53 protein-coding genes and 1 pseudogene (1 of these 54 cut by a window edge) are annotated in these 57671 nt (G+C 58.2%); 17 read left to right on the top strand and 37 right to left on the bottom strand.

The window, feature by feature from the left end; genetic code table 11:
- Positions 1-97 precede the first annotated feature (97 nt).
- The 7 genes from DW58_RS15555 to DW58_RS15525 all read right to left on the bottom strand — a co-directional run bounded on the left by DW58_RS15555 (position 98) and on the right by DW58_RS15525 (position 5943).
- Positions 98-592 (bottom strand): regulatory protein RecX, encoded by a 495-nt coding sequence (locus DW58_RS15555; RefSeq protein WP_029593081.1) that lies wholly within the window; start codon positions 590-592, stop codon positions 98-100.
- A gap of 61 nt (positions 593-653) precedes the next feature.
- A complete protein-coding gene (gene recA, locus DW58_RS15550) occupies positions 654-1721 on the bottom strand; it encodes a recombinase RecA (RefSeq protein WP_024547610.1) in 1068 nt (355 codons plus the stop codon).
- 89 nt (positions 1722-1810) lie between these two features.
- Positions 1811-2308, bottom strand: coding sequence for a nicotinamide-nucleotide amidase (pncC, locus tag DW58_RS15545; RefSeq protein ID WP_024547609.1), 498 nt, complete (start codon positions 2306-2308; stop codon positions 1811-1813).
- Between the two features lie 105 nt (positions 2309-2413).
- Positions 2414-3496, bottom strand: coding sequence for a lytic murein transglycosylase B (mltB, locus tag DW58_RS15540; protein WP_024547608.1), 1083 nt, complete (start codon positions 3494-3496; stop codon positions 2414-2416).
- A gap of 139 nt (positions 3497-3635) precedes the next feature.
- The gene (locus tag DW58_RS15535; protein WP_024547607.1) at positions 3636-4358 is read right to left on the bottom strand and encodes an amino acid ABC transporter ATP-binding protein; all 723 of its coding nucleotides are present in this window, start codon (positions 4356-4358) and stop codon (positions 3636-3638) included.
- Positions 4345-5109 carry an amino acid ABC transporter permease gene (locus tag DW58_RS15530; protein ID WP_024547606.1) on the bottom strand — a complete coding sequence of 255 codons (765 nt, stop codon included), beginning with the start codon at positions 5107-5109 and terminating at the stop codon, positions 4345-4347. The genes DW58_RS15535 and DW58_RS15530 overlap by 14 nt, the downstream gene beginning before the upstream one ends.
- Positions 5110-5175: 66 nt before the next feature.
- The gene (locus DW58_RS15525; protein WP_024547605.1) at positions 5176-5943 is read right to left on the bottom strand and encodes a basic amino acid ABC transporter substrate-binding protein; all 768 of its coding nucleotides are present in this window, start codon (positions 5941-5943) and stop codon (positions 5176-5178) included.
- 179 nt (positions 5944-6122) lie between these two features.
- Between DW58_RS15525 and DW58_RS15520 the strand changes: the two genes are divergently transcribed.
- Positions 6123-6335 carry a KTSC domain-containing protein gene (locus DW58_RS15520; RefSeq protein WP_024547604.1) on the top strand — a complete coding sequence of 71 codons (213 nt, stop codon included), beginning with the start codon at positions 6123-6125 and terminating at the stop codon, positions 6333-6335.
- A 27-nt stretch (positions 6336-6362) separates the two neighbouring features.
- Here the strand turns inward: DW58_RS15520 and tcp are convergent, their stop codons facing one another.
- Positions 6363-8027, bottom strand: coding sequence for a methyl-accepting chemotaxis citrate transducer (gene tcp / locus DW58_RS15515; protein ID WP_024547603.1), 1665 nt, complete (start codon positions 8025-8027; stop codon positions 6363-6365).
- A gap of 324 nt (positions 8028-8351) precedes the next feature.
- Between tcp and DW58_RS15510 the strand changes: the two genes are divergently transcribed.
- Both DW58_RS15510 and DW58_RS15505 read left to right on the top strand, forming a co-directional pair.
- Positions 8352-8972: a response regulator transcription factor gene (locus DW58_RS15510; protein ID WP_024547602.1), complete on the top strand. Its 621-nt coding sequence runs from the start codon at positions 8352-8354 to the stop codon at positions 8970-8972.
- A 53-nt stretch (positions 8973-9025) separates the two neighbouring features.
- A complete protein-coding gene (locus DW58_RS15505) occupies positions 9026-9436 on the top strand; it encodes a hypothetical protein (protein ID WP_024547601.1) in 411 nt (136 codons plus the stop codon).
- A 5-nt stretch (positions 9437-9441) separates the two neighbouring features.
- Here the strand turns inward: DW58_RS15505 and DW58_RS15500 are convergent, their stop codons facing one another.
- The 5 genes from DW58_RS15500 to DW58_RS15485 are packed head-to-tail and all read right to left on the bottom strand — an operon-like array spanning position 9442 to position 16664.
- Positions 9442-15018 carry an ATP-binding sensor histidine kinase gene (locus DW58_RS15500; protein WP_029593080.1) on the bottom strand — a complete coding sequence of 1859 codons (5577 nt, stop codon included), beginning with the start codon at positions 15016-15018 and terminating at the stop codon, positions 9442-9444.
- Complete coding sequence (locus DW58_RS15495) at positions 15015-15410, bottom strand: response regulator (protein WP_024547870.1); 396 nt, start codon at positions 15408-15410, stop codon at positions 15015-15017. Before DW58_RS15495 ends, DW58_RS15500 begins: the two co-directional genes overlap by 4 nt.
- A gap of 15 nt (positions 15411-15425) precedes the next feature.
- Positions 15426-15686, bottom strand: a complete 261-nt coding sequence (locus DW58_RS15490; protein WP_024547871.1) for a XapX domain-containing protein — start codon at positions 15684-15686, stop codon at positions 15426-15428.
- Positions 15687-15743: 57 nt separating this feature from the next.
- Entirely contained in the window at positions 15744-15920 is a 177-nt protein-coding gene (locus DW58_RS20305) for a DUF1427 family protein (protein ID WP_071789224.1), read from the bottom strand.
- A gap of 57 nt (positions 15921-15977) precedes the next feature.
- Positions 15978-16664 (bottom strand): hydrolase, encoded by a 687-nt coding sequence (locus DW58_RS15485; protein ID WP_024547872.1) that lies wholly within the window; start codon positions 16662-16664, stop codon positions 15978-15980.
- A gap of 239 nt (positions 16665-16903) precedes the next feature.
- Here DW58_RS15485 and DW58_RS15480 point away from each other — a divergent pair, with 239 nt between their 5' ends.
- The 6 genes and pseudogenes from DW58_RS15480 (at position 16904) to DW58_RS15455 (ending at position 22545) form a co-directional block, all read left to right on the top strand.
- Positions 16904-18775 (top strand): amidohydrolase, encoded by a 1872-nt coding sequence (locus DW58_RS15480; RefSeq protein WP_024547873.1) that lies wholly within the window; start codon positions 16904-16906, stop codon positions 18773-18775.
- 4 nt (positions 18776-18779) lie between these two features.
- Complete coding sequence (locus DW58_RS15475) at positions 18780-19187, top strand: DoxX family protein (RefSeq protein WP_024547874.1); 408 nt, start codon at positions 18780-18782, stop codon at positions 19185-19187.
- The gene (locus tag DW58_RS15470; protein WP_024547875.1) at positions 19184-20806 is read left to right on the top strand and encodes an MFS transporter; all 1623 of its coding nucleotides are present in this window, start codon (positions 19184-19186) and stop codon (positions 20804-20806) included. Before DW58_RS15475 ends, DW58_RS15470 begins: the two co-directional genes overlap by 4 nt.
- 47 nt (positions 20807-20853) lie before the next feature.
- Complete coding sequence (locus DW58_RS15465; RefSeq protein WP_024547876.1) at positions 20854-21675, top strand: alpha/beta fold hydrolase; 822 nt, start codon at positions 20854-20856, stop codon at positions 21673-21675.
- Positions 21676-21820: 145 nt separating this feature from the next.
- A pseudogene (locus DW58_RS15460) lies at positions 21821-22132 on the top strand (type II toxin-antitoxin system HigB family toxin).
- Positions 22129-22545, top strand: coding sequence for a helix-turn-helix domain-containing protein (locus DW58_RS15455; protein ID WP_024547877.1), 417 nt, complete (start codon positions 22129-22131; stop codon positions 22543-22545). Before DW58_RS15460 ends, DW58_RS15455 begins: the two are co-directional and overlap by 4 nt.
- Positions 22546-22589: 44 nt before the next feature.
- Here DW58_RS15455 and DW58_RS15450 read toward each other — a convergent pair whose 3' ends face one another.
- The 6 genes from DW58_RS15450 to DW58_RS15425 form a co-directional block, all read right to left on the bottom strand.
- The gene (locus DW58_RS15450) at positions 22590-22892 is read right to left on the bottom strand and encodes a putative quinol monooxygenase (RefSeq protein ID WP_024547878.1); all 303 of its coding nucleotides are present in this window, start codon (positions 22890-22892) and stop codon (positions 22590-22592) included.
- A 65-nt stretch (positions 22893-22957) separates the two neighbouring features.
- On the bottom strand, positions 22958-23593 hold the full coding sequence (grxB, locus tag DW58_RS15445; RefSeq protein WP_024547879.1) for a glutaredoxin 2: 636 nt from the start codon (positions 23591-23593) through the stop codon (positions 22958-22960).
- A gap of 186 nt (positions 23594-23779) precedes the next feature.
- Positions 23780-24577, bottom strand: coding sequence for an ABC transporter ATP-binding protein (locus DW58_RS15440; RefSeq protein ID WP_024547880.1), 798 nt, complete (start codon positions 24575-24577; stop codon positions 23780-23782).
- Positions 24574-25596: a FecCD family ABC transporter permease gene (locus DW58_RS15435; protein WP_024547881.1), complete on the bottom strand. Its 1023-nt coding sequence runs from the start codon at positions 25594-25596 to the stop codon at positions 24574-24576. The genes DW58_RS15440 and DW58_RS15435 overlap by 4 nt, the downstream gene beginning before the upstream one ends.
- The gene (locus DW58_RS15430; protein WP_024547882.1) at positions 25596-26618 is read right to left on the bottom strand and encodes an ABC transporter substrate-binding protein; all 1023 of its coding nucleotides are present in this window, start codon (positions 26616-26618) and stop codon (positions 25596-25598) included. Before DW58_RS15430 ends, DW58_RS15435 begins: the two co-directional genes overlap by 1 nt.
- 162 nt (positions 26619-26780) lie before the next feature.
- Positions 26781-27221 carry a fimbrial protein gene (locus DW58_RS15425; RefSeq protein ID WP_051195590.1) on the bottom strand — a complete coding sequence of 147 codons (441 nt, stop codon included), beginning with the start codon at positions 27219-27221 and terminating at the stop codon, positions 26781-26783.
- Positions 27222-27876: 655 nt separating this feature from the next.
- On the opposite strand from DW58_RS15425, the gene DW58_RS15420 reads away from it, so the two are divergent.
- Positions 27877-28254, top strand: coding sequence for a hypothetical protein (locus DW58_RS15420; RefSeq protein WP_024547884.1), 378 nt, complete (start codon positions 27877-27879; stop codon positions 28252-28254).
- 78 nt (positions 28255-28332) lie between these two features.
- On the opposite strand, the gene DW58_RS15415 is transcribed toward DW58_RS15420, so the two are convergent.
- Together DW58_RS15415 and DW58_RS15410 are read right to left on the bottom strand one after the other, a co-directional pair.
- Positions 28333-29040 (bottom strand): phage antirepressor KilAC domain-containing protein, encoded by a 708-nt coding sequence (locus DW58_RS15415; protein WP_024547885.1) that lies wholly within the window; start codon positions 29038-29040, stop codon positions 28333-28335.
- A gap of 428 nt (positions 29041-29468) precedes the next feature.
- Positions 29469-31265, bottom strand: a complete 1797-nt coding sequence (locus DW58_RS15410) for a diguanylate cyclase domain-containing protein (RefSeq protein WP_024547886.1) — start codon at positions 31263-31265, stop codon at positions 29469-29471.
- Between the two features lie 238 nt (positions 31266-31503).
- On the opposite strand from DW58_RS15410, the gene DW58_RS15405 reads away from it, so the two are divergent.
- The 6 genes from DW58_RS15405 (at position 31504) to DW58_RS15380 (ending at position 39575) form a co-directional block, all read left to right on the top strand.
- Positions 31504-33828 (top strand): FdhF/YdeP family oxidoreductase, encoded by a 2325-nt coding sequence (locus DW58_RS15405; protein WP_024562393.1) that lies wholly within the window; start codon positions 31504-31506, stop codon positions 33826-33828.
- A gap of 236 nt (positions 33829-34064) precedes the next feature.
- A complete protein-coding gene (locus DW58_RS15400) occupies positions 34065-34766 on the top strand; it encodes an ABC transporter ATP-binding protein (RefSeq protein ID WP_024550892.1) in 702 nt (233 codons plus the stop codon).
- Positions 34763-35725 (top strand): ABC transporter substrate-binding protein, encoded by a 963-nt coding sequence (locus DW58_RS15395; protein ID WP_024550891.1) that lies wholly within the window; start codon positions 34763-34765, stop codon positions 35723-35725. Before DW58_RS15400 ends, DW58_RS15395 begins: the two co-directional genes overlap by 4 nt.
- A 42-nt stretch (positions 35726-35767) precedes the next feature.
- The gene (locus DW58_RS15390) at positions 35768-37435 is read left to right on the top strand and encodes an ABC transporter permease (RefSeq protein WP_024550890.1); all 1668 of its coding nucleotides are present in this window, start codon (positions 35768-35770) and stop codon (positions 37433-37435) included.
- A gap of 123 nt (positions 37436-37558) precedes the next feature.
- The gene (locus DW58_RS15385; RefSeq protein WP_024562394.1) at positions 37559-38662 is read left to right on the top strand and encodes an NADH:flavin oxidoreductase/NADH oxidase; all 1104 of its coding nucleotides are present in this window, start codon (positions 37559-37561) and stop codon (positions 38660-38662) included.
- Between the two features lie 172 nt (positions 38663-38834).
- Positions 38835-39575, top strand: a complete 741-nt coding sequence (locus DW58_RS15380; protein ID WP_024550888.1) for a nitroreductase family protein — start codon at positions 38835-38837, stop codon at positions 39573-39575.
- Positions 39576-39758: 183 nt separating this feature from the next.
- Here the strand turns inward: DW58_RS15380 and DW58_RS15375 are convergent, their stop codons facing one another.
- The 9 genes from DW58_RS15375 to DW58_RS15340 form a co-directional block, all read right to left on the bottom strand.
- Complete coding sequence (locus DW58_RS15375; protein WP_024562395.1) at positions 39759-40151, bottom strand: DUF943 family protein; 393 nt, start codon at positions 40149-40151, stop codon at positions 39759-39761.
- Positions 40144-40269, bottom strand: coding sequence for a DUF3289 family protein (locus DW58_RS20300; protein WP_081706490.1), 126 nt, complete (start codon positions 40267-40269; stop codon positions 40144-40146). Before DW58_RS20300 ends, DW58_RS15375 begins: the two co-directional genes overlap by 8 nt.
- 154 nt (positions 40270-40423) lie before the next feature.
- Positions 40424-40828: a DUF943 family protein gene (locus tag DW58_RS15370; RefSeq protein WP_024562396.1), complete on the bottom strand. Its 405-nt coding sequence runs from the start codon at positions 40826-40828 to the stop codon at positions 40424-40426.
- Positions 40821-41066, bottom strand: coding sequence for a DUF3289 family protein (locus DW58_RS15365; RefSeq protein ID WP_024550972.1), 246 nt, complete (start codon positions 41064-41066; stop codon positions 40821-40823). Before DW58_RS15365 ends, DW58_RS15370 begins: the two co-directional genes overlap by 8 nt.
- 16 nt (positions 41067-41082) lie before the next feature.
- Entirely contained in the window at positions 41083-41520 is a 438-nt protein-coding gene (locus DW58_RS15360; RefSeq protein WP_024562397.1) for a DUF943 family protein, read from the bottom strand.
- Complete coding sequence (locus DW58_RS15355) at positions 41513-42820, bottom strand: DUF3289 family protein (RefSeq protein ID WP_081706492.1); 1308 nt, start codon at positions 42818-42820, stop codon at positions 41513-41515. The genes DW58_RS15360 and DW58_RS15355 overlap by 8 nt, the downstream gene beginning before the upstream one ends.
- Before the next feature lie 182 nt (positions 42821-43002).
- Complete coding sequence (locus DW58_RS15350) at positions 43003-43338, bottom strand: DUF1869 domain-containing protein (protein WP_024550645.1); 336 nt, start codon at positions 43336-43338, stop codon at positions 43003-43005.
- Between the two features lie 9 nt (positions 43339-43347).
- The gene (locus DW58_RS15345) at positions 43348-43680 is read right to left on the bottom strand and encodes a DUF1971 domain-containing protein (protein WP_024550646.1); all 333 of its coding nucleotides are present in this window, start codon (positions 43678-43680) and stop codon (positions 43348-43350) included.
- Positions 43680-44039: a DUF1971 domain-containing protein gene (locus tag DW58_RS15340; protein ID WP_024550647.1), complete on the bottom strand. Its 360-nt coding sequence runs from the start codon at positions 44037-44039 to the stop codon at positions 43680-43682. The genes DW58_RS15345 and DW58_RS15340 overlap by 1 nt, the downstream gene beginning before the upstream one ends.
- Before the next feature lie 251 nt (positions 44040-44290).
- Between DW58_RS15340 and DW58_RS15335 the strand changes: the two genes are divergently transcribed.
- Positions 44291-44590, top strand: a complete 300-nt coding sequence (locus DW58_RS15335) for a hypothetical protein (RefSeq protein ID WP_024550648.1) — start codon at positions 44291-44293, stop codon at positions 44588-44590.
- A 103-nt stretch (positions 44591-44693) separates the two neighbouring features.
- On the opposite strand, the gene DW58_RS15330 is transcribed toward DW58_RS15335, so the two are convergent.
- The 7 genes from DW58_RS15330 to DW58_RS21545 all read right to left on the bottom strand — a co-directional run.
- A complete protein-coding gene (locus tag DW58_RS15330) occupies positions 44694-45005 on the bottom strand; it encodes a hypothetical protein (protein WP_024550649.1) in 312 nt (103 codons plus the stop codon).
- Positions 45006-45017: 12 nt separating this feature from the next.
- On the bottom strand, positions 45018-45530 hold the full coding sequence (locus DW58_RS21440) for a polymorphic toxin type 50 domain-containing protein (protein ID WP_071813196.1): 513 nt from the start codon (positions 45528-45530) through the stop codon (positions 45018-45020).
- Positions 45531-45566: 36 nt separating this feature from the next.
- Positions 45567-46631, bottom strand: a complete 1065-nt coding sequence (locus DW58_RS15325; protein WP_029593077.1) for a VENN motif pre-toxin domain-containing protein — start codon at positions 46629-46631, stop codon at positions 45567-45569.
- A 27-nt stretch (positions 46632-46658) separates the two neighbouring features.
- Positions 46659-47087: a DUF7878 domain-containing protein gene (locus DW58_RS15320; RefSeq protein WP_152525638.1), complete on the bottom strand. Its 429-nt coding sequence runs from the start codon at positions 47085-47087 to the stop codon at positions 46659-46661.
- Positions 47057-48466, bottom strand: a complete 1410-nt coding sequence (locus DW58_RS15315; protein WP_024550140.1) for a VENN motif pre-toxin domain-containing protein — start codon at positions 48464-48466, stop codon at positions 47057-47059. The genes DW58_RS15320 and DW58_RS15315 overlap by 31 nt, the downstream gene beginning before the upstream one ends.
- A 279-nt stretch (positions 48467-48745) precedes the next feature.
- Positions 48746-49231 (bottom strand): hypothetical protein, encoded by a 486-nt coding sequence (locus tag DW58_RS15310; protein ID WP_024550141.1) that lies wholly within the window; start codon positions 49229-49231, stop codon positions 48746-48748.
- Positions 49228-57671, bottom strand: partial view of a hemagglutinin repeat-containing protein gene (locus DW58_RS21545; RefSeq protein WP_029593075.1) — the 3' portion only. It continues 667 nt past the right edge of the window; the window shows 8444 of its 9111 coding nt (coding positions 668-9111); its start codon lies off the right edge, out of view; it ends in the stop codon at positions 49228-49230. Before DW58_RS21545 ends, DW58_RS15310 begins: the two co-directional genes overlap by 4 nt.

The raw sequence follows: 57671 nt of genomic DNA, 5'->3' as shown, positions 1-57671 counted from the left end.
AGCAGAGATGTGAAGCCCCCTCTCCTGCCCGGCTTATCGGGAAAAAAGTGGGAATAAGATAAGTTTTCTTTACAGGGAAGTAAAACCCCGAGTGCAGTCAATCGGCAAAATTTCGGTAGATCTCCTGGATATCTTCCATCAGAAAACCACGATAAAGCAAAAAGCGCTGCACTTTCGCCTTTTCGGCAAACAGCGTCGGCAGCGGTTCACCATATTTTTTCGTCGCCTGATCCCATGCCGCCTGGGTCCAGTCAACCTCGCACTCCGCCATTGCCGCGTCGCACAGCTCGCGGGAAATGCCCTTCTGCTGTAGCTCCTGCCGAATGCGGCGCGAGCCGTAACCTTTGCGCGCCCGGCTGGCGATAAACTGGCGCGCAAAGCGCGCGTCATCGAGCCAGTGCTGCTCAAGACAGCTGGCGATCACCTTCTCGATATCCTCCGGTGCAGGCGGCTCATCTTTTTGCCCGGGATAGACGGTGGAGAGTTTCTTGCGCAGCTCCTGCTCGCTGTGATCGCGCATCGCCAGCACGCGCGTCGCGCGATCGAACAGGCGGGCATACGGGGAGCGGCGTGGAGAAGAGGAATCAGACATAGCGAGTAGACCAGAAAGGATGGACACAAAAGAACAAGGGCTGCCGGAGCAGCCCTTAGGATTAGAAGTCTTCTTTCGTTTCTTCGACGTCTTTGTCGTGGTCATCGACAACGAAGTCCGGGGTCGCGTCCTGAGCGCCGTTGAGCAGCATCTCACGCACTTTCTTCTCGATTTCCGTCGCGATAGCGGCGTTCTCTTTCAGGAAGTTAGTGGCGTTCGCTTTACCCTGACCAATCTTGTCACCCTGATAGCTGTACCAGGCACCGGCTTTTTCAATCAGCTTGTGCTTCACGCCCAGGTCAACCAGCTCGCCGTAGAAGTTGATGCCTTCACCGTAGAGGATCTGGAATTCAGCCTGCTTAAACGGCGCAGCGATTTTGTTCTTCACCACTTTAACGCGGGTTTCGCTACCGACCACTTCATCGCCCTCTTTTACCGCGCCGATACGGCGGATATCGAGACGAACAGAGGCGTAGAACTTCAGTGCGTTACCACCGGTGGTGGTTTCCGGGTTACCGAACATCACACCGATTTTCATACGGATCTGGTTGATGAAGATCAGCAGCGTGTTGGACTGCTTCAGGTTACCGGCCAGCTTACGCATCGCCTGGCTCATCATACGTGCCGCGAGGCCCATATGGGAGTCACCGATTTCACCTTCGATTTCCGCTTTCGGCGTCAGCGCCGCCACGGAGTCGACGACGATAACGTCTACTGCACCGGAACGCGCCAGCGCGTCACAGATTTCCAGCGCCTGCTCACCGGTATCCGGCTGCGAGCAGAGCAGGTTGTCGATATCCACACCCAGCTTGCGAGCGTAGACCGGGTCCAGCGCGTGCTCGGCGTCGATAAACGCACAGGTTTTACCGCTACGCTGTGCAGAGGCAATCGCCTGCAGGGTCAGCGTGGTTTTACCGGAAGACTCCGGCCCATAGATCTCAACGATACGGCCCATCGGCAGACCGCCCGCGCCCAGCGCGATGTCGAGAGAGAGAGAACCGGTAGAGATAGTCTCAACATCCATGGAGCGGTCTTCACCCAGACGCATGATGGAGCCTTTACCAAATTGTTTTTCAATCTGGCCAAGTGCTGCCGCTAACGCCTTCTGTTTGTTTTCGTCGATAGCCATTTTTACTCCTGTCATGCAGGGTGAGCCTGATTGCGCCACGCTGCCTCATCTGTTTTGTTGGTGCAATTATACTGTATAGTCATACAGTATCAAGTCTTTTGTAGAAAATGTTGCCACAGGGTGGTGAGGGCAAAAGCCGTGGCCTGACGCCGCACCGCTTCCCGGTTTCCGGCGAACACCTTATGCCGTGTAACCACCGTCTCCCCCGGCCCGGCAAAGCCGAACCACACGGTACCGACGGGCTTTTCCGCGCTGCCGCCGTCCGGCCCGGCGATACCGCTGACGGAGATGGCGTAGGTCGCGCCGGCAGCATACTGCGCACCGCGCGCCATCTGGGCCACCACCGGTTCGCTCACCGCACCGTGCGCGTCAAGGGTTGCACCATCCACCCCGATAAGCTGCTGCTTCGCGTCGTTGCTGTAGGTGACAAAGCCGCGCTCAAACCAGGCCGAGCTGCCGGCGATGTCGGTGATGACTTTCGCCACCCAGCCGCCGGTGCAGGACTCCGCGGTGGTGACCGTTGCGCCCTGCTCGCCGAGTACCGCGCCGACGCGCTGGCTTAACTGCATGAGTTCACTGTCCGTCATAATGGGTTCCGATTGTAGAGAGAAAGCGCCCCACGCGGAAACGCTTTCTAAGCTTTTCAGGGAATTACAGCATTTTTTTCGGCGCGTATTCCAGAACTCACCGGCTTAACGCACCGAGGCCAGCGCCACGGCCTGACCCAGCTGCCACACGGCCATCGCATAGTGGGTGCTGTGGTTGTAGCGCGTGATGGTGTAGAAGTTCGGCAGTCCGTACCAGTACTCGTAGCCGGTCCCGACGTCCAGACGCAGCAGGCTCACCTGGGAATAGTTACCCAGCGGCTGCTGCGGGGTCAGCCCGGCTGCCGCCAGTTCACCCGGCGTGTATTTGGTATTAAAGCCGGTTTTGAGCGCCGGAGCCTGGCCGGTTGCCGGAATAGCGACCGGCTCGCCCGTGGTCCAGCCGTGCGCTTTGAAGTAGTTGGCCACGCTGCCGATGGCATCTTCCGGGTCCCACAGGTTAATGTGCCCGTCGCCGTTGAAGTCCACCGCGTACTCTTTATAGGAGGACGGCATGAACTGCCCGTAGCCCATCGCGCCGGCAAAGGATCCTTTCAGGTTGAGCGGGTCGTCCTGCTCGTCGCGCGCCATCAGCAGGAAGGTTTCCAGCTCGCCTGAAAAGTACTCGGCGCGGCGCGGGTAATTAAAGGAGAGCGTGGCAAGGGCATCCAGGATACGGGTTTTGCCCATTACCCGGCCCCAGCGGGTTTCCACGCCGATGATCCCGACGATGATCTCCGCCGGCACGCCGTAGACGCGCTGCGCGCGCTCCAGCGCCTCGCGGTGCTGATTCATAAACACCACGCCGTTCTGCACGTTGTCCGGGGTGATGAACTGCGCACGGTAACGCAGCCAGGCACCGTTAGGCCCGACAGGCCCCGGCGTGGTGGGGGCCTGGCGATCCATCAGGCGCAGCACGTAGTCCAGACGCTTGGCCTGGGAGAGGATCTCGTGCAGCTGCTGGCGGTCAAAGCCGTGCTTGCTGACCATTTTATCGATGAATTGCTCTGCCGCCGGGTTGTTGGCGAAATCCCCGGAGGTGAACAGAACGTTATGTTGCGGTTGCAGCAGGAAGCCGCCGGACGGGGTTCCGGTGGTGGTGGCGGTCTGCTGTTGTTTCTCCGGTTTGCTGCTGCACGCGGCGAGCAGAACACAGAGCGGTAACAGGGCGGCATAGCGGCGCTTAAGCATGAGATATCCATATGGCATGAGTGACGAATCCGCTCATGGTAGACCATCTCAGGGAAAGCGTGAATGGCGATCCCACGAGACGGCGGGATTGGCGAAAAAAAAGCGAGCGGTTGCCGGGCAGCGCCGGCAACCCACCCGATTACAGCACCTTGCTGAGGAAGGCCGCGGTACGCGGATTCGCGGGGGCGGTGAAGATCTGCTCCGGGTCGCCCTGCTCCTGAATGACGCCGTTATCAATGAAGATAACCCGGTCAGCCACTTCGCGGGCAAAGCCCATCTCATGGGTGACAATCACCATCGTCATCCCTTCTGCGGCGAGGTTTTTCATCACGCCCAGCACTTCACCCACCAGCTCAGGATCGAGCGCCGAGGTCGGCTCGTCAAACAGCATGATGGACGGGCTCATCGCCAGCGCGCGCGCGATAGCCACCCGCTGCTGCTGCCCGCCGGAGAGGCTTGACGGCCAGGCGTCGCGCTTTTCGCTCAGCCCGACTTTGGCAAGCAGGCTCAGCGCCAGGGTTTCCGCCTCGCTGCGCGTCATGCCCCGCAGGTTCATCGGCGCCATCATCAGGTTGTCCAGCACCGTCATGTGCGGGAACAGATTGAAGCGCTGAAAGACCATGCCGACGCTTTCGCGCATCTTGTTCAAATCGGTTTTACGATCGTGGATCGCAAAGCCGTTTACCTCGACCTCGCCTTCCGACACGCTCTCCAGCGCGTTCATGCAGCGCAGAAACGTGCTTTTCCCGGAGCCGGACGGCCCGATCACGCACACCACTTCCCGCGGCTTCACGTCACAGCTGATGCCGCGCAGGACGTGGCTGTCGCCGAAATACTTATGGAGGTTATTAATGTGAATCACTTTTGCCAAACCTCTTTTCCAGACGGTTAACCAGCTGCGCCAGCACAAAGGTAATGACCCAGTAGACCAGGGAGATGGTCAGGTAGGGTTCCCAGTAGGTGGCGTAGGCGCCGGAGACGGTACGCGCAGCGTAGGCGAGATCGGCCAGGCCAATGGCCGAGGCCAGCGACGAGTCCTTCACGATAGCAATGGCGTTGTTGCCAAGCGGCGGCAGGATGCGGCGAAACGCCTGCGGCAGGATCACCTTACGCATGGTTTTCCACCACGGCATACCGAGCGCCCGGGAGGCTTCCATCTGGCCTTTATCGATGGACTGGATCCCGGCGCGGAAGATTTCCGATACGTAAGCCCCGGCGTTCAGCGTAATGGCCACGATGCACGACAGGAACGCGCCATAGTTGGAGCGCAGTTCGCGGGCCAGCTCGCTGCTCATAATGCCGTGGGTGACCAGCAGCCCGTCGCGCGGGTTGATAAACAGCGGCACCAGCGCAAAATGCACCACCATGATCTGTACGAACAGCGGCGTACCGCGGATGGCGCTGACGTAAAAGCGCACCGGGAACTGCACCAGATAACGCAGCACGTACTTCCACGGCCCGTGCTCGGCGCGCGCCATTCGGCCCAGCCCAAGCGTCAGCCCCCACAGCGTGCCGAGGATCACGCAGATAATGGTGCATTTGATGGTCATCCAGGCGCCTTCCATAAACAGCGGGCCGTACTCCTGAATGATCTCCCAACGAAATCCTGTCATGTCGTCTCTCTAAAAAAAGCGGCTACCGCAGAATCCCGCGGTAGCCGCTATCTGTCATGCGTAAAATTACTGGGCAGGCAGCGTCGGAACGCTCTCGTCAAACCAGGTCTTATAGATAGTGGCGTAGGTGCCGTCAGCAACGATCTTCTTCAGGCCGCTGTTGATTTTTTCCAGCAGTGCATCGTTGCCTTTCGCGACCGCAATACCGAAGTACTGACGCTCAAATTTGGCATCCGGCACCAGTTTGAACTGCTTCTCCGGGTGCTGCTTGATGTAGTACTTCACCACGCCAACGTCGCCCACGGCGGCGCTCACGCCATCTTCAAACAGCTCCTGCAGCATCAGCGGGGTATTGTCGAAGCGCTTAATGGCGGTGCTGTTTTTACCCAGTACGTCAGACACCACGATGTCGCCGGTACTGGAGTTCACCACGCCGACTTTTTCAGACTTCAGCCCGGCCAGTGAGGTCACGGTTGAGTCAGCGGGCACCACGATAGACTGTTCGGCCGGGAAGTACGGCGCGGAGAAATCCACCATCTGCTTACGCTTATCGGTAATGGTGATGCCGGAGATAATAATGTCGCGGTCGCCGGAGCCCAGGGTTGCGAAGATACCTTCCCACGGCGTATTGATAAGCTTGATGTTGAAGTTTTCCGCTTTCGCGATGGCTTTGATAATGTCGATATCAAACCCTTCAAGCTGTTTCTGGCTGTTTTCAAACTCGAACGGACGGTAGGTGCCGCCGGATCCAACCACGTAGGTTTCCTGAGCGGCGAAAGCGCTGCCCGCCAGGGCTATCATCAATCCACATGCCTGCAGTAACTGCTTAACCATGGTTACAACCCTTATTTTTATGCAAATATTATGCATAAAAATACATATAGTGCGTCCGGTGCGCAACAAAAAAATATCATATTTCCTGGCGATGGCGGCCGGGCCGCATCTTTCAGCTATAAAGTTTCGGGTGGGTGAACCGATATGAGTGATTCACATCACAATAAGACGCGAATGATATGAAAAGACATGAAATCCGGTCCCGCACATTCAAGAGCGCAGGCTACGATCCGACCTGTTCCGTCATGGAAATAGAGCACGCCACAGGGCGCGTGGAGCAGTTCCTGGGCGTGCCGGCGAAAACTTATCAGACCTTTATGATGAGTAATGAGAAAGAGGCGTACTTCACGGCCAGCATTAAGAACAGCTTCTTTAAAGTGACCGTGGGCTGACGCCGCTTTCCCTTTCAGACGGGAAACTCAGAAGGTTTCCCAGTGTTCCCCTGTGGTTTTGCCTGCCAGCGCGGGCACCAGCGTCTGGGGTTTTGCACTCGGCGGCGGCGTGTGACGTACCGGTGCTTCACGGTTGCCCGCTAAGCGGAACACCGCCACGGCCTGACGCAGCTGATCGGCCTGATCTTCAAGCGCAGCTGCCGCAGCGGCCGACTCTTCAACCAGCGCGGCGTTCTGCTGGGTCACGCTGTCCATCTGCGATACCGCCTGGCTCACCTGCTCAATCCCTTTACTCTGCTCATCGGACGCAGACGCAATCTCGCCCATGATATCGGTGACGCGGGTTACCGCCGTTACGATCTCTTTCATGGTGTCGCCCGCCTGATGAACCAGACTGGAGCCCATGCCCACCCGGGACACCGAGTTTTCAATCAGCGATTTAATCTCTTTTGCCGCCTGGGCACTGCGGCTTGCCAGGGTACGCACTTCCCCGGCCACCACGGCAAAGCCGCGCCCCTGCTCGCCCGCACGCGCCGCTTCCACTGCGGCGTTCAGCGCCAGGATATTGGTCTGGAAGGCGATGCTGTCGATCACGCTGGTGATGTGGGCAATCTGCTGGGAGCTGTCGGAGATCTCTTTCATGGTGGTGACCACCTGATCCACCACGCGTCCGCCTTTGTCTGCGGTTTCCGAGGCGTTCTTCGCCAGCTGCGCCGCCTGACGGGCGTTGTCGGTGTTCTGTTTCACCGTCGCGGTCAGCTCTTCCATACTGGCGGCGGTCTCCTCCAGCGAGGCGGCCTGCTGCTCGGTACGCGACGACAGATCGTTGCTCCCGGCAGAGATCTCGCCCGCGCCGGTATAGATAGACTCCGAGCTGTCGCGCACTGAGCTCACGGTATTGATGAGCGAGGCCTGCATGGTTTTAAGGGTTGAGGCCAGCTGGCCCATTTCGTTGCGCCCTTCGCCGTCAATGGTGTGCGTCAGGTTGCCGTCGGCAATGGCGCGGATATGCGTCATGGCGCGGTGCAGCGGCGTCAGCAGCAGGTGCTGTAATCCCACCCAAATCAGCACCAGGATAGCGATTACCACCAGGGCAATCGACCCGAGGGTCCACTGCATGCTGGTGAAGCTGCTCTGGTTGTCGTCGGCGGCGACCTGCAGCAGACGGTTGTTCTCCGCGCGCCAGGTGCTGTAGGCGCTTTCCAGCTCGTCCTGAGCGGCCTGCGCATCCAGATTGCCATAGGCTTCATAGTTGTTGGCGCGCAGGAAACCTACCGAAGCCTGCAGGACATCGTGGTAGGCGGTGAGCTTTGTCTGAATCTGCTGGGCCAGCGCCTCGTCCTGTCCGGCCAGACGCGGTGAGTTTTTGTAAGCGTTGAACTGGCTCTGCGCCTTATCAAGGGATTCGCTCGCCACGCCCAGCAGCTTGTCTATCGCCGCCAGCGACGCGGGATCGCGTTGATTTTTCAGGAAGCGAATCGCCACACGGGTGACGGTGACGCGGGTTTTCACCAGCGTCTGGATGCTGTCGCCCAGCTGCTCCTGCTGGTAATTAAGCTGCCCGGAGTTCTGGAAGTTATCGCGATCCTGGCTGACCGACGAGTAAAAAAGCCCGCCGGTGACGATTTGTAACAAACTGAATATGCACAGGATTATGGCAATCCCGGTGATGACTTTTAGATTTTTTAACATGCGCTGCGTTCCCTGATACCACCCTGAATGTTGTCATTTATTTATCGGATTGTTATGAGCATTCTTTATCCGACGCCGGCAGGTATTTGAGCAACGCGATGATTTCCGGATGAAAATATATTTTAAGCCGCGCTAACGCTGCGCTGAAGCCGGCATTAATCAAATCATCACTACGGTGAATACCACCATGAAAAATGGTGATTTATCGTGATGGTAATTTATTTCGCATCCCATTATTCTCCCATAACAGGTCCGTATTCTGCCTCGCGTTGGCGGGATACCGTTGATTCGATTGCTTTTTTATAAGCATCGCAGGGCAAAAATATGGAACACATTATCTATGTGGTGGATGACGATGACGCCGTTCGTCGCGCCATCGTCAGTTTGCTCCGCGCCGACGGCCACGAGGTGGCTGATTTCAACTGCGCGCAGGCGTTTCTCGCTCACCCGTTTTGCGACGTGCCCGGCTGTCTGATTCTGGACATGAACATGCCGGTGGCCGACGGATTCGACGTGATGGACGGCTTGCGCCGGCTGGGCCGCGCGCTGCCGGTGATCTTCCTGACCGGCTACGGCACCATTCCCCTCACCGTCAAAGCCATGAAAACCGGCGCGCTGGAGTTCCTCACCAAACCGGTTAACCCGTTACAGCTGCTGCAAACCGTGGCCGACGGGCTGCGCCAGGCGCGCGACAACTTTATGCATCTGCGCGAGCACCAGGATCTGGCGCAGCGCTACCAGTCGCTGACCCCGCGCGAACGGGAAGTGCTGGAGCTGGCCATTGGCGGGCTGCTGAATAAGCAGATCGCCACGGCGCTCGGCGTCAGCGAAATTACGGCGAAGGTGCACAAGCGGCGGGTCATGGAAAAGATGCAGGCGCGATCCCTTGCGGATCTGGTCCGCAGCGCGGCGCGTCTGAATATCGAGAAATCACAGAGTCGTTAAGGTATTCCCCGGCACCGCCGCGGCCTCCCCCTCTTTTATCAGGAGAACATGCAATGACAACTGACCCGCAAGCCGATCCGCGTACCCAGCTCAAATCACTCTCGTCCGTGCTGCGCAAGCTGCATAAAGCGCTGGTGGATTTAGAAACCGAACGCTTTGGCAACCCCGGCAACGCCTTTGAGCACCTGCAGCTGCTCACCACCCACCCGCAGTTCGCATGGCTACGCCAGATTTCAGAGATGATGGTGGAGATTGATGAGCGTCTCGATGACAAAGAGGAGCCGGTTAACGCCGCCACGGTTGAAAACTACCGTAAGGCCATTGAGAGCCAACTGGCGTTAGGCCCGGAAAACAGCAGCGAGTTTCACCAGAAGTACCTTAACGCCCTCCAGGAATCGACGCAGGTGGCTATGGCGCACGGCGAACTGCGCCATCGCCTGTCGCAGCTCGCCCCGTCCGCATAACGCCGCTACGTTTCGGTCTCCCCCTGCCTGGTCAGTACCGGGAGGGTGAACCAGAACCGGCTCCCGTGTCGCTCAGCGGGCTCGGCCTGGAGCGTCCCACGGTGGCGCTCAATGATAGCGTGGCTGATGGTCAGCCCCATGCCCATCCCCTGCTGTTTGGTGGTGAAAAACGAGTCGAACACCCGGTCGCGCAGCTCAGGCGGAATGCCGTTTCCGGTGTCCACCACGTCAAAACGCAGCTCGCCGGGGGTGGGATTTGAGGTGCCGATGCGCAAAATGCGCGGCCGGGCTTCCACTTCCGACATCGCATCCATGGCGTTAACCACCAGATTGAGCAGCACCTGCTGGATCTGGACGCTGTCCCCCTGCACCACCGCCTGTTGCGCGTTCAGCTGGTACTCCAGCGCGATATAGCGCCGCTCCATCTCATTGCGCGACAGCGCCATAATGTGCCGCACCAGCTGGTGCAGATCGACCGGCTCCAGCGTCGGCGTCTGGTTGCGGGTTAACGCCTGCAAGCCGCGGATGATCTCCCCGGCGCGCTGCCCTTCGCTGACGATCTCTACCAGCCCCATGCTGGCATTATCGATACGCGCCGGGTCGCGCTGAAGCCAGCGCAGGCTGGCGGCGGCGTTTGCAACAATCGACATCAGCGGCTGGTTAATCTCGTGGGCGATAGAGGCGGTAAGCTGCCCCACCGTGGTGGCACGCGACACGCGGGCCAGCTCCGCCTGCGCCACCCGCACGGCATCTTCGGACTCGCGCCGCGAAGTGGTATCGGTGACGGTGCCGAAATAGTCGCTGGTCTGCGCCCCCATGTCGACCGGCTCGCCGACGGCCAGGATGTAGCGCGTCACCCCGTCGGTACGCACAATGCGGTGCTCCACCCGCACCAGTTTTCCGGCGCGCAGCTCGCTCTCAACGATCGCCTTCACCCGCTCTTTATCATCCGGGTGAATAAACGCGATAAATTCGGGATAGCTGATGGCGGTCCGGGTTTCCGGCAGGCCGAGGATGCGCGCATACTCGGCGGAGATGTAGATCAGGTTTTGCTGCTGCTCCCAGCGCCAGCTGCCGGTGTGGCTGATCTGCTCGCCGAGGGTCAGCGAGGTCTGGCTGGCACGCAGATCTTTCTCTACGCGTCGGCGCTGAATATTCTCCTCCAGCAGTTCGGCGTACAGGCGCGCGGTCTCGAGCGATATCGCGGCCTGGGCGCTCAGCAGGGCGATCACCCGCGACTGCCCGGCGGTAAACACATCCGGCATCAGCCGGTTTTCAACGTACAGCACCCCCACCAGCCGTGACTGCTTAAACATCGGGACGCACATCACCGCAGCACCCGATGCCACCAGATACGGGTCATGGCTGAACGGGCTAAACTCACCGGGCTTGCCGGTGCGGATCTCCTGACCGGTACGGATCACCGTCGACAGCACCGATAACGGCAGATCCGTCTCACCCGGCACGGCTTTCACAATCTGTACCCGCACCCCGTCGGGATGGCTGTGGGCCTGGGCTTCAATTTCGGGCTGGTTCCGGGCGTTGATGCGGATCAGCAGCCCACGCTGGGCGCCAGCCCGCTCCAGCAGCATCGTCATCAAGACCTGGATCAACTGCTCGACGTTCATCTCTTCCGACAGGGCGCGCGCGGCTTTGATAACGCTTTGCAGATCGCGGATCTCATCGTTCGAGGTAAAACTCCCGGCGGCGTAGGGTGAAACCGTACTGCTTACCGCCCACATCGGGAACTCCCGCTCCAGCTGATGGACTTTGGCCTGCGCGCCCCATCGGCTCCATGCCGCTATCGCGGCCTTAATATGCCCGGCGGCGCTGGTGGAATAGCCGCAGGCATGGGCGAAGCGCCCGGCAAGCTCATGCGACAGACCGTTGCAGTGGTCCATACCGGCATCTCGCGAGTACTTCGCGGCCATTTCATACCACTCAAGGGCAGCGGCGCGATCGTCATCCAGCCGCGACAGTTCAGCACGCAGCAGCGCCGCTTTGTCGCTGAAGTTATGCGGATTGACGCGCGCCCACTGCTCGACGCGCTGAAGGTGAAGCATAAACTGCGCGCGGTGCGCCGCGCTTACCGTGGCGGGGGTGAGCGGCCCGGCCAGGCAGAGCGCACTGAAGTAGTGAAAATCCGCAAAGTTGTTCTGCCCCGACGCGGACCAGGCCTGCGCATCGGTCTGTTCAAAACAGTGAGAGGCCGCCTCATACTCCTGGGCGCAATAGTGGGCGATGCCTTTATAGAGCCAGTAGCCGAACAGCATCAGCGGCATCATGGTCTCGCCGTCTTCATGGACGGTCTGCACCAGCGTCTCGGGCAGGAAAGTTTTGCCGGTAAAGGCGCTGGCCGCCGGATCACGCCAGTGCTCCACGTAGAGACGCAGGATGGTGAGCATGGTTCTGACATCCGGAAAATGCGCACGTTCGACAAACGCCAGGCAGCGGTCAAGGGTGGTCAGAATGCTGTCGAGATGGTCGCCGCGGGTCAGGAAGTTCATCACCTGCTGGCAGGCAGCGAAGCAGGCCGAGGTCAAATCACCGTGGGTGATGCCGGCAATAAACGACGCCCGCGCGCACTCGACGCTGAAACTGAGCGGCTGCGTCCAGACGCTGAGTTGGTTGAGCGGCAGCAGCGTGCGCGCCTCGGCGCTCTCGAAACCATAGTGCTGCACCAGATCGCGCCCGACGATGCCAAACTGAAAGCTCAGGGGGTAGACGTGGTAACGCTCGCCTGCCGCCACCCCCAGCCAGCCCAGTGCGGTGGTGGAGGCGCTGCAGATGCCGTGATCCAGCGTGAGCTGCACCATCCGGCACAGCAGCAGAAAGTGCAGCCGCGGTGCAGCGTAGTTAGCCGGCAGCTGCGCGCTGAGCATCAGGTCCATGACCGTCTCAATGTCGCGGTTGGAGAGTAACGGCAGCGCGTTAAACACCGCCGCCGGATCGTCACCCGTGCGGGCGCGAATGCGCTGCCAGGCCTCGTCACACATGGCATCCGAGGGATCGCGCGTGAAGGTGATATCAAACCGCCGCAGCCCCTCCAGGGCGACATCCAGCGCGCGGTTAGGGTCCGAGTGACGCAGGTAAATTTCCGCCAGCAGTCGCGATGCCATGGCGGTCTCTTCGGCGCTGCCGGGCTGCTCCATCAGCGCCTGACACAGGGTGGCGGCGTCGGTAAGCGAGCCCTCCATAAATTTACACCGGGCTTCCTCCAGCCGCAGGGTAAACGCCAGCTCGTCATCCCGCGCCGGCAGGTGCGACAGCAGCGTGGTGGCGGTTTGCAGGTACCCGAACGCCGACGGGTAATCCCCGGAGCGCCGGGCGCGTTGCATCGCCTCCAGGCAGAGCGCCAGAAACTCACGGCTGCGGGGATGGGCCACCACGCCGTCGAGCGCCGCGGCAAGGTGATACAGGGTGCGAAACAGGGTGTCGTCGTCGTCACGGGTGGCGCAGCGGTCTGCCAGCAGCAGGGCGGTATCCCGATGAAGCTGCTGTTTCTCCCCGGCGCTCAGCAAGGCAAACGCCGCTTCCTGAATACGGTCGTGGGTGAACGCCCATCCGGTTGCGGACAGCGTAATCATCTGCGCGGCAAGCGCGGGCTGAAGCTGTCGGGTCAGCGCATCCGCCGGCACGCCCAGCAGCTGGCTCAGCTGCGCCGCATCGCCGCTGGCACCGAAACAGGCCAGGCTACCCAGCAGGGTTTGCGTCTGCGGCGGCAGCTTTGCCAGCTGTTGCAGGATCAGGCTCGCCACGTTTTCGGTGTAGTGAAGCTCGCGAATACGCCCGGCGTCGTAGTGCCACTTGCCGGGGGAGCGACCAGGCACTAACAGGTTGTCTTCAATCAGTTGCTTAAGGAACTGGCGGGTAAACAGCGGGTTGCCGGCGGTCTTCTCGTGTACCAGCTTCGCCAGCTCAAGGGTCGCCGCCCGGCGGGCAAGCAGCCGCTCTGACAGCCAGCGCGTCAGGGTTTTAACGCTGAATGCCGCAGGCCGGATCTCAACCACCTTGTCGGCGCTGGCGCGCAGCAGGGCCAGCCAGGATTCCACGCCCGCCACGTCATCCCGGAGGGACACCACCATCAGCAACGGCAGCGAGGCGCTGTGGCGCAGCAGATAGTCGAGCAGCTGCTGGCTGGCCGGGTCGAGCCAGTGGACGTCATCGACCAGCAGCAGCAGCGGGCACCCCTGGGTGGCAAACGCCGACACCAGGCAGTGCACCATATGGTTGAAGCGCGGCCCGGCATCGGGGCCGGACATATCCGGGTAGCGCGGTTTCTGACGCAGCAGCAGGCTAAGCTCAGGGACGAAATTAACCGCCTGCCCGGCATAGCTGCCAAGCTCGCCCTCAAGACGGGATTTCCAGTAGGCGAGGTTCTGCGGCGGCATCCCGAGAATATGCAGCGTCAGGGCGCGGAAGGCAGTGGCGAGCGCGGCAAAGGGGAGCACCAGATGAAACTGCTCTACCTTCCCCACCGCCATCAGCGCGGGCCGGTGCTGCAGCTCATGCAGGGCCGAGGCGATCAGCGCGCTCTTACCGATGCCCGACGGGCCGCTGATAACCGCCAGCGTGGCGCGGCCCGTACGTCGCACCGATTCAAAGGCCGCCACCAGCTCCGCCGCCTGCGGGTGGTTGGTCATCAGGCTGTCGGCCAGGCATATCGCCGGGGAGCGATCCTGCAGGCCCAACGTAAAGGGCGGGATATCGCCCTGGGTCTGTAAAGTGGCATGGCAGCGTTTGAGATCGGCCACGAGACCATCGATAGTCTGGTAGCGCTGCTCGGGGGACTTGGCCAGCAGCCGCTGAATAATCGCCGCCACCCTCTCCGGCGTATCGTTGCGCAGCGTCGCCAGCGGGCGCGGTTCCGAGGCGATGTGGTGGTGCGTCCACCCCTGCTCGCTGCCATCCACCGCGTCAAACGGCAGGCTGCCGCTCAACAGCTCATAAAGCACCACCCCCAGACTGTAGAGATCGCTGCGGCTGTCGGGGGTGAAGCGGGTACGGGTGCTGTGTTCCGGTGCCATATAGGCGGGCGTGCCGCTGGCACCCGGCACCACCGCTAAGGTGGTACGCGTCCCGGTGGTATGGCCAAACCCCGCCAGGCGGCACTGCCCGTCGGCGTCGAAGAAAAAATGCCCCGGCATAATATCGCCGTGAATCAGCCCCTGACGATGCATCTGCACAAGCGGTGCGCACAGGCGCAGCGCCAGCGTCAGGAAGGCGCTGATGGTCGCCGGCGGGGCGAGGCGTTGGTTAAGCGGCGTGAGGGAGAGGGTGTCGTACATCAGCACATAGCGCCCGCGATGGCTGGCGCGGGCGATGGGAACGAGCGCCCAGTCACCAAGATAGTGACGCAGGGTGTACTCATTTTTCAGCAGTTGGGTAGCGCGGGCCTCAAGCGTTTCGCAGGCGGCCACGGCAATCAGATACTGCTGCTCACTGTCGGGATAACGGCAATACAGCCAGTTGATGCAGCCATCGCTGGCCACCGGGGTCATGAGCGCGGCATCATCAAGCTCAATGCCGGGCGTTTCGGTGCCCACCTTCGGAAGTTTGACCGTGATGCCGTAGTTATTCATGCCGTACCCTCACCCGCCGCCAGGATGCGTTCGATATGTCTGAGCAGCATATCCACATCGATGGGTTTGCGCAAAAAAGCAACGGCTCCGCGTTCAAGCGCCTGTTGCTGCACGGTTTCATCGCCATGCCCGGAGATGAAGATGACCGGTGGAGGGGCAGGCAAGCCGATCAGGGTGTCGAACAGTTCAAACCCGCTCGCGCCTTTCAGCTTCACGTCCACTATGGCCAGCACCACGCTCGCAAGCCTGACGCTATCGCGAAGAAACGCTTCTGCCGAATCAAAGGTGTCCGTCTCATAGCCTACGGACTGCAACAGGTTACTCAACCCGCTGCGAACAGCGCGTTCATCATCGACGATGGCGATAATGGCAATGCGTGGCGACTGCCCCATACTTTTCCTCCAGACCTATTTCACCTTTGCGTTGTTATCGGCATCGGGCGGCGGTGTTCCGCTAATTTTCGGTACGCACTCATGTCGAAACCACGTCAGGGTGACGGGCTGGCCTGCCCGCAGACGGCGGATCAGCGGGATCAGCTGTTCGCCAACCAGCATGCCCAACAGGCCACACAACGCAATCACCGGCGGCGCGGGAGAGTGTACCTGCATCAGCGCATATATCGCGCCGACCAGCACGCCGCTCAACAGTGAAACGACATAGGGTTTCATCACATTACCTCGTGGGTGTCCAGAGAATATATTTCGCTGCGGCGAACGCCGGGCGATTTAGTGCAGGAACGCGATAGCGCGCGTAAGCAGGCCGATGGTCAGCTGTTCGCCAATCAGGATGCCCAGCAGCCCCGTCAGGGCAATAGCGGGCGGTGCGGGGGAACGCACGTTCAGCAGCGCATAGACCATACCGATCAGCACGCCGGCGGCGGCGGAGATCAAAAAGGCGCTCATAGCCTTTCCTCTGTAGGGTGCAACGTGCCGACCGGATGGCCCGGTCGGCAGGCAGGGTTAGCGGGCCGGGACCGGCGCCAGGGTGCGATGCTCGCCTTTGCTGCGGGCCGGCGCTTTATGCACCATGGTGTACGCGTAATCCACGCCCATACCGTAGGCACCGGAGTGCTCTTTCACGATGTTCATCACCGCGTCGTAGGTGTCACGGTGCGCCCAGTCGCGCTGCCACTCCAGCATCACCTGCTGCCAGGTTACCGGGATCACGCCCACCTGGATCATGCGCTGCATGGCGAAGTCATGCGCCTCTTTCGAGGTGCCGCCGGAGGCATCCGCCACCATGTAGATCTCGTAGTCGCCTTCGGCGATAGCGCACAGGGAGAAGCTGTTATTGCACACTTCGGTCCACAGACCGGCAACCACAACCTTTTTCTTGCCGGTCGCTTTCAGGGCGTCACGCACTTTCTGGTCGTCCCAGGAGTTCATCGAGGTGCGCTCCAGAATGTCGTGGGTCGGGAACACGTCGAGCAGTTCCGGGTAGGTATTGCCGGAGAAGCTCTCGGTTTCTACGGTAGTGATGATGGTCGGGATGTTGAAAACCTTCGCCGCTTTAGCCAGCGCGACGGTGTTGTTTTTTAACACCTGGCGATCGATAGACTGCACGCCGAATGCCATTTGCGGCTGATGGTCGATAAAGATGATTTGGCAGTTATCGGGCGTCAGCAGGTCAAGTTTAGAGTCAGTCATGATGGTATCCAATGAGGTAAAAGAACAACATCGCCAGCACAGTCTGGCGAGACGAAAAAGGGGCCATAACCCCGGTCTGCAGGCATGGTAGGCCGCCCTGAAATTCGAAACTATTATCTCTATGTATAACTAGACGCCCTTTTCCCCCGCTGACCATAATCCCCCCATCTTCTGTGCCCCGCCCTGTGCGCGGCCCCTGTCTTGTCCGTGCGTTGGACTTCACCGTTCTGGAGTGCCCTATGGTTTCGCTCAATAAAGCCGACTTAATTCTCATCAATGGCGCGTTTCATACGCTCGACCGGGAAAACCCCGTCGCCGAGGCCGCCGCGATCCGCGATGGCAAATTCCTTGAGGTCGGCAGCGTCGCCGAGGTGATGCAGCATCACGACGAGGGGACACAGGTCGTCGATCTGCAAGGCCACACCGCGATCCCCGGCCTGAACGACTCCCACCTGCACCTGATCCGCGGCGGGCTGAACTACAACCTGGAGCTGCGCTGGGAAGGCGTCCCGTCGCTGGCCGACGCGCTGCGCATGCTCAAGGACCAGGCGCTGCGCACCCCGTCCCCGCAGTGGGTGCGCGTGGTGGGAGGCTGGAGCGAGTTCCAGTTTGCCGAACGCCGCATGCCGAGCCTGGATGAGATCAACGAGGCCGCGCCGGATACCCCGGTGTTCATCCTGCACCTTTACGATCGCGCCCTGCTCAACCGCGCCGCGCTGCGTGCCGTGGGCTACACCAAAGACACGCCGAATCCGCCGGGGGGCGAAATCCAGCGCGACAGCAACGGCAATCCGACCGGAATGCTGATCGCCCGTCCTAACGCCATGATCCTTTACTCCACGCTGGCGAAAGGCCCGACGCTGCCGCTCGAACAGCAGGTGAACTCCACCCGCCAGTTTATGCGCGAGCTCAACCGCCTTGGGCTGACCAGCGCCATCGACGCCGGCGGCGGCTTCCAGAACTACCCGGAAGATTACCAGGTAATCAGCGAGCTGCACGCCAACAAACAGCTCACCATCCGCATCGCCTATAACCTGTTCACCCAGCGTCCCGGTCACGAGCTGGAGGATTTTGAGAAGTGGACCGATATGCTGACGCCGGGCCAGGGCAGCGACTTTTTCCGCCACAACGGCGCGGGCGAGATGCTGGTGTTCTCCGCCGCCGACTTTGAAGATTTCCTCGAACCGCGCCCCGACCTCGCGCCGGGGATGGAAGACGAGCTGGAGCGTGTGGTGCGTCATCTGGTGGAGCACCGCTGGCCGTTCCGCCTGCACGCCACCTACAACGAATCCATCAGCCGTATGCTCGACGTATTCGAGAAGGTGAACCGCGAGATCCCGTTCAACGGCCTGCACTGGTTCTTCGACCATGCGGAAACCATTACCGAGGCCAACATTGAGCGCGTGAAAGCGCTGGGCGGCGGGATTGCGGTGCAGCACCGTATGGCTTTCCAGGGCGAATACTTCGCCGACCGCTACGGCATTGAGGCCACGCGCCACACCCCGCCGGTGGCAAAAATGCTGGAGGCCGGTGTGCCGGTGGGACTGGGCACCGACGCCACCCGCGTCGCCAGCTACAACCCATGGACCGCGCTCTACTGGCTGGTGTCAGGCCGCACCGTGGGCGGTATGCAGATGTATGACGTCAACGCCCGCCTGGACCGCGACACCGCTCTGCAGCTCTGGACCCACGGCAGCGCCTGGTTCTCCAGCGAGCAGGGCAAAAAAGGCCAGATCAAAGTTGGCCAGCTCGCCGACATGGCGATCCTCTCCAAAGACTACTTCCGCGTGCCGGAAGAGGAGATCAAAGGCATTGAATCGGTGCTGACGATCGTCAATGGCGACATCGTCTACGCCGCGGGTACCTTCGGACCGCTGGCACCGCCGTCAATCCCGGTGCTGCCGGACTGGTCGCCGGTGGTCACGGTACCGGGCCACTACCGCAGCGCACCGCCGCAGGCCGCGCGTGTGGGTATGGCGCAGGTTCACCACTGCAGCGGCCCGTGCGGCGTCCACCAGCACGCCCACGATACCGCGCGTCACGCCGGGGTTCCGGTGTCGAACGATAACGCCTTCTGGGGCGCGCTCGGCTGCAGCTGCTTTGCGTTCTGATGCCATGAAGACTTCACTCCTGCACCCCGTTACGCCCCGTATTGATGCGGGGCTGTTATTCCTGCGCCTGACCGGTGCGCTGATGCTGTTTTACGTGCATGGTCTGCCCAAAGTGCTGCACTACCGCGCCGAGCTGACGCGCATCGAGGATCCGTTCGGCTTCGGTCCGCACGTCAGCCTGCTGGGGGCGATTCTGGCAGAGGTGATCTGTCCGGTGCTGATAGCCCTCGGGCTGTTTACCCGCCTCGCCTGCCTGCCGATCGTCGTGGTGCTGCTGGTGGCGATGCTGGCGGTCCATCCCGGCTGGAGCATCGCCGAAGGGCAGTTCGGCTGGCTGCTGCTCATTATCTTCACCACCATTGCGCTGTGCGGCCCCGGCCGCTGGCGCATCGGTAGCGGAGGCCGCCCATGACCCATATTGACGAGCGCCTCAGCCGCGAGTCGGAGGCGACTGCCGCCCAGGCTCACGTGGCCTCGACCTGGAGCCCGCTGCGCGCCCCGGTGTTTCGCATGCTGTGGATCGCCACGGTGGTCTCTAACATCGGCTCATGGATGAGCGATGTTGGCACCAGCTGGATGATGCTGTCGCTCAGCCCCAACCCGCTGTGGGTGGCGCTGGTGCAGGCCGCCAGCAGCCTGCCGATGTTTCTGTTCGCCCTGCCCTCGGGGGTCATGGCGGACATCATCGACCGCCGCCGCTACCTGCTGTTCTCCCAGCTGTGGATGTTTATCGTGGCGATAGGGCTCAGCGCGCTGGCGTTAACCGGTCAGGTCACGCCGCTGGTGCTGCTTATCTCCACCTTCCTGCTCAGCACCGGGGCGGCCATGAGCTCCCCGCCGTTCCAGGCCATCGTCCCGGATCTGGTCAGCAAGAAAGAGCTGGCTCCGGCGATTGCGCTTAACTCGCTCGGCATCAACATCAGCCGCGCCATTGGCCCGGCGCTGGGCGGCCTGATCCTGTCGTTCGCCGGCCCCTGGGTGGTGTTCCTGCTTAACGCCCTCTCGGTGCTGGGGGTGGGTATCGTGCTGTGGCGCTGGAAAAGCGAGCCCAGCGTGCAGAAGCTGCCGCCGGAGCACTTCTTCTCCGCCGTACGTGCCGGGCTGCGCTATGTGCATGCCGCCCCGGTGCTGCGCAACGTGCTGGTGCGCACCGTCGCGTTCTTCCTGTTCGCCAGCGCCGGTTGGGCGCTGCTGCCGCTGGTGGCGCGCCGTGAACTGGGATTAGGGCCGGGTCAGTACGGCATTATGCTAGCCTCTATAGGTCTGGGTGCCATTTGCGGAGCGATACTGCTTCCGCGCCTGCGGGCGAGATTCAACCCGGATCGCCTGATGGTGCTGGCGAGCCTGCTGTTTGCCCTCACCATGCTGGCGTTGGCGTTTGTGCGCCACTTCTGGCTGCTGACCGGGCTGGAGTTCTTTACCGGCATGGCGTGGATTGCGGTGCTCTCGACGCTCAACGTCGGGGCGCAGCGCAGCGCCGCACGCTGGGTGAAAGCCCGCGCGCTGGCGGTCTACCTGACGGTGTTTTTCGGTTCGATGACGCTCGGCAGCGCCATCTGGGGACAGCTGGCGGCGCAGTTCTCTATTCCGCTCTCGCTGTGCCTGGCCGCCGCCGGGATGGTTATCGCCAGCGCGACGGTGCGACGCTGGCGGCTGGATAAGGACCCGGATCTGAATCTCGACAGCCACGTTGAACAGGGGGTGAGCGAGCTGACCCTTAACAGCCAGCGCGGCCCGGTGATGATAAGCGTTGAGTACCAGATCGATCCCGACCAGGCACCGGCGTTTATCCGTGCGCTTCAGGAAATGCGCCGGGTGCGGCGACGCGGCGGGGCCATGAGCTGGGCGGTGTATGAGGATATCCAGCAGCCGGGCACGTTTGTCGAGACCTTCGTGGTCGGTTCCTGGATGGAGCACCTGCGCCAGCACGAGCGCCACACCGAGAACGACTTTCAGATTCAACGCCGCGTCAGAGCGTTTCAGCGGGGTGAAACACCGCCGACGGTGCGCCACCTGGTCGCGCCTGAGTAATTAACCTGCCAGATGTGTAAAGACAACAACAGAGGAGTGCAACGCCAATGAGTACTTTCACCACCCAAGACGGCACGCAGATTTACTACAAAGACTGGGGCAAAGGTAAGCCGGTGCTGTTCAGCCACGGCTGGCCGCTGGATGCCGACATGTGGGACAGCCAGATGAACTTTCTGGCCGAACGCGGCTACCGCGCCATCGCCTTTGACCGCCGCGGTTTCGGACGTTCCGACCAGCCGTGGGAAGGGTATAACTACGACACCTTCGCCTCAGACATCAACGATCTGATCACCCATCTCGATCTTCAGGATGTCACCCTGGTGGGCTTCTCGATGGGCGGCGGCGACGTCACCCGCTATATCGGTAAATACGGCACCGCGCGCGTGGCTGGCCTGGCGCTGCTGGGCGCGGTAACGCCGATCTTCGGCAAAACCGCTGATCATCCCGAAGGCGTTGATCAGAGCGTGTTTGACGGCATCAAAGACGGCTTGCGTAAGGATCGCGCCCAGTTCATCAGCGACTTCGCGACGCCGTTCTTCGGCCTTAACGCGGGCCAGAGCGTCTCCGAAGGCGTTCTGACCCAAACGCTGAACATCGCCCTGCTGGCCTCGCTGAAAGGGACGCTCGACTGCGTCACCGCGTTCTCCGAAACCGACTTCCGCGCCGACGTGGCGAAGGTAGATGTACCGACGCTGGTGATCCACGGCAGCAACGACCAGATTGTGCCGTTCGAGGCTACCGGGAAACTCTCCGCGGAGCTGATTTCCGGCGCGGAACTGAAAGTCTATGACAACGGCCCGCACGGCTTTGCCGCTACCCATCAGGACCAGTTGAATAACGATCTGCTGGCGTTTTTGCAGAAGCAGTAAGGTCTGAATGATCGAACACGAGGCGCCCACGGGCGCCTCTTTTTTTGGGCGGCGTCTGGCCGATACGCTTTCTGGGGTTTCCATATTGTCAACACTTCGTATTTACGCTATGTTGTTTCCAGAATGGAAACGTCAGAGGTGAGGGATGCACATTATTTCCAGAGCGCCATTCGAGGCGGCGACTCGCCTGTACCCAAGGATGGCGGCGATACTCGATGATATTTACCGGACGCTAAAGCGCGAGTGCTACGCCTCCCCGGATGAGATGAAGAAGCGGTTTCCGAGTCTGGACAGGATGAAATATCGGGCAACGTAGTGGGTAATCGATGTGGGTGGCGGTCATCTCAGGATCATGTTCTTTGCTGATTTTGAACGGGCCAGACTCTTCATCAAGCATATTTCCACCCACGCGGAATATGACAGGTTGACCGATTTTTACCGGAGAAACAGAGAATGAGTTACGCAGAAGCCATCGAGGCGGCAAACAGTCTCATAAAAATAGTGCCGATGCTGGGCAGCCATCCTGGACGAAACGATTATGAAAATGCGCTACTGCTGATTGAGTACCTGGTTGAATACGAGCCGGACAGCCCGCTGGTGGAGATGCTAAGTGCGAAAATCGACAAATATGAACGCACCGCGCCGGAGTTTGCCGAATTCAATGCGCGAACCGCCGCGATCCCGGCGGGAGTCTCCCTGCTGCGTACCCTGATGGATCAGTATCAGCTGACGCAAAGTGATTTTGAAAATGAGATAGGCAAAAAGTCGCTGGTCAGCCGCATTCTGAAAGGCGATCGCACATTGACGTTAAAACACATGCAGGCGCTGGCGAAACGGTTTGACCTGCCGGTGAGCGCATTTATCGAATAGCACTCTGCCAGTAAGGGGCGTTGCTCACGCCCCCGCTTGTTCATTTACTGTGCTGCGCCGCCGGCGACTTTACCCAGCACGATCACCTCTGAGCTTTCGACATGCTGCGGCAGCTCGGCAAACAGCGCGGCAATGTGCGGCGCCTCGATATGTTTTTGCAGCAGCTCGCGGCTCTGCCACTCTTCGGTCCAGACAAAACGGCGCGGGTTATCGCTGTCGCGGTTGAGCTGGTAACGAATGCACCCCTCTTCCGCCAGCGTGGTATCGATCACCGCGCGAAACAGCGCTTCAACGGTCTGCTCAGCGCCTGGCTTTGCAACAAAAATAGCGACTACGGGTACGGTCATTTTACGCTCCGAATGGTGTGAAACAGGATGGCCCGGACGACAGGATCATAGCCGGACCGGAAAGATTAACGGGCCTGATCAGCGAGCAGCGACACCTTCGACTCCACCGCCATGCTGACCATGTAGCCCGAGACCGACGGGCCAAACTCCACGCCCTTGACGATGCTCAGCGAGCGCAGCAGCGGGAAGAGAACGAAATCGCTGGTGTCGATATGCTCGCGATCTGCCACCAGCGCTTCCAGCTCACGCAGTTTGTGGTTCATTTCATCGAGCAGACCTGGGGTGGCGTTCATCAGCGTTTTCATGCTGCCAAACGCCTTTTCTTCACGCGCCAGATAGGCCGCGCGCGCCTGTGGCGTGGCAAGCTCGGGGAACTCCCCTTGGGTGAAGCGCGGGATAACCAGTTTATACAGCGGTTCAGCAGCGGCTTTCGCCCAGGCTTCAATGTCCGCATCCACCGGAGTATCGGCAATCAGCTGGCCGCCCTGAGCATCGACATACTTCACAATGTCCATGCTCTCTGCCATAAAGCTGCCGTCATCTTTTTCAAGGATGGGCACCACTTTGCGCCCCACCATACGGGTAGGCGTGTCGGCATCACCTTCCATGATAATGACTTTTTCATACGGGATATTTTTCAGGCCGAAGATCATCTGGCCGCGCACGCAAAACGGGCAGTGTTCATATATGTGAAGCTTCATTACTCTCTCCCTGTCAGTGTCAAATAAACAGCCATTTGTCATCAAGCACTTACAAAATAGTAACGCGTTAAACCATCAAGGCAAGCCGAAATGAATTCATTTTCGCCACAGGATAAGCCGTAAATGGGATCGTTCTCGTTACCGGCTAACGGGAGAGCATGACGATGTTACCGAGGCTGACGCCCGTCAGGCGCTCAGCCGTAGCCCAGGTGGGTGGGAAGACGGGCGGCGATGCCACGCGATGTGATATCCGGTGTGGGGCGTGTGGCTTATCGAGACGTCCACCCCGTATACGCTGCGGATATGCGCCGACGTCAGCACCGCGTCAGGCGGCCCGGAAGCCACGATAACGCCCTTGTTAAGCAGGATAAGCTCATCGCAGTAGTTCGCCGCCAGGTTGAGATCGTGCAGCGCGGCGATGGTGGTCATCGGCAGGCTGTCGATAAGCGACATCAGTTCCAGCTGGTGTTGGATATCAAGGTGGTTGGTCGGCTCATCCAGCAGCAGGATATCCGGCTGCTGGGCCAGCGCCCTGGCTATAGCGCAGCGCTGCTGCTGGCCACCGGAGAGCTGGTGCCAGCGCTTGTGGCGCAGGCCGGTGAGACGGGTATCGCTCAGCGCCTGCTCCACGGCGAGCCGATCGTCGTCGCGCCACGGGGAGAACGCGCTACGCCATGGGGTACGCCCCAGCCTGACCATCTCCTCGACGCTGAGATCGGCATCCAGCGTCAGGTGCTGCGTTACCAGTGCCACGCGTCTGGCGAGCCAGCCGGCGGAGAGCGCCGCAAGCGGGGTGTGATTAATAAATACCTGCTGGCGTGCCGGCGCAATCAGCCCGGCCAGGCAGCGCAGCAGCGTGGACTTTCCCGACCCGTTAGGCCCGAGCAGGCCGATACGCCGGCCAAACGGCACGTCAAGGGTGACGTCATGCAGTATAGCGGTGCGATTGAGGGTTACGTTTAGCTCACGGGCTTCGATTCTCATACGGCTCTCCCCTGTTTGCGATAGAGCATCACGGCGAAGGCCGGCGCGCCCACCAGCGCCGTCACGACGCCAATCGGGAGCACCTGATGCGTAATCAGGATGCGCGACAGCACATCGGCCAGCACCATAAACTGCGCGCCGATAAGCGCGGCGGCGGGGAGCAGCTTCAGATGATGCGGCCCCACCAGAAACCTTGCGGCGTGCGGGATCACCAGCCCGACAAAGCCCACCGCGCCGATAATGCTCACCAGCACCGCCGTAATGGCGGCGGTGATCCCCAGCAGCACGACGCGCAGCAGGGTAATGCGTGTCCCAAGGGTGGCGGCGATCTCCTCGCCTAACGCCAGGGTGTCGAGCCGACGGGCAAAACCCAGCAGAAGCAGAAAGGCCGGACCAATCAGCGCCAGCGCCAGCAGCGCATCGGGCCAGCGCACGCTGCTCAGACTGCCGAGCAGCCAGAACATCACGCTGCGTGACTGTTCAGCGTTGGCAGAGGTGCTGACGATCCAGGCGGTCAGCGCATTGAAAAGCTGCGTGCCGGCGATGCCCGCAAGAATGATGCGCCCGGTGTCGCGCCCCGCACCTCGCGCCAGCAGCATGATTAACCCAAACGCGCCGCAGGCACCGATAAACGCTCCGCCGGAGACGGTGATGGCCCCGCCCCCTGCGCCCAGCAGCATCACCATCACCGCGCCGGTAGAGGCACCGGCAGAGATCCCCAGCAGATAGGGTTCCGCCAGCGGATTGCGCAGCAGCGCCTGCAGTATTACGCCGCACAGCGCCAGTCCCGCCCCGCTGCACGCCGCCATCAGCGAGCGGCTCATGCGGTACTCCCAGACAATGCCCTGCTCCAGCGGCGCCAGCGGGTAATGCCCGATGCCCAGCCCGTTACCGATCGCCATCAGGGTGTGATGAAAGGGCAACGCTACGTCACCCATGGACGAGGCCATCACCATCAGCAGGACGAGGGAAAGCAGGCTGCTCAGCGTCACGACACCGAGGATCAATGCCGCACGCATCAGGACCCCGCGTGGAAGGCAGCGATGCGCTGGCTGAGCGCTTCGACCGCATCAACGTTACGCAGAGAAGGATTCAGCGACATCGCCGGCACCACGATAATGTGGTTCTGCTTCACCGCCTTCATCTCACGGGTGACCGGATCGTTACGCAGAAACGCCAGCTTCTGCGCGATGTCGTCCGCCGGGTAGAGCCGTCTGTCCATACTCGCCAGCACCAGATAATCCGGATCGCTGCGCGCGATGGTTTCCCAGCTCACCGCGGGCCACTCTTCGCGGGTATCGATAATGTTGGTCAGACCAAGAGTGCGGGCAATCCAACCCGGCGCCCCGGCGCTGCCCGCGACCCACGGGTCGCCATTGAGACGGGTGCTGGAAAACCAGAACACCACGTTCCCCTGCGCGTTGTGCTTCAGCGCGTCGCGGGCGGTGTGCTGCGCCTGCGCCACCCGGTTGCGCAGCGTCTCTGCCAGGGCGCTCGCGCGATCCGTGACGCCAAAGATTTTCCCCAGCGCGTCAATCTCCTGATAGATCAGATCGAGCGTAAAGGGCTTATCGCGCCCGCCGTCGCCGTTCGATCCGGCGGTCAGGGATTTGCCGACGCAGTCCGCCGGCGCGATCCAGGTATTGATCCCGAGGCCGGCAAACTGCTGGCGCGTCGCCACTTCACCCTGATCTCCGACGTGATACGTGTACTGGGCGGCCACCAGATCCGGACGCTGTGCGACCACTGCTTCAAAGCCGGGCGCGTTTTCCGCCAGGCGTGGTAACCCTTTACCGGCGCTTTGCAGCGAGGGCGGTAGTGCGCCGAACCATACCGCAGTGCCGACGATGTTTTTTTCCAGCCCCAATGCCAGCAGCAGCTCGGTCTCGTGCTGCCCGATGGTGACTACGCGCTGGGGCGGCTTTTGCCAGGTGGTGGTGCCGCCGCAGTTGTCGATTGTTATCGGCTGGTATTTTGCCTGGCTGAACGTGGGAAAAAGCGCCGCAGCGCAGAGTGCGAATGAAGCAAGATGTTTAATCATGATGACCATTGGTTATGTTATAACATAACAATATCATTCCACTCGTTTTCACAGGGGTCAAGTGTTATCAGGAATGAAGAGAGGATGCCAGCTTTCAGGCAGGGAATGCGAACAGCAAAACGGCCCCGTCTGGAGCCGTTTCGTTATGGGGGAAGTGCAGCCTTACTGATAGGTCATCGTAGCCGTTACCGCCGCAACAATGGTTCCGGGCACAGCCCCTCCCTTATCGGAATAGGCACGGGTACGCAGCGAATAGGACCAGTTTGTGCCTTCGTGGACGTTGTAGGTGTAACTTTCCCCATTTCCGAACCCCTCGCCTCCGGCCCCCTGCAACTGAATCGCTACGTTCTTTGCCGTTCCGGTATTCACATACATATCAATCGGGTGGACGCTGTCCGCTGTACCACTGAAGTGGATAGTCGCCTTCGTGGTACCCGCCGGACATTTATCCAGCGTGATGCTAAAACCAACCCAGTCAGAGAACGATCCAGGGGTCTGTAGCGTCGAGGCCTTAATATCCCCCAAATCAACGCTCAGGCTGCCCTGGCCACCATTAAGCTCGCAGGGCGCAGCTAATATATTTCCATTCACATTAATCTTCACTGCATCACCTGCCCAACAATTAAGTACGGGCGCCAGAAGATATATACAAGCACAGAGTATTTTTTTCATAATTTAACTAATGTAGTTAAGGATAATTTACGGACCCAACTCCGCAGGCGAAGAGGCTCGTATACCTGCAATTCGCTGGATAAAGCACCACGCCGTATCGTCTGGCGAGGCCATACCCTTGTTATAGCGAGAAGAATACCGATCGCGATAACACGGTTAAATAATTATTTCAGCAAAAGCACATGTCGTTATTAACAGAATAAAAACATTGCAGAAAGGCATTAGAATACTAAGCGCGCGGATTATTTATTATCGCCGGTAAAAAATCCATAGTTATTATGTCCACAAATAGACTCGCGCATCATTAATATCATTTATTATTCTTATATTTCATTTGTTATGCATAGTTCGACTAAATATCCCTCCCTTGCTGCGCTACCTTTTCGGCGTGCTACGGTAAACACCGCGTGTCGTTTGCCCTCTCTGCACCAGTTACCACAGCCCAGGATGAGTCTTTTAATTTATTTACCTTCCAATACGTTCCGAAAGGGAACCGCGGGTATGGTACCTACACTCAAACATTATGGTCGCGCGCCGCCATTCGCGTCGCGCCCACGAGATAATGTGATAGCCACACAGGTCCCCTATGAAAAAACGTACCCTTATCGCGCTGGTGGCTGCCACCGTGCTGCTGAGCGCCTGCGACGATGCGACCAAAGAGAAAGTGCAGGCAACGCTGGATGAAGTGACTCAGCAGGCTGGCGAAATGAAAGAGAAAGCCGATGCGGCAACACAGAATCTGGTTACTTCGGCGGAAAACGCCGGTAAAGAGGCGCAGGCGGCACTGGATAACGGCATCGCCGATACCGTGCAGCAGAAAGTGGACGGGCATCTGGCAACCGCGCAGGAGAAGCTGGATCAGGCATCGAACATGAAAGTGTCAGACATTATCAACTTCACGCTGGGTAATGACAGCGAGGCTGATAAGGAAGGCGCGGAACAGGGCGAAGGCGAAGAGAAATAATCCTAAAAGTGCCCTTCCGCTGGGCACCGGGCGCAGGCTACGCTGAACGCTGCGCACTGTCGATAACACCGCCACCCATCAGGCCGCCGCCCCGTTCGGACGCGCGGTCAGATGCGTCGCCCACAGCCCCGCCACCCACTTCACGCCCCGCGCGGTAAAGCGCGCCTGCGAGAAGGTATGCAGGTTTTCACCCACCCCGGAACGCAGCGTAAAGTAGCCTGACTGGATATAGTGCCGATGCGGCGTCAGGGTACCGTTTACGCGGTACATAATGTTGCGCTCCAGCAGAAACTGACGGAACTCCGGCTCTTTCGCTTTCAGCATCTTACACAGCTGGCGAAAGCCCAGCGACTCCTCAACCTGCACGTACTGGTCAAAGAAGTTCGCCTTCGGGGCCGTCTGCGCCAGCGCCTGTTCGGCCCGCTGACGCTTCTCATACTGTTCGGCCCAGGCGCGTGCCGCGGCAGCCGGATTGGTGAAATCGGGAATGTTGGCGCGCTGCTCGCGCTCCTGCCAGCGATCGAGCGCAGCGGCGGTAAAGCCCGGCGACAGGCGCGCCACGGCAAGCAGGGAGTCCCGCTTGTTCAACAGGAACTCCTGCTGGACGTCATCTTCCCGTTCCGCGTCATGCACGTTCAAAGGCTGAGACAGACGCTGCGCGGTTTCCAGGCTTTTGATAAGTCGCTTCACTTCACCATGGGTCACCCCGGTCAAGGTAGCAATTTCGCGGCTGCTCATCGCAACCGACGGATCCAGAGAATTAAGGCTTTCAAAGGGAATCATCATAGGCTTCACCACTTGCTCACTGACAACATCACCCACACGGGCAGTGCAAATAGTATACGACCACCTGTTTAAATATCCAGTACTTTTTAGCGCAACTTTTAAGCGATTCATGTAGCAGGAAAAAATGCCTTTTTGACGGCAATCCCGCGCCAGCACTGACGAAGCGGCATGATGAATTCATATAAAAAATGGGTTTGTAAGCGAGAGAAGCGCCGGTGTATTAATGAGCTGCCCATACGCCGTGGCAGCGTCTTAACGAGGCTGGCGCGACTACGGGCAGATAACCTTTCTGCGGTCCGGGCGGGGCCACGGCCACCCAGCCGCGATGTTAACAACATGGCGGGCACGTTCGCCTTTGTGCAGGAAAAGGCGCGGGCATCATGCGGAAGCAGACAGGAGCGGGATATTTGCAAATCACGCCGTGCCCCTTATGACGCAGTGTCCTGCACCACCGCGTCACGCGCCACCCTGATTTGCCCTCTGCCATTCTCTTTGGCGTGGTAGAGCGCCAGATCGGCGGCGCGCACCAGGTTGTCAGAGCGGGCATGATGGGGCCACACCGCCAGCCCAATCGAGACCGACACCGGGCCGATAAGCTGCGCGTCATAGCGCATCGGATGGCTGGCGACGTTCTCGAGGATCGCCTCGGCCAGCGCGCGGGTTTGGGCTTCGTTCATGTCCGGCAGGATAATCAGAAACTCCTCGCCGCCGTAGCGAAACGCGGTGCCGCTGTTTTTCAGGCAGCCGGCAATGATGGCGGCGATCTCGGTCAGCACCTTGTCCCCGGCTTCGTGTCCCCAGGTGTCGTTGAGCTTCTTGAAGTGGTCGATATCCAGCATCATGCAGCTCAGCACGCTCTGGCTGGCCTTGGCCTGCTCGATGGCGGCGTGCAGCGTGTCATCCAGATCGGTGCGGTTACGCATCCCGGTCAGGGCATCAAAGGTGGCCTTGCGGGTCAGGGATTCACGCAGTTTCTGGTTTGCCAGCGCCAGCGCCAGCGTCTCCGCCATCAGTTCAATGTAGATATAGGGCGGCTCGCTCTCCGGAGTGTGATTGGTGAACGACAGCAGTCCGATAATCTTATTCTGGGCGATGAGCGGAACGCAGATCGCCCGCGCCGAGAGTTCTGCCGGCACGTGGGCGCAGGGCATATCCACCGCGTCGCGCAGCGGACTGTGCAGATGCCCGCGTTTCAGCGCCCAGCAGTGCTCCGGCGCAAAGCTGCTCTCTCCCCCTTCCGGCAGCAGCCAGTGGGCGACGCAGCGCATCAGGTCGATATGGTCATCAAGAATATAGAGCTGCCCGCCAGCGTTGGGGATGATATGCGGGGCGAACACCGTGGTTGCCAGAATGATATCGCTGTAAGAATCACACCCCTGCAACCGCCGCGTCATGCGCGCCAGCAGCTTGCGGGTCTCCCAGTCGGCATCGCGCTCCTGCTCCAGCCGCTGTCTGGCCAGACCGTTTTCCCGGAAGATGCTGATGGCCTGCGCCATATCGCCAATTTCATCCACGTGCGATATCGCGGGCGTTTGCACCGCGTAATCCTGGGTGGCGAGACGATTTACCACGTCGCTGAGGGTGATGACCGGGCGCAAAATACGGTGGCGGATAATAAACCCCAGCACGAACAGAAACAGCAGCGCGGTAAGGCCCACCATAATCTCCGAGAGCGTGCGCAGCCGCTGCGAGAGCTGGGTCGCTTCGGCGATGGCCGTGTCGGTACGCTGATCGAGCAGACTTCTGAACTGGGTGAAGGCATTCTCCACCTGGGCGAGGTTCGCTTCATATTCCCGACTGAACAGCAGGCGCACGCCGTCGTCGCGCTTTCCGGTTTCAAACGCGGTTACCGCGGTTCGCTGCTCCTCTTCCAGTTTATCCAGAGCCATCAGCGCGGTTTGCAGAATATGCAGCTCACTCTGCGAGGCCCCGTTATCCCGCAGCGCCGCGAGATGCGCCTCCATGATGCGATCCTGGGCGAGCTTCGCTTTCCAGGCCTGGCTGACTTCGTCATCCTCTTTGACCATCGCCTGACGCGCCAGGTTGGACAGGGAAAACGCCTCCTTTTCCAGCTCTTCGGTCAGCGCATCAAAATCGCGGCTTTGCTGTACCGCCGCGCGCTCTGCCCGCTCGGCATTGGATGCCACGAACAGCGACACGCCTGACGAGAGCGTCAGGCAGACCGTCGCGATATAAGCAATGTTGGTCAGGGTCGCAATGCGCACGGGAGGCCTTTGAGCGTTATCAACGAGATATCACAAAGCTTAACGTATAAGCCGCGAGTCTGAGCGACATTTTGCACGCCCGGCCAGCGGGCTGGTTATCGGTATCAAGCCTGACGCGCGCCGCTGCGTTGAAACATTTTGATAACTTTATCCCCACATTAATGACCATTCCTGCCAACCCTGACGCCGTTGCTGTACCAGGCTTATAAAAAAACGAACAGACAAGCGTGGAGCGCACATGAAAGATCAAAATCGCACAATTGGCATTGCACCCTATGGGGGGTCCGCCGGGGGCTGGGGCGCGCTGAAAGCGGTCGCCGATGCAATACGCGGCCAGATGTCGGTCAAACAGGACGTGATTGCCCTGTTCAAAGTTAACCAGCCTCAGGGGTTCGACTGCCCCGGCTGCGCGTGGCCCGACCCGCAACACGCCTCCTCCTTTGAATTCTGTGAAAACGGTGCGAAGGCCGTGTCGTGGGAAGCCACCAGCAAACGTACCACTCCAGAATTTTTCGCCGCCCATACCGTCAGCGAGCTGTGGGAGCGCAATGCGTTCGAACTGGAAGGCGAAGGCCGCCTGACGCACCCCATGAAATACGATCCGGCGAGCGATACCTATCAGCCCATCGAGTGGGAAACCGCGTTTCGTGAGATCGGCGAACGCCTGCGCAGCTATGACGATCCCGACAGCGTGGAGTTTTACACCTCGGGCCGCGCCTCAAACGAGGCGGCGTTCCTGTGGCAGCTGTTCGCCAGGGAGTACGGCACCAATAACTTCCCGGACTGCTCCAATATGTGCCATGAGCCCACCAGCGTCGGCCTGCCGGAGTCCATCGGCGTTGGCAAAGGCACGGTGGAGCTGGAGGATTTCGACCACTGCGATCTGGTGCTGTGCATCGGGCACAACCCCGGCACCAACCACCCGCGCATGCTCGGCACGCTGCGTGAAGTCTCAAAGCGCGGCGCGACGATCGTCGCCATCAACCCGCTGCGCGAGCGCGGCCTGGAACGTTTCACCTCTCCTCAAAGCCCGATTGAAATGCTGTCCCTCAGCTCCACCGAGCTGGCCTCAACCTATTACAAGGTGCGGGTCGGCGGCGATGCCGCGATGCTGAAAGGGGTGATGAAAATCCTGCTGTCGATGCATGAGACGGCGCTGGCGAACGGCGAGCCGGGGGTGATCGACGAGGCGTTTATCAACGAGCATACCGAAGGGTTTGCCGAGCTGAAGGCCGATCTGAATGCCACCGACTGGGACCACATCCTGAAGGTGTCCGGTATGGAGCGCAAAGAGATCCAGAACGTCGCCCGGCTGTACGCCAGCGCCGAGCGCACCATCATCTGCTACGGCATGGGCATCACCCAGCACCAGTACGGCACCCAGAACGTGCAGCAGATCGCCAACCTGCTGCTGATGCGCGGCAATATCGGCAAGAAAGGCGCCGGGATCTGCCCGCTGCGCGGCCACTCTAACGTGCAGGGCGACCGCACCGTCGGCATTACCGAGATCCCGCCCCAGTCGCTGCTGGACGGCATTGAAAGGGTGTTTGGCTTTAGGCCGCCGCAGAAGCACGGTCACGGCGCGGTGGCGGCCATCCAGGCCATGCGCGACGGTAAGGCGAAGGCGCTGCTGTGCCTGGGCGGCAACCTGGCGGAAGCCATCTCCGATCCGCAGATCACCTTCCCGGCGATGCGCAAGCTGGATCTGGTGGTACACATGGCGACCAAGCTCAACCGCTCGCACCTGCTGCTCGGCCAGCACAATTACCTGCTGCCGGTTCTGGGCCGAACCGAGACCGACATTCAGGCCTCCGGCGAGCAGAGCGTCACGGTGGAGGATTCAATGTCGATGGTGCACGCCTCGCGCGGCACCCTGCCCCCCGCCTCGCCGCACCTGAAGTCTGAGCCGGCGCTGGTGGCCGGGCTGGCAAAAGCTACGCTGCCGAATACCGTGGTCGACTGGGACAAAATGATCGGCGACTACAGTTTCATCCGCGATGCCATTGAGGCGGTGTTCCCGGCGTTTTCGCGGTTTAACGAACGGGTGAAGCAGCCGGGCGGTTTCCGGCTGCGCAACGCCGCCTCGGAGCGGGAGTGGAACACCCCGAGCGGTAAAGCGCAGTTTAAGGTGATGCAGGGCATCAACGAGGATCCGCGCTCGCTGAAGTGTCACGATCTGGTGCTCACCACGCTGCGCAGCCACGACCAGTACAACACCACGCTGTACGGACTGAACGACCGCTACCGCGGCGTGACCGGGCGGCGCGACGTGCTGTTCATCAACCCGGATGAGGCCGAGAAACGCCAGCTGCGCGTCGGGGACCAGGTTAACGTGGTGGCCCTCGACCCGGACGGCAACCCGACCTCTCGCCGCATGCACAACCTGACCATCGTGGTGATCGACATGGCACCAGGCTCCGTGGGCGCTTACTACCCCGAAGCCAACGTGCTGGTCCCGCTCGACAGCCACGATACCCAGAGCGGCATCCCGGCGTATAAAAGCATCCCGATTGCCATGGAGCGCGTGAAGGAACCGGTAGAGACCGCAGGCGCGCGGCGCTAAGCGGCCCGTAGTTCTCCCCAACCGGCGCCACCGTGCGCCGGTTTTTTTATCTGCTCAGCCATTCTCCCCGCAACATAACCGTAATCCCTTCGTCACAAACCCTGCCTATAGTCAGCGCCAGCAAATCCCAAAGAGGATAACAATATGTTTGCTCCCCTGACGTTCGTGCAGGTGGACCCGCCCCGCTGGATGAAGACCGCGGGTGTCAGACGCTTTCCCATTGTGGGAGGGTGCTGATGGACGCGTTCACCGATATCCGCCTCGCCGGTGTGTCCTATGCGTTTGGCACACAGACGGTACTCAATCAGATCGATCTCCGTATTCCCGCGGGCACCGTGGTGGCGCTGCTCGGCCCCTCTGGCTGCGGCAAAAGTACGCTGCTGCGGCTGCTGGCTGGCCTGACCCGCCCGGCTTCCGGCACCATAACCTTTGGCGAGCGGCTGGTGGCTGACGCCGGATGGGCGATGCCGCCGGAGCAGCGCGACATCGGCATGGTGTTCCAGGATTACGCCCTGTGGCCGCATATGACGGTTGAACAAAACGTCGTCTTCCCGCTGAAAATGCGGCGCGTACCGCGTGCCGAACGGGAGGCGCGCGTCGCCCGGGCACTGGCCCGCGTGGGGCTGAGCGCGTTCGCTGGCCGCAAGCCGGCGGGTCTCTCCGGCGGGCAGCAGCAGCGCGTGGCGCTGGCCCGCGCCATCGTCGCGGAACCGCGCGTGCTGCTGTTCGATGAACCCCTTTCTAACCTCGACAGCGAGCTGCGCGACGCGCTGTGCCGCGATATGGCTACGCTGCTGCGCCAGCTGGGTATTACCGCCGTCTATGTTACCCACGATCGCCGGGAAGCCGAGATCCTCGCCGATTGCATCGTTCATCTGTCTGCCGGTCGCGTGGACGCCGTTCGTTCTGTTACATCATCCTCAGGGGAAACTGCATGAAACTGTCCGTGAAGAAAGGAGTTGCGTTAGCCATGGTGTTATCGTCCGTCATGATGTCCAGCGCCCATGCGCTTACCGTCTACACCGCCGGTCCCGGCTCGCTGGCCAAAGGCCTTGCCAGCGGCTTCGAGAAAAAGACCGGGGTCAAAGTGAATATCTTCCAGGCCACCACCGGCAAAGTGATGGCGCGTCTTGAGGCCGAGCAGGCGAATCCGCAGGCGGACGTGCTGATCTCCGCCTCCTGGGACACCGCGGAAGATCTGCACGCCCGCGGCTGGCTGCTGCCCTACCAGAGCGGCAATGCGCAGAAGGTGCCCGACGCGCTGAAAAGCGCCGACTATGTGGCGCAGGGCGTCTCTGCGCTGGGTATCGTCTGGAACACCAAAAGCGGCACCCCGGAGCCCAAAGAGTGGAACGACCTCACCGCTCCGGCGTTTAAAGACAAGGTGACGACGCCCGATCCGGCGCTCTCCGGCGCCTCGCTTGATCTGCTGATTGGCCTGCAAAACGGCATGGGCGATAAGGCCTGGACGCTGTTCGACGCGCTGAAGAAAAACGGCATGGTGGTCAGCGGCCCCAACGCCCAGGCGGTGACGCCGGTGATGCAGGGCGCGAAAGCTGCGGTATTCGGTGCGGTGGACTACGTGACCTACGGCAACATTGAGCAGGGCGAGTCCCTGAAGGTGATTTTCCCGGCCAGCGGCACGGTCATCGCCCCGCGTCCGATGATGATCCTCAAAACCACGCCGCATCAGGCCGATGCCCAGGCCTTTGTGGATTACGTGCTGTCGCCGGAGGGCCAGAAGATGGTCGCCGATGCCTGGCTGATGCCAGCCCGTACCGACGTGCAGGCGAAGCGTCCGCTGTTCACCGAGCTGAACCTGTTGCCGACCAAAAGTGACGGCACCAGTGAACGCAGCGCCGTGCTGAAGCGCTTTAACACGCTTTTCACCCAGTAATTCTCACCCGACGGGGGCAACCCCGTCGTCTGGATACCCGCTGTGAACCAACGATTGATTTCGCTTGCGACGCTCGCCGCCCTGGTGGTGCTGGTCGCCCTACCGCTGCTGTTTATTCTCCTGCAGGCCATTTTCCCGCACTTCAGCGCGGGATCGTTGCAGGGCGCGTTTTCCGGAATGGCCCCGCTGTTCTCCGATCCGCAGCTCCCGGCAATGTTTGGCGGTACGCTGCACATCGCCGCCGGCGTCGCCCTGCTCAGCGCCCTCATCGGCCTGCCGCTCGGGGTGGCGCGCGGACTGTTCACGCTGCCCTGCCCGCGCCTGTGGGATCTGCTGTTTCTGATCCCGTTTCTGACGCCGCCCTACATCGCTGCGCTGTCGTGGATGCTGGTGCTGCAAACCAATGGCTATCTGGCGCAGCTGCTGGGTTTCGATCTCAATGCCCTGCTGTTCAGCAAAACCGGCATCGTGCTGGTGATGACGCTGAACATTTTCCCGGTGGTCTACTTCGCCGTTTCGCGCAGCCTGCTCGCCAGCGGGCAGCGGCTGGCGCTGGTCGCCAGAGTGCACGGTGCAGGCCCGTGGCGCGCGTTTTACCACGTCACGCTGCCGATGCTCTCCCCGTCGCTGGCCGCCGGGATGCTGCTGGCCTTCACCCTGGCGATTGAGGAGTATGGCGTTCCCGCCGCGCTGGGCACCCGTTCCGGCGTGGTGATGCTGACCGTCGGCATTGAGAAGAAGCTGGCCGACTGGCCCATCGACCTGCCCGGCGCGTCGATGCTGTCCCTGACGCTGATCGCTATCGCCCTGTGCGCCTGGTGGCTCCAGAGCAAACTGACCGGCGGGCGGGACGTCACCAGCGTGACCGGCAAACCGACCGCCAACAGCGGTGCGTCGCTGGGCGTGGCGGTGATCCCGGTGGTCGCGGCGATGGCGTTTATTGGCTTTCTGGCGGTGGTAGTGCCGGGGCTGTCGATGGCGGTGACCGGGGTGATGGGAACGCTGTCCGGCGGCCTGACGCTGGAAAACGTCACGCCTGCGCACTACGCGGCGCTGTTTGCCCAGCAGGGAGATGCCCTCACCGCCCTCGGCACCAGCCTGTCGCTGGCCTTTGCCTCTGCGCTGCTCACCGGCGTGGTCGGCCTGCTTGCCGCCTGGCTGGTGGTGGTTCAGCGTATCCGGGGGCGGGGTGCCATCGACGCGCTGTCGCTGATGCCCGCGGCGCTGCCCGGTATTGTGGTGGGCGTCGGGCTGATCCTGCTGTGGAACCGCACCTTCTGGCCGGTGTCGCCCTACAACACCTGGGCTATCCTGCTGCTCTCTTACTGCTGCCTGCTGCTTCCCTGGCCGGTGCGCTACATCGGCAGCGCGCTGCGCCAGCTTGGCGGCAATCTGGAGCCCGCCGCGCGGGTTCACGGCGCCACGGCGATGCAGGCGCTGCGTTTTATCGTGATGCCGCTGGTGTTCCCGGCCATGCTCGCGGCGATGCTGATGGTGTTTGCTATCGCCTCGCGTGAACTGGTGACTTCGCTGCTGCTGGCCCCGGCCGGAACCCAGACCGTGGCGGTGTTTATCTGGCGTCAGTTTGAGCAGGGCTCGGTGGGCCAGGGAATGGCGATGGCGACGCTGACGCTGGTGGTCGGGCTGGGGCTGATGCTCAGCGCACTGGCGATTATGCAGCGCGGCACGGAACGCGCGTCGACCGGCTAACGCGGAGGATTTTCCCCTTAACGCCACATACCGATCACGCAGAATGGCCGCCGGGGTTCTAAGATGGCAGAAGGTCTCAGACCAGGTACACGCACGATTTTTACCACTTAAGGGGATAATGCTATGTCTGCACCACAACTTTTTACGCCGTATAAACTCCGCAATCTGGAGCTGGCTAACCGCATCGTCATCGCGCCTATGTGCCAGTATTCGGCAGAAAACGGCTGTATGAACGACTGGCATATGATGCACCTCGGGCAGCTTGCCCAGTCGGGCGCCGGGCTGCTGACCTTTGAAGCCAGCGCAGTATCGCCGGAAGGGCGCATCACCTGGGCCGACGTGGGCCTGTACAGCGATGCCTCAGAGGCGGCGATGAAGCGCGTGGTTGACGGCATCCGCCGCTGGTCGTCTGTTCCGCTCGCCATTCAGCTCTCCCACGCCGGGCGCAAAGCCTCCACCGCACGCCCGTGGGATAACGCCGGGCCGTACGCACCGGATCATGAAAAAGGCTGGCAGACCGTTGCTCCTTCCGCGGTGGCCTGGAGCGCGGAATCCACCCCGCCACAGGCGCTGGACGAGGCCGGTTTAGCCGCGATACGCGACAGCTTTGCCCAGGCGGCGACACGCGCAGCGCGACTGGGGTTTGATGTTATTCAGCTGCATGCCGCCCATGGCTATCTGCTGCACCAGTTTTTGTCGCCGCTCTCCAACCAGCGGACCGACAGCTACGGCGGCTCGCTTGAAAACCGGGCTCGTTTCCCGCTGGAGGTGTTTGACGCGGTGCGCGAGGCGTTCCCGGCAGACAAGCCGGTCAGCGTGCGCATCTCTGCCACGGACTGGGTGGAAGGCGGGTTTACGCTCGATGAGGCGGTCGCCTTCTCGAAAATGCTGGAAGCGCGCGGGGCGGACGTCATCCACGTGTCGAGCGGCGGCCTGCATCCGGATCAGCAGATCAACGTCTATCCGGGCTACCAGGTGCCGCTGGCGCAGGCGGTGAAAAACGCCGTGGCGATCCCGGTTGTTGCCGTGGGCCTGATTACCGAGCCAGAGCATGCCGAGTCCATTATTGCCAGCGGCGAGGCTGACTTTATCGGTATTGCGCGCACCGCGCTCTACGATCCGCGCTGGCCGTGGCATGCCGCAGCGAAGTTGGGTGCGCAGGTGAAGGTGGCAAGTCAATATCAGCGCTGCCAGCCGCACGCCTTGAAAAACCTCTTCACCTCCTGATGCCACACCGGGCGGGGCCGTTGTCATGACGGCCCTGCCCGCCTTCTCCCCCTCCCCTCTTTCCTGGCTGCGTCTGCCCGGCAACCTGCGCTGCCCAACGGCATAGCGCATAGAGTGTTAAAGAAAGATGTGCGTGGGGCTGATACGCTTTTCGCACTCACAAGGAGACACCATGAACCCCATTATTGATCTGTTTAACGACCACAAAAGCGAGCGCAGCTTTACCGATAAACCCGTTGATGACGCCACGCTGGAGCGCATTCTGAGCACGGCCTACCATGCACCTACCTCGGTGCACTCCCAGCAAGTGTCGGTTGTTGTCACCCGCGACGCGCAAAAGCGCGCCGAGATCTCCCGCATCGCTGGCGGCCAGCCGTGGATCGCGAAAGCGCCGGTCTTCGTCACCTTCGTACTCGATATGTATAAAACTGAAGTCGGGATGAAGCTTATCGGTAAGCAGCAGGTGGCTCACGAGAGTATTGAAAGTATTGTGGCGGGCGCCACTGATATTGGCATCGCGCTGGGCTCGGTGATGGCCGCTGCCCGCTCTGAAGGGCTTGGCATTGTGCCGATTGGCGGTATCCGTCTGCATCCGCAGGCGCTTACAAGCCTGCTTGAGCTGCCGGAACACACCTTCCCGATCGCCGGCGTGGTGATTGGCCATGTCGACGTGCCGTCGCACCACAAGCCGCGCCTGCCGCTCGATACCTTCCGCCACGACGAAACCTACAAAACCGCCGGTCTGGAAGAGAAAATCACCCGCTATAACCAGCAGATGCTCGACCACTGGCAGGCAATTGGCCGTACCGACGGCGACACCTGGAGCGCCAGCGTAAGCGGGTACTATCAACACGTCTACTTCCCGGATGTGCTACCCGCGATCCTCAAACAGGGCTTTGGCGTCGATAAATAGCCACCGCGGCCGGTCATAATTAACAAAAAAACGGAGCGCTGTGCTCCGTTTTTTATGAGGTGGGGGTGACCGATGACGCCCTGCTTCTCGCCTTGTAGGGCGTTGTCGCGGGGTCATCATGTTTACAGGGCAAGGGGTTCTGCGCGAAAGCCTTCAAGAAAATGCTTTTGAAGCAGTGCATTTTTATCGATAAAACATCCCTTTTTTTTGATTAAACCTAATCCACAGGTGAGTTTTTTTTTCAATACATCTGGCGTCTACGGACATGTCATCAAAGCACAGCAGATCCGAATCTTCATCCGTTCCTCTGTCGATGCGATACCCTTCGCCAAAGTCCATAATGACCGCGCTGTAATAATCACTCTCGTTTTTATTCGGTATGCCGTATTTTGCCTGGATCATGTCTTTATTGGCTTCCCACCAGGCTATCTGACGGCTTTTCAGATATGGAAAGTGCCTGACCAGTATTGTATTACCGTCATGAACCGCCACAACTTCCACTGGCGTAAAATACTGCCAGAGCAGATAACCACATGATGCTGCCGCAATAACACCCGCTATCAGTCGCTTATTCATTGCGTCTCCCGCTGATTTCAACAGTGGTATTTATCTCTGTAATAAAAGGCCTGTAGCCATATGTCTTCCAGCGCTGGAGTGCGAACCACAGCCGTGTAGGGCGGCTAAGCCTGTGCACCTACCGTTGCTGCGTTTTCAAAAGGTGGGTGCGCCAGGCTTACATCCTGACCGCTTTGTTGCCAGCGTAACCATGTTTACAGGGCAAGGGGTTCTGCGCTAAAAAGGATTCAAAGAGATGCTTTATGATTTAACGTTCAACATTAACGAGTAAATTAATACGATTCATATTCCAGCCCGTTATTCTTACTCCATCTCACAGTAAAAAGTGGTTTTCTGTCAATACAACGAGCATCTGTCTTAATGTCATTAAAACAGAAAACCTCATCAGTCCAGAACAACAAACTTTCATTCGGCTCAGTACGATATCCATTTCCAAAATCCATTAAATAGATGTAGTAATAACTATCATATCCCTCAGGAATCCCATACTTCGCCTGTATCATGTCTTTATTTTCTTCCCACCAGGCTATCTGACGGCTTTTCAGGTATGGAAAGTGCCTGACCAGTATTGTATTACCGTCATGAACCGCCACAACTTCCACTGGCGTAAAATACTGCCAGAGCAGATAACCACATGATGCTGCCGCAATAACACCCGCTATCAGTCGCTTATTCATCGCGTCTCCCGCTGATTTCAACAGTGGCATTTATCTCTGTAATAAAAGGCCTGTAGCCATATTTCTTCCAGCGCTGGAGTGCGAACCACAGCCGGAATATTCGGAACTCCCGATAAACAGGATTGAGCACATCATTATCATCGAGGCCAAAGTGATCCTGCATACGGTAATGTACCTTCGCCAGGTAGTTCTCTCCCGACACCTCCAGAGATTCCAGTGTGATATGTGTTGCCCACATTACTATCTACTAGCCGTCAATACGACTGGTATCTAAGGCCACCGTTTGGAGTCTTATTGACAGTAAACAAAATGTCTCGATTAATACACCTCATCTCTGTAACCATTTCATCAAAACAATAAACCTCATCGGTGGAGAGCAACAGACTCTCATTTGGCTCGGTTCGAAACCCGTTTCCAAATGCCATAATGGTTACATTGTAATATCCGTTTTCGTCCTTATTCGGTATACCATACTTAGCCTGAATCTTTCCCTTGTTAGTTTCCCACCAGGCTATCTGTCGATTTTTCAAATATGGGAAATGCCTGACAAGTAGTATGTCGCTATGGCAAGAGCCTGTTTCACTACAAATAGCTCTATGAGCCTCCATTATTTCAACAGGAGTCATATACTGCCAGATCACATAGCCGCATGCGGCTATGCTGAGAATACAGCCAGCCAACAACTTATTCATCCCGCCTCCCGCTGATTTCTACGGTCGCATTCATTTCGGTAATAAACGGCTTGTATCCATACTGATCCCAGCGCTGGAGTGCGAACCATAGCCGGAATATTCGGAACTCCCAATAAACAGGATTGAGCACATCATCGACGTCGAGGCCAAAATGATCCTGAATACGGTAATGCACTCTTGCGTGGTAGTTCCCATCATTTATTTCCAAAGACTCAAGCGTGATATGCGTCGCCCAAGTATCATGGACGGAAATAACCAGTCCATTAGTGCGGCCTTTAAAACTATCAAATTTAGGTAAGACTGTATGCTCGCCAATTGCTGAAGTAAATTTATTTTTAAATTTCAGTGGGTATAACGCGTGTTCTCTATCTAAATACAAACTGATAACGTCTTTTATTTTCAGCAAAGAGCTTTGTTCTGAATGGTCATTCATGATTTGCTCTTTCAGCGCCTGGTCAAGTAAGGGGCTGCTGTACGTCGTGCCGCTGTTGCCCTGCATATGCGTAATCATCTCTGTGATGATGTGCTGATATTCGCCATGAAAAGAGAACAGCTTCGCCAGCGCCCGGAATTCATCAAACATGAGAGCGACGGCCTTCTCGCGGCTTACCTCTGGCATAGTGTCTGGTATTGCCGCGATCGCATAAGGCGACGTCATTATATAAGGGTTGGGTTGATTCAACAGCCTTAGCGTGCGGGCATTTACCCTTGCAGATACCGTATCCACATCGAGATTCAGCTGATTACGCAGCGTCAACGCATCCAGATCGCCGTGGTGCATGTCTTTGGCTTGATAGTCATCCATCTGGCGTGTGGTCTGGTAAATCAGCACGGGAAGAGGCATGGGTTCCGGCTGTGCAGCTTGTGCCTGCTGGCCTGCCGCTGGCACCCCATCACTGAATCCGGGAGAGGTCGCCTCGGGGGAGGGGTGCTGAACAGCGCCCTTATCAGATTTAAACATCCAGGGCTGCTCTGAAGCATCATCAGAAACGTTATTTTCCTCGCTATCGATGAAGACATTACTGCTGCCAGAGATAACTACCCCGCCGCAGTTAATGCTATGACCGACGGCGACTGCGGGCTTCCCGTTGATAAATACCGATGACGCACCTTCTGCGATGACGCGGTAATGCGTGCCACAGCCGTTACCGCAGGTGCAACCGTGTGGCGCGACGGCATCACCGACTCTGGCGGCCGGTTGGCCGTTAATAAACACATTCGGGCTACCTTCAGTTATCGCAGTATCGGGGAAACACCCATGCCCACTGGCTATATCATCCTTTCTGGCTGCCTCTGCCATCTGTCATTAACTCCATGTAATCTTTATAGGAATCATACTCTCCGATGACAGTGGTTGAGCATACTCGTTGAGCATTTCAGATTTGTGCGGTTACCTGGCGTGCTGAATCCACACCGCCCTGGGCGCTGAGCCGTGAAATGCGCAGCGCGACTGGGGTTGTGGATTCAGCGGAACGCGGCGTACTACCAGCCGCAGACGTTGTGGTCATCGTCCTCGTCATAGCCGCGCACGATATTGATAAGCTCTTTTACCGCATCCGCCGCACCGGTTTCATCTATCACGTCGGCCAGTTCAGGGAAACCCTTATCCACCGACACACCGTTGTTATTGTTGGTTACCGTCAGCATATAGCGCGCCTCGGCCCTGCCCAGCGTATCGACCAGCGCGGCGACCGCCGCTGCCGCCACGGCAGGCACATACAGCGCCATCGGTTTCATATACACCTTGCTGGCGTCCTGCCCGGTTTCACGGTTTTTCAGCCCCAGGGTGTAGCCTTTATTTTCTGCTGTAGCGTCCATAAGCCTGCATTACTCCTCAAGAAGAATTTGTGGATCGACATAAAAATCAACGCTGAAGATGACATCCTCTGAGAGCGCCTCAATAAGATGCCACTCCTCCGCCGGGAACACGCCAAACTGACCCGCGTTGATATCGAAGCTCTCTACCACCTCGGGGCTGTGCTGGTCCGCGTAACGGCAGTAGCGTATCGCTCCGCGCATTACCGACAGACGCGGAAAGACGCCCTGACGCGTTCCGGCGTCCAGATGCCGCTGCCAGATGCCGGGCGGTGCGGTTTCCAGCGTCCAGAACGGCGTGCTGCGCACGTGAACATAGTGCGCGGGGATTTCAATGCGATTCATCACGACTCCTTATGAGTGTTGACCACCTGGCCAAATCCTTTACCGCTCAGCTGCGCCGTCGGCTCGGCAAAAAAATCGATGTTGAAATACGTATCCTCCGTCAGCAGCTCAATGCGATGCCACTTTTCCGGCGGGCTGATCCCGAAACACCCGGCTTCAATCACCAGCTCCAGATCCGGTGTGGTGCTTTCCGCATCCGGAAAACCAAAATACTTCACCGCCCCGCGCATAACGGAGAGACGGCCATAGACACCGGCTTTGGTGTTGTGGTGGCTCAACAGGGCTGCAGGCACGTTGGTTTTATCGAAGAAAGCGGTTGCACGCGTGTGAACGTAATGCGCGGGGATAATCGTATTCATAGTTTTTTACCTCATGCTGTAAGCCATTACGGCTTAAGTTCTGCGCCGTCAGCGAGGTGACGAGGCACGAAAAGGTCAGGTGAAGCGCGGCCTTAAAGATGCATGTAAAATACTCCTTAAAAACCACAGCTGTAAAGTGGGATTCGCATCACGCTTTGACGCGCCACGAAAAGAGGAAGGGAGAAAAGAAAGGGAAAACGCGAATGCCGGACATGAACTACGCTTACATTTTACTCATAGAGGAGAAAACGATGGCTGATTCAATCCTTATCGATACCGTGCAGTTCGGCCCGAACGATGCTCCCACGCATAAATATGAAATTTATGGCGACGACGAGAAAACCCCGACATGGGCGCTGATTTACGAGCAAAACGATGGTGACTGGGAAAAGATTGATGAAACCCTGAGCTTTGCGGCGAAAGACGAGCAGGAAGAAGCGACCAGCACCATGGATTACGGCTCCAGCGACAGCCTGCCGGATCTGCGCGATCTCCCCGCCGAAGCACGCGAACGCTGTGAAAAGCACTGGCAGGATAATTTTGCCGGATGATGAAAGGTAAGTTGCAGAGGTGATACCGGGTTAAGGCCCGGTTTTTATTTTTTACAGTAGACTAACAGATAAAAAATCCCGGCGCTTGAGCGCCGGGATTCATTTATTTAATTTCTTTTCTCAGATAGACAAACCCATCCAATGGCTCTAAATCCTTAAAAGATCTTAGGTCAAAAAAGACTTCATCCACTACATTTTTTATTTCATCATTAGATGATGTATTTGCCAGTATATTAGCAATCACGTCATCTATACTCTCACGATCGGATTCTTCCACCTCTCGATCAAGATAATATCGTAAAATTAACGTCCTTTCCGCATTAAATCCAACCGCAATAGCTCTTATTGATGGATATATCTCTCCAAGTAAAGCCTTAACTATCCATATATATAACCAATCTGGTAATTTTTTCATAACCTTAATCCCTTAATGTTGCACAGGATTTGCTGGAACGATATGTGCACCATTCTTTCCATAATGTATTATCCCGTAATTTGTTAGTTGTCCTTCATAATTACCTATCGGTTTTACGAAGTTAACAACAGGTTGATTCCTGGGAGTAATCCTAATTATCTTATATTCACCAGAATGAACCCCATTCAATAGTTTCTGTGGTTCAATGCCGTCAAGTAGTGGGGAACGACCTGGTGTATAATTATTATGCCCTGGTATGTGTTTTCCCTGTTGACCTGAGTGGATGTTTTTAGATAACCCATCAGGTACAGGTAAACCTTTCGTTGGTTTATATCCTTTAACGAAATTTTTAGCAAGTTGAACAATATTTTTACCCAACATCCCCATTGATGCCAATGCTGCCTGATTTTCCGGATCAGACACAAAAGCCGCGAACTTCGTCCACCCCGGACTATTTACATCGATATTCGCCAGATCTGGCGCATTCCATAGCTGAACGTAAGCTTTGGCTTCGTCGCTAGTCATCACATCCGCGCCAATTCCCCCTAACCAGCCCGGACGCTATGTCATATCAAAACCGCCTTGGGCTATTTCCTTATCAAAAACTACGGCTTTCAGCGGGTTATCTTTCAGCTTCTGGTTAGTTTCTGCACTCTGTTTGTCACTGACGGCTTTCCATTTATCAATAACCTTCTGGCAGTCCCCACCGGATTTGCGACAATCCGACAGTTCTTTATCAAAAGTCAGCGCCTGAGTTGAACTTAGCGCATTATTCTCAACCGCATTCTTCCCGGCCAGCCCTGCATTCACCGCCGTTGCGCCGCTGTCACCAATCAGCCCGCCCGCCAGGGTTGACGCCAGCGTCGCCAGCGCGCTCACGGTCTGTTTGTCTGCCTCGGACAGCTCGCCTGCCCTACCGCCTTTAAGCTCAACCGCAATCATACCGGCCAGCTCGCCGATGCTGGCACCCGCTGCTCCTGCGGCGATGCCCTGTTTCTGGACGGCCGCCAGGGCCGCGCCGAGAACGGCATGCGCAATCAGGCGTGCTTCCCTGTCCTCTTTATCAATATGCTGTGCGATTTGATTGGCAAGATATGGCGCTGCCGCCCCGGCAAGTGCCGCATTGATATTGCCGGCGCTCACCCCCTGAGCGATTGCCGTGGTGGCCTGGATGGCGCGCTGGTACGACCCGCCCGTCCCCATCTCACTCTTCTCCAGGGTACTGTTGTAGAACCCGTCGTAGAGATACTGAGAGATGTCCTGTTCTGTCGCCGTTTTATTCGGATTTAGCTCTTCCCACGATTTGCGTGCGCTATCACGGTCCTCCTTCTGCACGCCTTTCATTTTTTCATTCTCGCTTTCGGTCGCCGCAATCTCACCGTACGTCGACACAATCTTCCCGACCTGCGAGCTTATCTCGCCGATAAGCTGCGCCTGCTCCATGCGGCGCTGCTCTTTTTCTTTGTCGAAGATTTTGCTGATGCGGTCGTTGGCGTTCTGCGCGTCACGGCTCAGGCCGGCCACATCCTGTTTATGCCGGTCCTGGTCGCGAACGACAATGGTGCTCTGACTGATGGAATCCTGCGTGGTCCCATCGGAGTGCCCGATGTTGTCAGAGGATTTCAACTATTTTGAAGAAACAGGCTGGATCTGTTACACGCTCTGCAAATAGCATTCGCAGTCCAGGCCATATGATTTCAAGTCAATAATCAGTTCATTTATGAACGACTTGCAAGCCACTTTCAGAACATCGCTCACTATATCTGGATAAGTTTCCGGATCCCAAACACTCCCTATCAGCCACAGGCCATCAGGCTGTTTTTTAAAGAAAAGAATTGGAGAGTCTTCAAAGTCCATCGACTCATAGAGGAAGTCGCCATTATCCGATGATAACCATGACGAAAGTTCTTTTGCGAACTCCAATAGCAGGATCCCCTTTTCGGAAAAAATAATTTTCCCCTTTATGGATATAATCAACTCTCCTTCCACCTCAGCCAAAAGCTGAGGCCCTTCCCTCAACGGGCCCAAAGACAAAATTTTATATTGAATAATCATTTCACATTTACCGGGAATGCGTTCCAAATCTTCCCATCCTCTCCGACTATGATACGAACACTTGTCTGTCCTTTCGTGCCTATAGGCATACCTAAATCGGCGACTACTCTGAAAGAACCTGGTTGATTATTGGGTAGAAATAAGGCGTCAGGAGAATTCAAAGCATCTTTAACAAGCGTTCTAATTTCCTCTAAACTATTTGTATTAAATTGTGCAGAACGGCTCGCTGAAGTCCCAATCATATGTTTATCTTTAGGAGTCCAATTGGCAACATCATTTTTCGCTGAGTTAAATGCTGTTTTGGAAGCAGCATCAATTGCATCCCAAGAACCATTTTTGGCAACTTGCTCTCTGCTGCTGCCAGTAACTTTATTAGCTACGCTTGTGACAGTTCCTTTTCCCGGGGAAATAGTGCTAACTGATTTTCCTCCCGGCAACCCCTTAGCTGGTATCAAAGCCACTGATATAGTCCCGGCAACATTCTCCAGCGCTTTCTGGTCGCCATTCCAGGCTTTCACAACAGTGCTCTTAATCCCTCCCCACGCATCGCCATTCATGATGCCATTCAGCATAGTCGCAGCCGCTGCATCCTTTTTAGCGATATCGCTTTTCGCCTGACTACAGTAGCTATCCCCGGTTGCACAGGCTGTTAACGCTGCTACGAGATCAAACGCCGTATCACCACCCAGCATTGCAAAGTCGCCAGTTTCACTGGCCAGATTAACCAGACCATTCGCCATCTGGGAAACGATGTTTTCCCCCAGTTTGCCCCTGACCTGTTCTTTCCACCATTCAGCACTTTCTTTGACTGACTGTCGGGCCTTATCCCCCGACATTGAGTTATTCTCAACCGCATTCTTCCCGGCCAGCCCTGCATTCACCGCCGTTGCACCGCTGTCACCAATCAGCCCGCCGGCAAGGGTTGACGCCAGCGTCGCCAGCGCGCTCACGGTCTGTTTGTCTGCCTCGGACAGCTCGCCTGCCCTACCGCCTTTAAGCTCAACCGCAATCATACCGGCCAGCTCGCCGATGCTGGCACCGGCTGCTCCTGCTGCGATGTCCTGTTTCTGGACGGCCGCCAGGGCCGCGCCGAGGACGGCATGCGCAATCAGGCGTGCTTCCCTGTCCTCCTTATCAATATGCTGTGCGATTTGGTTGGCGAGGTAAGGTGCGGCGGCCCCGGCAAGTGCCGCATTGATATTGCCGGCGCTCAACCCCTGAACGATAGCCGTGGTGGCCTGGATGGCGCGCTGGTACGACCCGCCCGTCCCCATCTCACTCTTCTCCAGGGCACTGTTATAGAACCCGTCGTAGAGATACTGAGAGACGTCCTGTTCTGTCGCCGTTTTATTCGGATTGAGTTTTTCCCACGCTTGACGTGCGCTTTCCCTGCCCTCCTTCTGCACGCCCTGGATTTTTGTCGTGAAAGCAGTACTTACTTTCTGCCCGCCAACTTTTCTCCCCGACGTGCCTTATTCATCTGGACACGCTACCGCCCGACATAGAGCCAATCGGGTAAATAGCCCGCGGTCATTCAAAATAACGCAGGGCGAATATGGCAGTTCAGGAGGCCAAACCACGCATAATCAGCATTATTCTTTGCGCCCTTCAGAAGCCCACAGAGGTGCAGGCTGGCAGCCAGGAGATCAAGACGGTTAAGAGATAAATTTACGGGAAGGCTGTTTTTAAAATATAGATAAAACATCAATGTAATTAATTTTTTCGTCTCGCTCATATTCCATTGATAGAGTCTCAAAAGTTTTAATTTCATCTCCGAGATTAATGATTACTAAAGTAAGCCCTTCATTAAAAAATAATTTTGCCCCAATCAATTTTTGTTCAATTTCAGAATAAATGACGTAAAATTGCAAGAGTATCTTTCCAATAAATTTTTGGAAAAAACATGAATTTGACAAATCCATGATTACTTCTTTTCCATACTCTCCGAGATCCTTTTCTTGCATTGGTAGATCAGAAAGTTCAAGTGAAGCCCCATCTAGTCCACACCTGAACACAATACTTTGATTCTCACTAAAAAAAACAAGCTGCAGTTGTTGCGGCGCCCCTAAATCTGGAACGTTATAAATATATATCAGACCATTGACATTTTGAAGTTTTCGTCCGACAACATTACGTGCCAACTCTTGATACCCCTCCTCAAAAAGCATCATTGTGGTGCCCCCTTTAGCGCATTTTTCACTGAGGTATTATTTAACACCCCATCTTTAAGGATGGTAACAAAGCTACCATCTGGTTTAGTAACAACGACATCGTTTCCTTTTATTCTGAAGAATACATCACCACGACTGGCACCGGCCCCAGCTCCTTGCCCTGCAAATCTCCCTGCAACAATTTTATCTGGATTAGAGCCTATATCATTTATAATATTTAATACACGTTTTCGATCGGCCGCATTTGATGCATTCCCACCAAAATCTTCAACATGTTTACCAAGTTTTTTCCCAACCTGAGCATTAGTTACCGAGAACTTGGCACTAGCACCAACACCAGAAGTTGGTAAGGATATTTTCCCTGGAGCAGGAAGATATCCAGAAATTTCATCGCTGGCCTTATTAAGCAGCTTTGATGCTTCTCTGAGATTACCCTTAGCCAGAGCTTTTTCCACATTTTTCAGAATACCGGAAGCTATGCGCTCTCCGGGGATCACTGAGGCAGCAGCAAGAAGATAATCCAGAGCCGATTGTGCCTCTGCCAGGCTTTTGATGGTCCCGACCACTGGCGTATAATCTGCGCCCGTTGACAGGCTATCTTTCAGTTCTTCCTGACGCTGAGTATACATCTTCACCGAGCACGCTTCTGCACTCATCCCTACGCAGTTTTCTTTCTTATAGCGTTCGTTTTCGGCTTCGACGCGCTCTTTTGCCACCTGCTGAGGTGTCTTATTCTGAGATACCGCGTCCAGTACATCACTCATCGCGTTATTCTCAACCGCATTCTTCCCGGCCAGCCCTGCATTCACCGCCGTTGCGCCGCTGTCACCAATCAGCCCGCCCGCCAGGGTTGACGCCAGCGTCGCCAGCGCGCTCACGGTCTGTTTGTCTGCCTCGGACAGCTCGCCTGCCCTACCGCCTTTAAGCTCAACCGCAATCATACCGGCCAGCTCGCCGATGCTGGCACCCGCTGCTCCTGCGGCGATGTCCTGTTTCTGAACGGCGGCCAGGGCCGCGCCGAGGACGGCATGCGCAATCAGGCGTGCTTCCTTATCCTTTTCATCGATATGCTGTGCGATTTGGTTGGCGAGGTAAGGTGCGGCGGCCCCGGCAAGTGCCGCATTAATATTGCCGGCGCTCAACCCCTGAATGATAGCCGTGGTGGCCTGGATGGCGCGCTGGTAAGACCCGCCCGTTCCCATCTCACTCTTCTCCAGGGCACTGTTATAGAACCCGTCGTAGAGATACTGAGAGACGTCCTGTTCTGTCGCCGTTTTATTCGGATTGAGTTTTTCCCACGCTTGACGTGCGCTTTCCCTGTCCTCCTTCTGCACGCCTTTCATTTTTTCATTCGCGCTTTCGGTCGCCGCAATCTCACCGTACGTCGACACAATCTTCCCGACCTGTGAGCTTATCTCGCCAATAAGCTGCGCCTGCTCCATGCGGCGCTGCTCTTTTTCTTTGTCGAAGATTTTGCTGATGCGGTCGTTGGCGTTCTGCGCGTCGCGGCTCAGGTCGGTCACATCCTGCTTCTGCTTATCCTGATCGCGGATGACAATGGTGCCCTGGCTGATAGCCGCCTGCGTGGTCCCATCGGAGTGCCCGTTGCTGCCGGCGCCCATCAGCATCACATTGCCGATGTTGCTGGCGATCAGCGCACCAATGCCGCCGGTGCTGAACCCGCCACCCTGATGCTGTACCTTAAAGTCGGCTTCGTTGTGGATATCCCCGTAGCCCAGCGTGCCGGTGTCGAGACGGTTTTTGTCTGCGGTTGCGGTGCTCGCCAGTACCGCGCCGTCAAGCTGGGTGTGATTTCCCACGGTGACGTCGAACCCGCCTTCCCCGGCGAACAGCCCGCTCTGGTCGTTGACGCTGCGGTATTTACTGCTCATTTTGTCGCGGCTGAAACTGAAGCTGCCGCCCGGCCCACCGCCGAAGGTGTAGCTCAGCCCGCCGCTGACGCTGCTCTGCTTGCTGAGGTAGTTGTCGATGTCCTGCTGGCTGGCAATGCTCAAATCGCGTCCGATATCGGCGGTGATCTGCTTGCCGTTAACCTGCGCGCCAGCCAGCGTTGCATCGCGTCCGCTGATAAGCGTTACCGCGTTACCCGCCTCCACCGTGGCGTTACTGTGCGTAAGCGAGTTGCCTTTTTGCTTACCGCTGCTGGCGTTCGCGTTAGCCGACACGCTGAGTCCGTTATTGGTGCCACCGAATCCCAGTCCGACGCCCACGCTACCGCCATGGCTGCTGTTGCTGCCCGTGAGTAAATTGGTGTTCTGCCCGGAAATCAGGTTGATATCCCGGGCGGCGTCCAGCGTAACATCTTTCCCGGCGTTGAGCTGGCTGCCAACAACCGTGATATCCCCGCCGTTGGCTGCGGTGTCTTTTCCGGTGGCGACCACGGAGAGATTTCCGCCGGCGGTGAGACGACTGCCGGTGACCGTGTCGCTCTCTTCGTGCGTTTTCGATTTAGAACTCTGCGCGCCAAGCGAGACCGCAATCTGGAAGGCGTTGTCAGTGGCAGACCCGCCCTGTGCGGCAGCAAGCTGCTGTTGCAGTCCCGCCTGAATTCCCGACAGCGCTGCCTGGGTGGCTTTCAGCGAGGCCAGACGGCTGTCGCTCTCCTTATGAGCAGCCTGCACCGCCGTGGCAGCACCGTTGACCATTGAGCCGACGGAGCCGCTCAGCGCAAGGGTCAGTCCCGCTGTTTTTTGCTCGAATGTCTCGGTCCGGGTGCGCTTGTCATGTCCGGGTTCGATAACAACATTATCGCCCTTCACCGTCATGTCTTTACCGGCAATGACATCCGATCCGGCGATTCGCGTCTGTCCGCCGGAGGTAATCGTGACGTTGCCTGAGGTACTGCCCACGGTGCTGACGCTGTCGCTCTGGGTGGTGCCTTTCTCTCTGAGTTCATGCCGGCTCTTGCTGGTTCCGATACTGAACCCAATACCACCCGAGCCCATCAGCCCGCTTTTGGTCTTCTCCTTAAACTGCCAGTTGGTATCGCTGTTGGTGGCAGCGACGATATCGACATTTTTCCCGGCGCTCAGCGCCACGTCTCCATCGCCCACCACCGACGAGCCTTTTACCAGCAGGTTGTTTCCGGCACTGACCGAGACATTATCGCCGCTCAGCAGCGAGCCGGCTTCGCGGGTCGCGCTCTGTTCGGAGATAGTGTGGGTTTTGGTTTTACTGAGGAAACCTTTTTTCGTTTTGACGGTTTCCTGGTAGTGATAATCGCTGTCGGTGGCGGTAGCGAGGTTCACATCCCGCCCCGCCCGGACCGCGCTATCCTGCTGCGCGATGACCTGCGCGGCCTCAGCATTCAGATCGCGTCCGGCAATGATGCTGGTATTCCCGCCCGAACCAATCTCCGTCCCCTGCTGGCGCACGCGATCCTCAATGACGGTTTTTTTCTTCGATTTGCTGCTGCTCCCCTCGCCGGTAGCTTCCGCCAGTAAATTCACGTCGCGCCCGGCTTTCATGTTCACATCGTTTTCAGCGGCGAGACCTGCGGCCTGGCTGTTGATGTCCCGTCCGGCAGCAAGGGTCAGATCCTCGCCTGCGCTGACGGTCGTGCGATCGATACCGTTGCTGTAGCGCGTTTTTCCGCCGTCGCGGCGCGAGGTGCCGGTGGTTTCCGCGTTAAGGTTCAGGTCGTTACCGGCGCTCAGGCTGGCGTTTTTACCGGCGCTGATATCACCGGCCTGGGCGGTTAAATCCTTCCCGGCGTTCATCACCAGGTTGCCACCAGCGGTGACCGCGCTGCCCTGGTACTCGACCGTGGCGTGGCTGGTAGCCGGAGTGCGCCTGAAGCCTGAGCGGCTGTAGGCATCATTAATCTGGTTTGCGTTGAGGGCGATATTGCCCCCGGCGTTCATCAGCAGGTCGCCACCGGCGGAGAGGTGGGCGCCGGTGAGGGTGATATCGTTACCGGCCTTGAGCGACAGGCTATCGGTGGCACTGATGCTGGCGGTGCTGCCGAGCACGGTATCTTTCAGGCTGACGCTGCCGCGTTTACTCCGGGCATCGATAGCAACCTGCTGCGCCTGGGTAAGGTTGTTGATATCCCCGGTCACGCTTTCAAGCGCAACGGTTTTACCGCTGATGGTGGAGCCGACGTTGTTGATATCACCAATGGCGCTCAGGTTCAGCCCGCCCCCTGCTTTTATCAGGCCATCGCTGAGGTTATTGATGCTGTTCTGGCTGTCGAGCGTCAGGGCACTCTTCGCCAGCAGGGTGCTGCCGCTGTTGGTGATGTTCCCGCCGCTGAGCGAGACGTTATTCCCGGCGATCACGCTGCCGTTGTTCACCGTGACGTCTTTGGGCGACAGGTAGACCTTCGGCACCATCACGGTTTCGCCGTTGATGGTGGCGCTCTCCCACCAGAGAATGCTGCGATCCAGCGCGGCGACCTGTTTTGCATCGAGCGAGACACCAAAACTCAGCCCCAGCGACGACTGCGCCGCGGCGGCGTTGTCCATCAGGTAGCGCATCTGCTCCAGTTCAGAGCCGACGCCGTTCAGATAGCGGTTGCCGGTCTGGTTAAGCACCGCATTGCTGACGTAACGGGTATCAAAAGCGGCATCGCCGAGGAAGCGGTAGTCCTGCTCGGGGTTAAGCTTCAGCCGGTCGAGCATATAGGCTGAACCAAGGAACTGTTTTTCGTCGGTGTAGGCGGTGCGGGTCTCCTGCGGCGCCGCACCCGGCCTGATACCCAGCAGCCTGTTCAGATCGCCAAACAGCGCCGGATCGAGCTTGCCGAGATCGTTAAGCTTCGGGTTAACGGTGATGAGATACGGGCTTTTGGGGTTGATCGCGGTGACAAAGTAACCGTTCTGGCTCGACGGCAGCGGATAAGCGCTGGTGTCTACGCTAGAGAAATTCTTAATTTTACTGCCATCATTGAGCAAAGAGAGTACGAAGTCTATTTGCTCACGCCAAGTGGGCGTATTTACCGGAAAGTTTACATTAGCTTTATCTACTGTTTTTTTTAGATCAGCAAGTTTTTGATTACTTGATGTAGCGATCACTGGTTTTGAGACAGTATTACTAACATGACTCTCATTAGAGGCAGTGAAGGCACTATTATCAATTTCATTAGAAAAATTACCTCGAATTCTGGTTGCAGCTATTAATCCACGATATAACTTCCCTTGAGGTTCCGAAAATTTATCTTCAGCAGGTCGATAATAGCTAATAGCTCGAATATCGCCTGGCATACCAACCAATTCTGACTTAATAAATTTGAATACTGATTGCCTTTGAGAAACCCCTGACCGATAGGTTTTATTACTTAAACTCTCTCCATCAAGTAACATATCATTTCTTGATAGAATATAACTTGCTTGATTCTCAATTTGGTTAGAGTACACAAAAAGGTTGTTTGCTGAATATATTTTACTCAAACCACCTTCAGTTATAATATCCACCTTTTCAGTAGGACCCAATTGAAAAACATACTCATCTTCATTAGTCCATGATCCCGTATATGAAACCACGTCACCAATGAATTTTACATAGGTTAATAGAGGTCCTGCTTTATCAGTGGATAATGAAAACCCTTCACGTAATAGAGAATCAGAAAAGTTACCATCATTAGTTACCGCAGGTATGCTTGTTTTTTCGACGATAAAACTCGTGTAACCGTTAAAAAGCTTATTTGTCCGAATCGTGATATCCCCTTTCTCCGTCTCGATATTTCCAGAGGTATTTACGATTTCTTTATTAGCCTTACCCGCGGCATTCTTCTGCATCGTCAGATTATTACCCGCTAGCATATCTCCACGTTGGTTTTTGATGCTATCGGCGTAGAGCATCATATTATTCCCGGCGTACAGCAGCGCGGTGTTCAGCAGCGAACCCGGTGCGCTGGCGGTCAGGTTGCCGGTGGTACCAGTAAAGCCGTTTAGGGTGATGTTGCCCCGGCTGGTGAGCCTCAGGTCGCCGCCGCTTTGTAGCGTACTGCCATCATTGGTGACAATTTGACTACCACTAAGCGTCGCGCCATCTTTTCCGACAGCGATTTTTCCGGCATTGGTAAACTGACCACCCGCACTCAACGTGACGCCTTCACCCTGCAGCACACCGTGGTTCTCCAGTGCGCCCGTGCTGTTAACAGTGAGCTGTTTGCCCGCTGCCAGCGTCGCGCTGTTGCTGATCGTCTGCACGGTCTTAAGCGTCAGGTTGCCGAGAGCCACTATCTGCCCCAGCGCGCTCAGGCCGCTGACGTCCAGCACCATGTCAGCGCCGCTCAGCAGTTTGCCGTTTTGCTGCTGTATCAGTTGTCCGGCGCTGACTGTAAGCCCGTCATCCCCCAGCATGCTGCCGTTGTTCTCAACGCGGTCTGCTGTAAGCATCAGATTTTTTGCAGCCCACTGCCCCTGGTTAGCGAGTATCTGAGCATCCAGAACCGCGCTACCAATGGCGGTAACCTCACTTCCTTGGGTTGATTTCAGCGTATCGCGCAGCGCGAGCGTCAGTGCATCCGCACTCTGAATCGTGCCGCGGTTGGTGAGCGACTGCGCATCGAGCAGAATATTTTTCCCCTGCCAGCTTCCGTTATTCGTAACCTCGCCAGAACGGAGCTCCAGCGTGCCGCCGGTCTGCAACGTTCCGGTCGCATCATTGATGAGCTGCTGTTGTGGGGCGGCCATCGCCATCCGCGCTATCCGCTGTTCGCGTGCCGCCAGCGTCAGACCGCTGACACCAGTCAGGGTACCCAGATTGCGAATGCTGTTCTGGTGAAGGTTCAGGGTGACGCCCTGAATACTGCCGCGGTTAGTCAGCTGCGCACCATCAAGCGTGACGTCTCCCACGCTCACCATCTGGCCGCCGTTGTTCACCGTTTGCGCATAGAACGCCATCGCTCCCTGGCTCAGCAGGTCGCCGGTGTTATCCAGCGTGCCATTTACGCTGGCATTGAGCGTTTCCAGACCCAGCAGCGAACCGCCGTGCGTCCAGCCGTTCGCCTTCACCGCCGCTGTTTGTCCCTGAAGCGTACCCAGCGTGGTGAGCTGTCCCGCATCCAGCGTCAATGCCCCACCGCTCAGGGTATATGATCCTGAGCCAGTTCTGATGGTGCTGGCTGTCAGGCTGGTATCCTGTCCCTGAATCAGGCCGAGGTTCTCAAGCGTGCCGGCATTCAGATTGAGCGCGCCCGCGGAAAGCATTTTTCCGCTCACGACGTTGCTGATCGTTTGTCCGGTCACGGTGAACTGCCCGGTGCCCTGCAGCGTGCCGGAATTACTGAGGCTATCAGCAGCAAGGTTCAATGCCTCTGCGCCCTGAGTGCCGCTGTTGGTGAGCGCTCTGGTGTTAAGCGTCTGGGTGCCATTGGCCAGCAGCAGTCCGCTGTTATTAACATCATCAGCCTTCACATTAAGCGTGTCCGCAACCACTGTGCCGGTGTTATTCAGTCTTGCAGCCTCAAGACGCACCGCCGACGCGTTACTTTTACCCCCATGCACCAGCGTATCCGCTTTAGCACTCAGCGTGCCTTTGCTGGCCTGGGTGCCGTCCAGACGCACCGTTTTACCCGTGAGGATGACATCGCCTTCGCTTTGCAGCTGGGCGCTCTCGCGGGTGCGGATGTCGTCTGCCGCAACGGTAAGGCCACCGCGGGCATTTACCCGCCCGTTGAGATCGGCTTTGCTACCGGCGTTCAGGGCAATATCGCCCTTGCTGGTCAGCACGGCATCCGCACCGGTGGTCAGCGAACCCGTATCTACCTTCAGCGCACGATCGGCGGCCAGGGTGCCGCTGTTGTCGGTCGCGGTATTGACCAGCGTGAGGTCGCGCCCCTGCAGCGTGCCGCGGTTGGTCAGCGTCTCTCCCTTCGCGGTGAGCTGGCCTTTGGCGGCGACCATGCCGCGGTTATCCAGGCGTGCGGCCTCAAGCGTGGCGTTGCCGCCGGCGAGCAGCGTGCCCTGCTGGGCGATCGCATCCGCGCGGAGCGTGACGTCCTGCGCACCGTCGGCCCGGCTGGTGTTATCGAGAGTAACCTGCTTACCGTTTAGGGCGAGGGTGCCGCCGCTGGTCAGCGTCGAGCCCGCCAGCACGGTGGTGTCTTTGCCGCTGAGCGTCAGCCTGCCGTCGCTGGCAAGCGTTGCATTTTGCACACGCAGATCCCCGGCGCTGGTGACGTTCAGCGCCCCGCCGGTTTTATGCTCGCCGCTCAGCTGCACGCCGTCTGCCCTGGCGGTCAGCGCGCCGCTGGCGAGGCTGTCTTTCATCACCAGCTTCCCGCTGGCACTGAGGGTGATATCCCCCTGGCGGGCGTTGAGGTTGCCGAGGTTGACCCCGACGCCTTTCTCGCTGGAGACCAGATGAATACGGTTGGCGTACATGCCACCGAGCGCGCCGGTGTCTACCGCCACGGTGGGCGACGAGCCGGTACCGCTGATGGGGGTTACGCTGCCGTCGGCCCCCACGCGGT

It is taken from the genome of Siccibacter turicensis LMG 23730, from assembly GCF_000463155.2.
GTDB classification, from domain to species: Bacteria; Pseudomonadota; Gammaproteobacteria; order Enterobacterales; family Enterobacteriaceae; genus Siccibacter; species Siccibacter turicensis.
This window is presented reverse-complemented; position numbering and strand designations above follow the sequence as displayed.

What these genes read in the sequence shown, in the direction of transcription:
- DW58_RS15380 (WP_024550888.1), top strand. Translation starts at nt 38,835, where the DNA reads ATGAACCCCATTATTGATCTGTTTAACGACCACAAAAGCGAGCGCAGC.
- DW58_RS15435 (WP_024547881.1), bottom strand. Translation starts at nt 25,596, where the DNA reads ATGCGTGCGGCATTGATCCTCGGTGTCGTGACGCTGAGCAGCCTGCTT.
- DW58_RS15415 (WP_024547885.1), bottom strand. Translation starts at nt 29,040, where the DNA reads ATGATGATTCCCTTTGAAAGCCTTAATTCTCTGGATCCGTCGGTTGCG.
- DW58_RS15365 (WP_024550972.1), bottom strand. Translation starts at nt 41,066, where the DNA reads ATGTGGGCAACACATATCACACTGGAATCTCTGGAGGTGTCGGGAGAG.
- DW58_RS15530 (WP_024547606.1), bottom strand. Translation starts at nt 5,109, where the DNA reads ATGACAGGATTTCGTTGGGAGATCATTCAGGAGTACGGCCCGCTGTTT.
- DW58_RS15330 (WP_024550649.1), bottom strand. Translation starts at nt 45,005, where the DNA reads ATGAAAAAATTACCAGATTGGTTATATATATGGATAGTTAAGGCTTTA.
- DW58_RS15455 (WP_024547877.1), top strand. Translation starts at nt 22,129, where the DNA reads ATGAGTTACGCAGAAGCCATCGAGGCGGCAAACAGTCTCATAAAAATA.
- DW58_RS15400 (WP_024550892.1), top strand. Translation starts at nt 34,065, where the DNA reads ATGGACGCGTTCACCGATATCCGCCTCGCCGGTGTGTCCTATGCGTTT.
- DW58_RS15450 (WP_024547878.1), bottom strand. Translation starts at nt 22,892, where the DNA reads ATGACCGTACCCGTAGTCGCTATTTTTGTTGCAAAGCCAGGCGCTGAG.
- DW58_RS15395 (WP_024550891.1), top strand. Translation starts at nt 34,763, where the DNA reads ATGAAACTGTCCGTGAAGAAAGGAGTTGCGTTAGCCATGGTGTTATCG.
- DW58_RS21440 (WP_071813196.1), bottom strand. Translation starts at nt 45,530, where the DNA reads ATGACTAGCGACGAAGCCAAAGCTTACGTTCAGCTATGGAATGCGCCA.
- mltB (WP_024547608.1), bottom strand. Translation starts at nt 3,496, where the DNA reads ATGCTTAAGCGCCGCTATGCCGCCCTGTTACCGCTCTGTGTTCTGCTC.
- DW58_RS15500 (WP_029593080.1), bottom strand. Translation starts at nt 15,018, where the DNA reads ATGAATAACTACGGCATCACGGTCAAACTTCCGAAGGTGGGCACCGAA.
- DW58_RS15420 (WP_024547884.1), top strand. Translation starts at nt 27,877, where the DNA reads ATGAAAAAACGTACCCTTATCGCGCTGGTGGCTGCCACCGTGCTGCTG.
- tcp (WP_024547603.1), bottom strand. Translation starts at nt 8,027, where the DNA reads ATGTTAAAAAATCTAAAAGTCATCACCGGGATTGCCATAATCCTGTGC.
- DW58_RS15470 (WP_024547875.1), top strand. Translation starts at nt 19,184, where the DNA reads ATGACCCATATTGACGAGCGCCTCAGCCGCGAGTCGGAGGCGACTGCC.
- DW58_RS15360 (WP_024562397.1), bottom strand. Translation starts at nt 41,520, where the DNA reads ATGAATAAGTTGTTGGCTGGCTGTATTCTCAGCATAGCCGCATGCGGC.
- DW58_RS15335 (WP_024550648.1), top strand. Translation starts at nt 44,291, where the DNA reads ATGGCTGATTCAATCCTTATCGATACCGTGCAGTTCGGCCCGAACGAT.
- DW58_RS20305 (WP_071789224.1), bottom strand. Translation starts at nt 15,920, where the DNA reads ATGAGCGCCTTTTTGATCTCCGCCGCCGCCGGCGTGCTGATCGGTATG.
- DW58_RS15555 (WP_029593081.1), bottom strand. Translation starts at nt 592, where the DNA reads ATGTCTGATTCCTCTTCTCCACGCCGCTCCCCGTATGCCCGCCTGTTC.
- DW58_RS15440 (WP_024547880.1), bottom strand. Translation starts at nt 24,577, where the DNA reads ATGAGAATCGAAGCCCGTGAGCTAAACGTAACCCTCAATCGCACCGCT.
- pncC (WP_024547609.1), bottom strand. Translation starts at nt 2,308, where the DNA reads ATGACGGACAGTGAACTCATGCAGTTAAGCCAGCGCGTCGGCGCGGTA.
- DW58_RS15385 (WP_024562394.1), top strand. Translation starts at nt 37,559, where the DNA reads ATGTCTGCACCACAACTTTTTACGCCGTATAAACTCCGCAATCTGGAG.
- DW58_RS15475 (WP_024547874.1), top strand. Translation starts at nt 18,780, where the DNA reads ATGAAGACTTCACTCCTGCACCCCGTTACGCCCCGTATTGATGCGGGG.
- DW58_RS15490 (WP_024547871.1), bottom strand. Translation starts at nt 15,686, where the DNA reads ATGAAACCCTATGTCGTTTCACTGTTGAGCGGCGTGCTGGTCGGCGCG.
- DW58_RS15370 (WP_024562396.1), bottom strand. Translation starts at nt 40,828, where the DNA reads ATGAATAAGCGACTGATAGCGGGTGTTATTGCGGCAGCATCATGTGGT.
- DW58_RS15480 (WP_024547873.1), top strand. Translation starts at nt 16,904, where the DNA reads ATGGTTTCGCTCAATAAAGCCGACTTAATTCTCATCAATGGCGCGTTT.
- DW58_RS15345 (WP_024550646.1), bottom strand. Translation starts at nt 43,680, where the DNA reads ATGAATCGCATTGAAATCCCCGCGCACTATGTTCACGTGCGCAGCACG.
- DW58_RS15505 (WP_024547601.1), top strand. Translation starts at nt 9,026, where the DNA reads ATGACAACTGACCCGCAAGCCGATCCGCGTACCCAGCTCAAATCACTC.
- DW58_RS15465 (WP_024547876.1), top strand. Translation starts at nt 20,854, where the DNA reads ATGAGTACTTTCACCACCCAAGACGGCACGCAGATTTACTACAAAGAC.
- DW58_RS15510 (WP_024547602.1), top strand. Translation starts at nt 8,352, where the DNA reads ATGGAACACATTATCTATGTGGTGGATGACGATGACGCCGTTCGTCGC.
- DW58_RS15430 (WP_024547882.1), bottom strand. Translation starts at nt 26,618, where the DNA reads ATGATTAAACATCTTGCTTCATTCGCACTCTGCGCTGCGGCGCTTTTT.
- DW58_RS15405 (WP_024562393.1), top strand. Translation starts at nt 31,504, where the DNA reads ATGAAAGATCAAAATCGCACAATTGGCATTGCACCCTATGGGGGGTCC.
- DW58_RS15495 (WP_024547870.1), bottom strand. Translation starts at nt 15,410, where the DNA reads ATGGGGCAGTCGCCACGCATTGCCATTATCGCCATCGTCGATGATGAA.
- DW58_RS15350 (WP_024550645.1), bottom strand. Translation starts at nt 43,338, where the DNA reads ATGGACGCTACAGCAGAAAATAAAGGCTACACCCTGGGGCTGAAAAAC.
- DW58_RS15485 (WP_024547872.1), bottom strand. Translation starts at nt 16,664, where the DNA reads ATGACTGACTCTAAACTTGACCTGCTGACGCCCGATAACTGCCAAATC.
- DW58_RS15375 (WP_024562395.1), bottom strand. Translation starts at nt 40,151, where the DNA reads ATGAATAAGCGACTGATAGCGGGTGTTATTGCGGCAGCATCATGTGGT.
- DW58_RS15525 (WP_024547605.1), bottom strand. Translation starts at nt 5,943, where the DNA reads ATGGTTAAGCAGTTACTGCAGGCATGTGGATTGATGATAGCCCTGGCG.
- DW58_RS15310 (WP_024550141.1), bottom strand. Translation starts at nt 49,231, where the DNA reads ATGATGCTTTTTGAGGAGGGGTATCAAGAGTTGGCACGTAATGTTGTC.
- DW58_RS15355 (WP_081706492.1), bottom strand. Translation starts at nt 42,820, where the DNA reads ATGGCAGAGGCAGCCAGAAAGGATGATATAGCCAGTGGGCATGGGTGT.
- DW58_RS15520 (WP_024547604.1), top strand. Translation starts at nt 6,123, where the DNA reads ATGAAAAGACATGAAATCCGGTCCCGCACATTCAAGAGCGCAGGCTAC.
- recA (WP_024547610.1), bottom strand. Translation starts at nt 1,721, where the DNA reads ATGGCTATCGACGAAAACAAACAGAAGGCGTTAGCGGCAGCACTTGGC.
- grxB (WP_024547879.1), bottom strand. Translation starts at nt 23,593, where the DNA reads ATGAAGCTTCACATATATGAACACTGCCCGTTTTGCGTGCGCGGCCAG.
- DW58_RS15340 (WP_024550647.1), bottom strand. Translation starts at nt 44,039, where the DNA reads ATGAATACGATTATCCCCGCGCATTACGTTCACACGCGTGCAACCGCT.